This window comes from Leptolyngbya sp. 7M (assembly GCF_018128485.1).
In genome coordinates, this window is sequence record NZ_CP070897.1 from 4,178,577 (window position 1) to 4,234,776 (window position 56,200).

At 49.9% G+C, this 56,200-nt stretch carries 57 protein-coding genes and 7 pseudogenes (2 of these 64 only partly in view); 34 read left to right on the plus strand and 30 right to left on the minus strand.

All coding sequences use genetic code 11. The features are described from left to right. Window positions 1-369 carry the final stretch of a carboxypeptidase-like regulatory domain-containing protein gene (locus JVX88_RS21360; RefSeq protein WP_211620127.1) on the plus strand. Its footprint begins 564 nt before the window's first position, so only the last 369 of its 933 coding nucleotides appear in the window; its start codon lies off the left edge, out of view; the stop codon is at window positions 367-369. Between the two features lie 65 nt (window positions 370-434). Here JVX88_RS21360 and JVX88_RS21365 read toward each other — a convergent pair whose 3' ends face one another. Next, on the minus strand, window positions 435-2,597 hold the full coding sequence (locus tag JVX88_RS21365) for a glycosyltransferase family 2 protein (RefSeq protein WP_211620128.1): 2,163 nt from the start codon (window positions 2,595-2,597) through the stop codon (window positions 435-437). A 698-nt stretch (window positions 2,598-3,295) separates the two neighbouring features. On the opposite strand from JVX88_RS21365, the gene JVX88_RS42120 reads away from it, so the two are divergent. Then, the gene (locus JVX88_RS42120) at window positions 3,296-4,318 is read left to right on the plus strand and encodes a calcium-binding protein (protein WP_211620129.1); all 1,023 of its coding nucleotides are present in this window, start codon (window positions 3,296-3,298) and stop codon (window positions 4,316-4,318) included. Between the two features lie 237 nt (window positions 4,319-4,555). Further along, a pseudogene (locus JVX88_RS43175) lies at window positions 4,556-4,816 on the plus strand (acyl-CoA dehydrogenase family protein); the annotation flags it as partial. A gap of 17 nt (window positions 4,817-4,833) precedes the next feature. On the opposite strand, the gene JVX88_RS21380 reads toward JVX88_RS43175, so the two are convergent. Further along, the gene (locus JVX88_RS21380) at window positions 4,834-5,334 is read right to left on the minus strand and encodes a M24 family metallopeptidase (RefSeq protein WP_317134402.1); all 501 of its coding nucleotides are present in this window, start codon (window positions 5,332-5,334) and stop codon (window positions 4,834-4,836) included. 161 nt (window positions 5,335-5,495) lie between these two features. Between JVX88_RS21380 and JVX88_RS21385 the strand changes: the two genes are divergently transcribed. From JVX88_RS21385 to JVX88_RS21400, 4 genes are all read left to right on the plus strand, one after another. Beyond that, window positions 5,496-6,647 (plus strand): NAD-dependent epimerase/dehydratase family protein, encoded by a 1,152-nt coding sequence (locus JVX88_RS21385; protein ID WP_211620130.1) that lies wholly within the window; start codon window positions 5,496-5,498, stop codon window positions 6,645-6,647. Window positions 6,648-6,651: 4 nt separating this feature from the next. Then, window positions 6,652-6,936, plus strand: coding sequence for a hypothetical protein (locus tag JVX88_RS21390; RefSeq protein WP_036004687.1), 285 nt, complete (start codon window positions 6,652-6,654; stop codon window positions 6,934-6,936). A 38-nt stretch (window positions 6,937-6,974) separates the two neighbouring features. Beyond that, on the plus strand, window positions 6,975-7,262 hold the full coding sequence (locus tag JVX88_RS21395) for a hypothetical protein (RefSeq protein WP_317134403.1): 288 nt from the start codon (window positions 6,975-6,977) through the stop codon (window positions 7,260-7,262). Window positions 7,263-8,349: 1,087 nt separating this feature from the next. Then, window positions 8,350-9,582, plus strand: coding sequence for a hypothetical protein (locus JVX88_RS21400; protein ID WP_211620131.1), 1,233 nt, complete (start codon window positions 8,350-8,352; stop codon window positions 9,580-9,582). On the opposite strand, the gene JVX88_RS21405 is transcribed toward JVX88_RS21400, so the two are convergent. From JVX88_RS21405 to JVX88_RS21415, 3 genes are all read right to left on the minus strand, one after another. Next, a complete protein-coding gene (locus tag JVX88_RS21405) occupies window positions 9,480-10,094 on the minus strand; it encodes a hypothetical protein (RefSeq protein ID WP_211620132.1) in 615 nt (204 codons plus the stop codon). The genes JVX88_RS21400 and JVX88_RS21405 overlap by 103 nt on opposite strands. A gap of 465 nt (window positions 10,095-10,559) precedes the next feature. Next, window positions 10,560-11,666 carry a glycoside hydrolase family 43 protein gene (locus JVX88_RS21410; protein ID WP_211620133.1) on the minus strand — a complete coding sequence of 369 codons (1,107 nt, stop codon included), beginning with the start codon at window positions 11,664-11,666 and terminating at the stop codon, window positions 10,560-10,562. Then, on the minus strand, window positions 11,641-12,717 hold the full coding sequence (locus tag JVX88_RS21415; RefSeq protein WP_317134404.1) for a hypothetical protein: 1,077 nt from the start codon (window positions 12,715-12,717) through the stop codon (window positions 11,641-11,643). Before JVX88_RS21415 ends, JVX88_RS21410 begins: the two co-directional genes overlap by 26 nt. A 210-nt stretch (window positions 12,718-12,927) precedes the next feature. Here JVX88_RS21415 and JVX88_RS21420 point away from each other — a divergent pair, with 210 nt between their 5' ends. Together JVX88_RS21420 and JVX88_RS21425 are read left to right on the plus strand one after the other, a co-directional pair. Beyond that, a complete protein-coding gene (locus tag JVX88_RS21420) occupies window positions 12,928-13,287 on the plus strand; it encodes a DUF2605 domain-containing protein (RefSeq protein ID WP_211620134.1) in 360 nt (119 codons plus the stop codon). A gap of 160 nt (window positions 13,288-13,447) precedes the next feature. Continuing rightward, the gene (locus JVX88_RS21425; protein ID WP_211620135.1) at window positions 13,448-13,786 is read left to right on the plus strand and encodes a DUF2973 domain-containing protein; all 339 of its coding nucleotides are present in this window, start codon (window positions 13,448-13,450) and stop codon (window positions 13,784-13,786) included. 231 nt (window positions 13,787-14,017) lie between these two features. On the opposite strand, the gene JVX88_RS21430 is transcribed toward JVX88_RS21425, so the two are convergent. Genes JVX88_RS21430 through JVX88_RS21440 form a run of 3 tightly spaced genes read right to left on the minus strand, consistent with a single transcriptional unit; the run spans window position 14,018 to window position 16,206 of the window. Beyond that, entirely contained in the window at window positions 14,018-14,977 is a 960-nt protein-coding gene (locus tag JVX88_RS21430; protein WP_211620136.1) for a GumC family protein, read from the minus strand. A 17-nt stretch (window positions 14,978-14,994) separates the two neighbouring features. Next, a complete protein-coding gene (locus JVX88_RS21435) occupies window positions 14,995-15,717 on the minus strand; it encodes a polysaccharide biosynthesis/export family protein (RefSeq protein ID WP_211620137.1) in 723 nt (240 codons plus the stop codon). Between the two features lie 54 nt (window positions 15,718-15,771). Then, window positions 15,772-16,206 (minus strand): O-antigen ligase family protein, encoded by a 435-nt coding sequence (locus tag JVX88_RS21440; RefSeq protein WP_263975615.1) that lies wholly within the window; start codon window positions 16,204-16,206, stop codon window positions 15,772-15,774. Between the two features lie 96 nt (window positions 16,207-16,302). Here JVX88_RS21440 and fusA point away from each other — a divergent pair. Both fusA and JVX88_RS21450 read left to right on the plus strand, forming a co-directional pair. Next, a pseudogene (gene fusA / locus JVX88_RS21445) lies at window positions 16,303-17,802 on the plus strand (elongation factor G); the annotation flags it as partial. A gap of 25 nt (window positions 17,803-17,827) precedes the next feature. After that, window positions 17,828-18,571, plus strand: a pseudogene (locus JVX88_RS21450) (GTP-binding protein); the annotation flags it as partial. Here the strand turns inward: JVX88_RS21450 and JVX88_RS38805 are convergent. Continuing rightward, window positions 18,519-18,824, minus strand: coding sequence for a hypothetical protein (locus JVX88_RS38805; protein ID WP_410503721.1), 306 nt, complete (start codon window positions 18,822-18,824; stop codon window positions 18,519-18,521). The pseudogene JVX88_RS21450 and the gene JVX88_RS38805 sit on opposite strands and share 53 nt — an antisense overlap. Window positions 18,825-19,087: 263 nt before the next feature. On the opposite strand from JVX88_RS38805, the gene JVX88_RS21460 reads away from it, so the two are divergent. The 3 genes from JVX88_RS21460 (at window position 19,088) to JVX88_RS21470 (ending at window position 21,227) form a co-directional block, all read left to right on the plus strand. Then, window positions 19,088-19,525 (plus strand): hypothetical protein, encoded by a 438-nt coding sequence (locus JVX88_RS21460; RefSeq protein WP_211620139.1) that lies wholly within the window; start codon window positions 19,088-19,090, stop codon window positions 19,523-19,525. Between the two features lie 886 nt (window positions 19,526-20,411). Then, window positions 20,412-20,795, plus strand: a complete 384-nt coding sequence (locus JVX88_RS21465; RefSeq protein WP_211620140.1) for a hypothetical protein — start codon at window positions 20,412-20,414, stop codon at window positions 20,793-20,795. Window positions 20,796-21,071: 276 nt separating this feature from the next. Beyond that, window positions 21,072-21,227: a hypothetical protein gene (locus JVX88_RS21470; protein ID WP_211620141.1), complete on the plus strand. Its 156-nt coding sequence runs from the start codon at window positions 21,072-21,074 to the stop codon at window positions 21,225-21,227. A 21-nt stretch (window positions 21,228-21,248) separates the two neighbouring features. Here the strand turns inward: JVX88_RS21470 and JVX88_RS21475 are convergent, their stop codons facing one another. Together JVX88_RS21475 and JVX88_RS21480 are read right to left on the minus strand one after the other, a co-directional pair. After that, on the minus strand, window positions 21,249-22,316 hold the full coding sequence (locus JVX88_RS21475) for a macro domain-containing protein (RefSeq protein WP_211620142.1): 1,068 nt from the start codon (window positions 22,314-22,316) through the stop codon (window positions 21,249-21,251). Beyond that, entirely contained in the window at window positions 22,316-22,954 is a 639-nt protein-coding gene (locus JVX88_RS21480; RefSeq protein WP_211620143.1) for a DUF4433 domain-containing protein, read from the minus strand. Before JVX88_RS21480 ends, JVX88_RS21475 begins: the two co-directional genes overlap by 1 nt. 142 nt (window positions 22,955-23,096) lie before the next feature. Here JVX88_RS21480 and JVX88_RS21485 point away from each other — a divergent pair, with 142 nt between their 5' ends. Next, window positions 23,097-24,341, plus strand: a complete 1,245-nt coding sequence (locus tag JVX88_RS21485; protein ID WP_211620144.1) for a bifunctional folylpolyglutamate synthase/dihydrofolate synthase — start codon at window positions 23,097-23,099, stop codon at window positions 24,339-24,341. Between the two features lie 86 nt (window positions 24,342-24,427). Here JVX88_RS21485 and JVX88_RS21490 read toward each other — a convergent pair whose 3' ends face one another. From JVX88_RS21490 to JVX88_RS21510, 5 genes are all read right to left on the minus strand, one after another. After that, entirely contained in the window at window positions 24,428-24,565 is a 138-nt protein-coding gene (locus JVX88_RS21490) for a hypothetical protein (protein WP_211620145.1), read from the minus strand. Between the two features lie 225 nt (window positions 24,566-24,790). Beyond that, window positions 24,791-26,374, minus strand: coding sequence for a 23S rRNA (uracil(1939)-C(5))-methyltransferase RlmD (rlmD, locus tag JVX88_RS21495; RefSeq protein ID WP_211620146.1), 1,584 nt, complete (start codon window positions 26,372-26,374; stop codon window positions 24,791-24,793). A gap of 37 nt (window positions 26,375-26,411) precedes the next feature. Then, window positions 26,412-26,969, minus strand: a complete 558-nt coding sequence (gene ssuE, locus JVX88_RS21500; protein WP_211620147.1) for an NADPH-dependent FMN reductase — start codon at window positions 26,967-26,969, stop codon at window positions 26,412-26,414. A gap of 78 nt (window positions 26,970-27,047) precedes the next feature. After that, window positions 27,048-27,557 carry an LLM class flavin-dependent oxidoreductase gene (locus JVX88_RS21505; RefSeq protein ID WP_263975199.1) on the minus strand — a complete coding sequence of 170 codons (510 nt, stop codon included), beginning with the start codon at window positions 27,555-27,557 and terminating at the stop codon, window positions 27,048-27,050. Beyond that, entirely contained in the window at window positions 27,445-28,179 is a 735-nt protein-coding gene (locus JVX88_RS21510; RefSeq protein ID WP_317134406.1) for a class I tRNA ligase family protein, read from the minus strand. The genes JVX88_RS21505 and JVX88_RS21510 overlap by 113 nt, the downstream gene beginning before the upstream one ends. Before the next feature lie 233 nt (window positions 28,180-28,412). Here JVX88_RS21510 and JVX88_RS21515 point away from each other — a divergent pair, with 233 nt between their 5' ends. From JVX88_RS21515 to JVX88_RS21525, 3 genes are all read left to right on the plus strand, one after another. Then, complete coding sequence (locus JVX88_RS21515; RefSeq protein ID WP_211620149.1) at window positions 28,413-29,882, plus strand: S8 family serine peptidase; 1,470 nt, start codon at window positions 28,413-28,415, stop codon at window positions 29,880-29,882. A 565-nt stretch (window positions 29,883-30,447) separates the two neighbouring features. Beyond that, a complete protein-coding gene (locus JVX88_RS21520; protein WP_211620150.1) occupies window positions 30,448-31,152 on the plus strand; it encodes a cadmium resistance transporter in 705 nt (234 codons plus the stop codon). Window positions 31,153-31,271: 119 nt separating this feature from the next. Further along, a complete protein-coding gene (locus tag JVX88_RS21525; protein ID WP_211620151.1) occupies window positions 31,272-31,892 on the plus strand; it encodes a hypothetical protein in 621 nt (206 codons plus the stop codon). A 231-nt stretch (window positions 31,893-32,123) separates the two neighbouring features. On the opposite strand, the gene JVX88_RS21530 is transcribed toward JVX88_RS21525, so the two are convergent. Next, entirely contained in the window at window positions 32,124-32,321 is a 198-nt protein-coding gene (locus JVX88_RS21530; protein ID WP_211620152.1) for a hypothetical protein, read from the minus strand. A gap of 664 nt (window positions 32,322-32,985) precedes the next feature. Between JVX88_RS21530 and JVX88_RS21535 the strand changes: the two genes are divergently transcribed. The 4 genes from JVX88_RS21535 to JVX88_RS21550 all read left to right on the plus strand — a co-directional run bounded on the left by JVX88_RS21535 (window position 32,986) and on the right by JVX88_RS21550 (window position 36,703). After that, window positions 32,986-33,462, plus strand: coding sequence for a hypothetical protein (locus JVX88_RS21535; protein WP_211620153.1), 477 nt, complete (start codon window positions 32,986-32,988; stop codon window positions 33,460-33,462). Between the two features lie 97 nt (window positions 33,463-33,559). Further along, window positions 33,560-34,567, plus strand: a complete 1,008-nt coding sequence (locus JVX88_RS21540; RefSeq protein ID WP_211620154.1) for a radical SAM protein — start codon at window positions 33,560-33,562, stop codon at window positions 34,565-34,567. 30 nt (window positions 34,568-34,597) lie between these two features. After that, window positions 34,598-34,762, plus strand: coding sequence for a hypothetical protein (locus JVX88_RS21545; RefSeq protein ID WP_211620155.1), 165 nt, complete (start codon window positions 34,598-34,600; stop codon window positions 34,760-34,762). A gap of 606 nt (window positions 34,763-35,368) precedes the next feature. Continuing rightward, the gene (locus JVX88_RS21550; protein ID WP_211620156.1) at window positions 35,369-36,703 is read left to right on the plus strand and encodes a GAF domain-containing protein; all 1,335 of its coding nucleotides are present in this window, start codon (window positions 35,369-35,371) and stop codon (window positions 36,701-36,703) included. Here JVX88_RS21550 and JVX88_RS21555 read toward each other — a convergent pair. Next, complete coding sequence (locus JVX88_RS21555; protein WP_211620157.1) at window positions 36,588-37,019, minus strand: alpha/beta fold hydrolase; 432 nt, start codon at window positions 37,017-37,019, stop codon at window positions 36,588-36,590. The genes JVX88_RS21550 and JVX88_RS21555 overlap by 116 nt on opposite strands. Before the next feature lie 353 nt (window positions 37,020-37,372). Between JVX88_RS21555 and JVX88_RS44275 the strand changes: the two are divergent. The 8 genes and pseudogenes from JVX88_RS44275 to JVX88_RS21590 form a co-directional block, all read left to right on the plus strand. After that, window positions 37,373-37,450: pseudogene (locus tag JVX88_RS44275) on the plus strand (4-Cys prefix domain-containing protein); the annotation flags it as partial. A 36-nt stretch (window positions 37,451-37,486) separates the two neighbouring features. Beyond that, on the plus strand, window positions 37,487-38,893 hold the full coding sequence (locus JVX88_RS21560; protein WP_211620158.1) for a serine/threonine-protein kinase: 1,407 nt from the start codon (window positions 37,487-37,489) through the stop codon (window positions 38,891-38,893). Window positions 38,894-39,121: 228 nt separating this feature from the next. Further along, window positions 39,122-40,171: a UDP-N-acetylmuramate dehydrogenase gene (locus JVX88_RS21565; RefSeq protein ID WP_211620159.1), complete on the plus strand. Its 1,050-nt coding sequence runs from the start codon at window positions 39,122-39,124 to the stop codon at window positions 40,169-40,171. Window positions 40,172-40,287: 116 nt separating this feature from the next. Beyond that, window positions 40,288-41,163 carry a tetratricopeptide repeat protein gene (locus JVX88_RS21570; RefSeq protein WP_211620160.1) on the plus strand — a complete coding sequence of 292 codons (876 nt, stop codon included), beginning with the start codon at window positions 40,288-40,290 and terminating at the stop codon, window positions 41,161-41,163. A gap of 957 nt (window positions 41,164-42,120) precedes the next feature. Continuing rightward, on the plus strand, window positions 42,121-42,681 hold the full coding sequence (locus JVX88_RS21575) for an HdeD family acid-resistance protein (RefSeq protein WP_211620161.1): 561 nt from the start codon (window positions 42,121-42,123) through the stop codon (window positions 42,679-42,681). Next, window positions 42,678-43,385 (plus strand): hypothetical protein, encoded by a 708-nt coding sequence (locus JVX88_RS21580; protein ID WP_225931135.1) that lies wholly within the window; start codon window positions 42,678-42,680, stop codon window positions 43,383-43,385. The genes JVX88_RS21575 and JVX88_RS21580 overlap by 4 nt, the downstream gene beginning before the upstream one ends. An 18-nt stretch (window positions 43,386-43,403) precedes the next feature. Then, window positions 43,404-43,841, plus strand: a complete 438-nt coding sequence (locus JVX88_RS21585) for an NAD(+)/NADH kinase (RefSeq protein WP_211620162.1) — start codon at window positions 43,404-43,406, stop codon at window positions 43,839-43,841. Next, window positions 43,841-44,266 carry a hypothetical protein gene (locus JVX88_RS21590; RefSeq protein WP_211620163.1) on the plus strand — a complete coding sequence of 142 codons (426 nt, stop codon included), beginning with the start codon at window positions 43,841-43,843 and terminating at the stop codon, window positions 44,264-44,266. The genes JVX88_RS21585 and JVX88_RS21590 overlap by 1 nt, the downstream gene beginning before the upstream one ends. Before the next feature lie 2 nt (window positions 44,267-44,268). On the opposite strand, the gene JVX88_RS21595 is transcribed toward JVX88_RS21590, so the two are convergent. Continuing rightward, window positions 44,269-44,628, minus strand: a complete 360-nt coding sequence (locus JVX88_RS21595; RefSeq protein WP_211620164.1) for an MGMT family protein — start codon at window positions 44,626-44,628, stop codon at window positions 44,269-44,271. Further along, window positions 44,625-45,260 carry a cyclase family protein gene (locus JVX88_RS21600; protein WP_211620165.1) on the minus strand — a complete coding sequence of 212 codons (636 nt, stop codon included), beginning with the start codon at window positions 45,258-45,260 and terminating at the stop codon, window positions 44,625-44,627. Before JVX88_RS21600 ends, JVX88_RS21595 begins: the two co-directional genes overlap by 4 nt. 76 nt (window positions 45,261-45,336) lie before the next feature. Between JVX88_RS21600 and JVX88_RS21605 the strand changes: the two genes are divergently transcribed. After that, window positions 45,337-45,624 carry a GNAT family N-acetyltransferase gene (locus JVX88_RS21605; RefSeq protein ID WP_211620166.1) on the plus strand — a complete coding sequence of 96 codons (288 nt, stop codon included), beginning with the start codon at window positions 45,337-45,339 and terminating at the stop codon, window positions 45,622-45,624. Between the two features lie 369 nt (window positions 45,625-45,993). Here the strand turns inward: JVX88_RS21605 and JVX88_RS21610 are convergent, their stop codons facing one another. Together JVX88_RS21610 and JVX88_RS21615 are read right to left on the minus strand one after the other, a co-directional pair. Continuing rightward, a complete protein-coding gene (locus JVX88_RS21610; protein WP_211620167.1) occupies window positions 45,994-46,464 on the minus strand; it encodes a hemerythrin domain-containing protein in 471 nt (156 codons plus the stop codon). A 386-nt stretch (window positions 46,465-46,850) separates the two neighbouring features. Next, window positions 46,851-47,255 carry a beta-lactamase hydrolase domain-containing protein gene (locus JVX88_RS21615; RefSeq protein ID WP_211620168.1) on the minus strand — a complete coding sequence of 135 codons (405 nt, stop codon included), beginning with the start codon at window positions 47,253-47,255 and terminating at the stop codon, window positions 46,851-46,853. Between the two features lie 148 nt (window positions 47,256-47,403). On the opposite strand from JVX88_RS21615, the pseudogene JVX88_RS21620 reads away from it, so the two are divergent. Then, window positions 47,404-47,885, plus strand: a pseudogene (locus tag JVX88_RS21620) (IS5 family transposase); the annotation flags it as partial. On the opposite strand, the gene JVX88_RS21625 reads toward JVX88_RS21620, so the two are convergent. Next, window positions 47,854-48,249: a Rho termination factor N-terminal domain-containing protein gene (locus JVX88_RS21625; protein ID WP_211620170.1), complete on the minus strand. Its 396-nt coding sequence runs from the start codon at window positions 48,247-48,249 to the stop codon at window positions 47,854-47,856. The pseudogene JVX88_RS21620 and the gene JVX88_RS21625 overlap by 32 nt on opposite strands. Before the next feature lie 641 nt (window positions 48,250-48,890). Between JVX88_RS21625 and JVX88_RS21630 the strand changes: the two genes are divergently transcribed. Beyond that, window positions 48,891-49,625: a DUF2993 domain-containing protein gene (locus JVX88_RS21630; protein ID WP_211620171.1), complete on the plus strand. Its 735-nt coding sequence runs from the start codon at window positions 48,891-48,893 to the stop codon at window positions 49,623-49,625. A gap of 161 nt (window positions 49,626-49,786) precedes the next feature. Here the strand turns inward: JVX88_RS21630 and JVX88_RS21635 are convergent, their stop codons facing one another. The 7 genes and pseudogenes from JVX88_RS21635 to apcA all read right to left on the minus strand — a co-directional run bounded on the left by JVX88_RS21635 (window position 49,787) and on the right by apcA (window position 55,381). Next, on the minus strand, window positions 49,787-50,134 hold the full coding sequence (locus JVX88_RS21635) for a hypothetical protein (RefSeq protein WP_211620172.1): 348 nt from the start codon (window positions 50,132-50,134) through the stop codon (window positions 49,787-49,789). Further along, window positions 50,118-51,218, minus strand: coding sequence for a hypothetical protein (locus JVX88_RS21640; RefSeq protein ID WP_211620173.1), 1,101 nt, complete (start codon window positions 51,216-51,218; stop codon window positions 50,118-50,120). The genes JVX88_RS21635 and JVX88_RS21640 overlap by 17 nt, the downstream gene beginning before the upstream one ends. 220 nt (window positions 51,219-51,438) lie before the next feature. Further along, window positions 51,439-51,519 (minus strand): annotated as a pseudogene (locus JVX88_RS44280) (PTPA-CTERM sorting domain-containing protein); the annotation flags it as partial. 372 nt (window positions 51,520-51,891) lie between these two features. Then, window positions 51,892-52,350 (minus strand): Uma2 family endonuclease, encoded by a 459-nt coding sequence (locus tag JVX88_RS21655; protein WP_263975200.1) that lies wholly within the window; start codon window positions 52,348-52,350, stop codon window positions 51,892-51,894. A gap of 28 nt (window positions 52,351-52,378) precedes the next feature. Then, window positions 52,379-53,980: a sugar phosphate nucleotidyltransferase gene (locus JVX88_RS21660; protein ID WP_263975201.1), complete on the minus strand. Its 1,602-nt coding sequence runs from the start codon at window positions 53,978-53,980 to the stop codon at window positions 52,379-52,381. A 590-nt stretch (window positions 53,981-54,570) separates the two neighbouring features. Beyond that, window positions 54,571-54,777: pseudogene (locus tag JVX88_RS21665) on the minus strand (allophycocyanin subunit beta); the annotation flags it as partial. Between the two features lie 118 nt (window positions 54,778-54,895). Further along, window positions 54,896-55,381 carry an allophycocyanin subunit alpha gene (apcA, locus tag JVX88_RS21670; RefSeq protein ID WP_036003991.1) on the minus strand — a complete coding sequence of 162 codons (486 nt, stop codon included), beginning with the start codon at window positions 55,379-55,381 and terminating at the stop codon, window positions 54,896-54,898. A gap of 718 nt (window positions 55,382-56,099) precedes the next feature. On the opposite strand from apcA, the gene hpsE reads away from it, so the two are divergent. Next, a protein-coding gene (gene hpsE, locus JVX88_RS21675; RefSeq protein WP_211620175.1) for a hormogonium polysaccharide biosynthesis glycosyltransferase HpsE crosses the window boundary here: on the plus strand, window positions 56,100-56,200 show its start. Its footprint extends 700 nt past the window's final position; the window shows 101 of its 801 coding nt (coding positions 1-101); it begins with the start codon at window positions 56,100-56,102; its stop codon lies off the right edge, out of view.

Here is a 56,200-nt window from a genome sequence, read left to right on the forward strand (position 1 = left end):
ACGTTCATCCGAACGAACGCAACGGACTTCGCTCCGGGCCGTCCGTCGGTTGACGATACCGCCGAGTTCACCATTTCGCTGACCAACCAGGAAGCGGACCAAGGATACGGCGGTGCACAGATTCGCCTAGTTACGCCGCGCGGCACCAAGGATTTCCGAGGGGCATTGTTCGCATATAACAGAAATTCCGCATTTGCTGCGAACTCGTTCTTTAACAATAAAACCGGTGCGGCACGTCCCTTCCGAAACCGTAACCAGTATGGCGGAAAGGCAAGCTGGAGGCTTCCGACGCCGATGTTCGGTAACGGTGTCCCGCTGATCTCATTTGACAAGGGCGTATGGTTCTTTGCTTGCATAGCCAGTCTGTAGACCAAACAAGCATCCGACAGATGGCTGCCGGATATCTGACAGATGCTTGATTGAGGAGCCTGCTGCTACGAAAGCATGCGTAGAAGTCGCTTGATCTTAATTTTTTGCTGCCGATCAAGCGTTTCAGGAAACGTTAATTCCATAATGATGTGCTGCATCTGCGGGCTTCTGGCTGCTGGCGTCAAATCGATGCGGGAATAGGTAGGCAACACCTCCACCGACTGCACCTGAGCCAGTAAGCTCTGGGGATAGGTTTGTGGATTGGGCTGAGTTGTGGATTGGCTTAGCAGTAGGGCAATCAGGGGTTGGGTATACTGCAATTCCTCGAGTTCCGCTACCCTTTCGCCCGTCAGTTCAATGCGGATATCGCGATGGCTCATCTCGGTTACTTTGCCGCTATAAGACACCCCTTCCCAGCCTTCCCAAAACAGCTCGGCTGTAGCTCGTACCTGTTTACGTACTCGCACTCCTACTTCAGGTCGAAACTCTTGGAAGGCTCGATTCAGGCTAGTAGCAATAAATCGCAGTGAGGCCAGCGGATGATCGGTTTCGCGCCGGTGCTGAGCATACCACTCGTTGACATCTGAGTAGATCACAAGCGTTAAATCATCGCGTTGGGTGCGCGTTGGTTCAATAAAGTCAACGGCCAGCAGTACTTGGAGTTTGCTGGTAGCAATTCCTCGCACAATCCGAGCATCAAGCAACACGCTAGCTCCGGCGTCGCCAATCAATTCCAGCCGCACTTCATCGGGAATGTTGGGCCACAGATCGAGCAAGATCAAAGCTCCCGTTTCGCTCACGTTCACCGTTTTGCCAATCCAAAATTTACCGTCGCTGTGGATCACGGCTCTTAGCTGGCGTGGTAACCGATGGGCACGGCGCAATTGTGGCTGTTCGAGCGCCACCAGACAGGCAGCCATCACCAGCAAAATGTTGAAACAGCACCAGAGCGCATTGATGATCACCGCCTGGGTTTCTAACGGACTGATCACCAGCCAAAACGGCACCGTCAGCAGCGAGACCGAGGTAATCACGCCCAAAAGCACCAAATAGCGAATCGAATCCAAATCAAATCGCCGCTCGGTGACCACTTCTCCCTTGCTCGTCACGTTGAACGAACCCAGCTTAGGATTAATCAGCGCCAGAATGGTCACAATCCCAGCCTGAAACGACATGGCGAACTCGTAGATTTCATTCCAAAACGAGAACCGCACATGTTTGTAGGGAATGTAATTCGTCTGCATCGACAGAATAATATGGGGCAAAGCATAGGCCAAGGTTTCAACCCCTAATCCCTTCACCGGGTTGATGCCAAACAGCAAAAAACAGGCGGGTGCGATGGCAAACATCAGTCGCGGAAAGCCAAAAAAGAAATGGGACGTAGCGCTGAAGTAGCAGAGCCGCTGGGGAAAGCGCAGCTGCAATTTCCGGTTAAACAACGGATTCTCCAGCCGCAGAATTTGAGCCATGCCGCGTGCCCACCGCACCTGTTGCCCTACATAGGACGAGAACGTTTCGGGCGCTAACCCAGCCACCATGATTTTGTCGTAGTAGACGCTTTTGTAGCCTAGGGCATGCAGCCGCAGCGAAGTATGGCAATCCTCAGTTACAGTTTCGGTAGCAATGCCGCCGATGCTCAGCACATAGTCCCGCCGGATGACTGCCGCAGAACCGCAGAAAAAGGCGGCATTCCAGTAATCATTGCCTTTTTGCAGTACTTTGTAAAATAGCTCATTGCCGACAGGCACATGGCCTCCGGTGCGTAAATTGCGCTCAAACGGGTCGGGATTATAGAACCAGTGGGGCGTTTGCACTAGCGCCACTTTTTCGTTGTAGAAGAAGCCAACCGTCTCCTGGAGGAACCGCCGCATCGGGATATGGTCGCAGTCCAGGATCAGCACTAGATCGCCGGTGGTTTTGTGCAGAGCCGTGTTGATGTTACCCGCTTTAGCGTGATCGTTGTTATCTCGCGTCAGCAGGATACAGCCTAGCTCGTCGCACATATCCCGCAGTTGGGCACGCCGTTCCCGATATTTTTCAGCTCGTCCGTCATCGAGAATATAAACGCGCTTTTTCTCAGTTGGGTAATCGAGGGCGAGGGCGGCTAATGCGGTTTTGCGAACAATCTCCACATCTTCGTTGTAGGTAGGAATGTACACGTCAACGCTAAACCACTGCTCGACCGGAATATCACTCAGGTCAATGGGTTGTCGGTCTCTGGTTTTCATCGTTTGAAAGTAGGCCAAAAACAGCGTACCCACCCCGTATCTCTACGTCCATTGGCTTAATACATCCAGCACCGATTAATTTGACTACAAATCTATCAGATTTCGCCGAATTTCTTTACTTTTAGCAATCTTTCTATACCATTCAGGTCACGTAACCTATGAACTTCTATCTATTGACGATTCATTCATTGTTCGATATCGAAGTGACTGATTGGCAAAAGATACATAGATGACTGTTCATACCCTTTATATCCCTCATCCGATCGGGTGAAGAGCTTTGAATCGGCAAAGAATTAAGGTCTAAATATCAAAGTTCAACAGCGCATTCAACAACTTCTTTTTTATAGGTTGATGAATGTAACTGAAACAACTTTGAACACAATCGCATTACAAGCACAGCTTTAATGCTCAAGATTTGATTTCAGACGACAGCCCGGAATGAGTCATCCCACTGAAACAGTAAGGTATGCAAGTTTCTGCTGCAACGAAATCACTTCAACTCACTGTTCTTAAGTGTTTGGCCAAAGCCAACTCAGAAGTTAATCAAGAGGAATTCAGTACCTCGGCATAATTAAAAACCAGATTCAAAATCCTGCGCCGCGGGCGGCGCGGGCGGCGCAGAATTTTGGGTTTTATGTTTAATTATGCTCACCTACTTAATCCTCAACACAACACACTAATTTTTTGGAGAAATCAACATGGCTTACGTTTACTATCCATATGCTACACCTGGTGCAGACGGAATCTACACCAGCTCCAATGACGATTGGATTGAGGCATTAACAGGAGATGATAGCATTGAGGCTGGGGCAGGAAATGACGTTATTATCGCCGGACCAGAAACCCCTGTAGCAGGTGTCAGTGACAATGACATTGTTTATGGCGATACCCACAAGGGGGAAGCTGGCAATGACGAGATTTATGGTGGTTACGGTAACGATACCCTTTATGGCGACAGTTATGAAGGCGGTGGCGGTGGTAACGATGTCATCTACGGTGGATTAGGCAACGATTACATTAATGGTGGCGATGGCAATGACGTTCTCCGGGGTGGCGATGACAGTGACGTTCTCGATGGTGGAAATGGAGACGATCATCTGGATGGGGGTTCAGGCACCAATCAATTATTTGGAGGGAGCGGCAATGACATTTACTATGTCGGGAATGCCACTACCGCCGTTTTTGAGGCTGCTGCTGGGGGAAAAGATGGTGTGCGCTCCACCGTTAGCTATACCTTGACCGCAGAGGTTGAGGTCTTATCCCTGGATGGCACGGCTGCTATTAACGGTACAGGTAACAACTTAGGTAATGAAATCTACGGTAACGCTGCTAGCAACTCCATTTCCGGCGGTGGCGGCAATGATCATTTAGTAGGTCTGGCAGGAAATGACATCATAACAGGTGGATCAGGGAAAGATGCCTTCGGCTTCTTCACGCCGTGGGAGGGGATTGACACAATCAAGGATTTCAAAGTTGTAGATGACGGTTTCTATATCACTCGGAGCGGCTTTGGGGGTGGATTAGCGGCAGGATTCATCACAACCGATCAATTCCGGATTGGGTCAAGTGCTCAGGATGGGAGCGATCGCTTTATCTACAACAAATCCACCGGAGCGGTATTCTTCGACGCTGATGGCATTGGCGGAGTGGCTCAGGTTCAGATTGCCAAAGTATCGACTGGCTTAGCAATGACGAACAAAAACTTTTTTGTAGGAGGCTAGCCTCTAATTGGTGGCTGGTGGGGAATTGTGTTCCCCACTGGTTGCTTATCGCCCTTCATTTAGAGCAGTCTTACAACCACAACACATTTAGTTAATCACAACGTTTGATTAAACATTCTGCAATTGCTGATAAACGTTTTGAGTCATTTGCAGAGATACTCTAGACACATTGCGAACTTGCGAGGAGACATAACGATGACGGAGCTACAGTCTATGGAAATGATGCCGCAGAATGACATGAATTGGTTATCTCTGACAGCATCTTTAGGAGAACAATTTGCCGCCAGAGAGATAGAAGCCGATGAGACTGACGTATTTGTTGCTGATAACATTGCCAGATTGAAAACTGCTGGATTGATTGCCGCAGGGGTTCCGACTGAACTGGGCGGAGGTGGAGCCAGCTATACCGAAATGTGCGCCGTGTTACGGATCTTAGGACGCTATTGCAGTTCAACCGCGCTGGCTTTTGCCATGCACACCCATCAGGTAATGGTTCCAACTTGGCGATGGCACAATCAGCAGGCTTCTGTGGATGGGTTGCTGAAACGGATCGCAGCAGAGCAACTGGTGCTGCTCAGCAGTGGCGGCTCGGATTGGTTACAGTCTTCGGTTACTTCTACCAGCCTGCGGGCCAGCGGCGATGGCTCACCCACAAAAAACGTGCGAGAGGTGTCACCGTGGTAGCCATCTACTAAGGGAGTGACATCGATATTAATAATGTCGCCGTCTTTCAGAATTTGCTTGGCGTTGGGAATGCCGTGACAGACTACCTCATTAACGCTAGTACAGATTGACTTAGGGAACGGATTATCGCTGCCGCTGGGATAGCCCAAGGGGGCACTCTTGGCTCCACGGGCCTGTGTCCATCCCTCTGCCGCATCGTTGAGTTCCAGCGTGCTGACTCCCGGCTTGACCATCGGCTCCAGATAGTCCAGCAGTTCAGCAGCCATGCGCCCAGCTTGACGCATTTTTTCAATTTCTCGGCTTGACAGCAAAATAATCGGTTCTTGGTCCATGACGGCGTTTTGTTTGTTACCTCTCCATTCTTTAATTTAGCCCCGCTACGCCCAATTGCGCCGAAAATCCTTTTGCTGATTCCTCCAGAATGGTGGGTTAGAGAGCGACGATCTCTGGTAGATTTAGCGGAGTATCCGTAAGAAGATCAACTCAGCAGCGCATGAAAGTTCTAGTTATTGGTGGTGATGGCTATTGCGGTTGGGCAACTGCACTCTACCTGTCCAACAAAGGGCACGAAGTTGCCATTTTAGATAATTTGATTCGTCGGCATTGGGATGCAGAGCTGTGCATCGAGACCCTGACGCCGATTACTCCCATTCAAACCCGGTTGCAGCGGTGGAAGGACCTGACTGGAAAAATCATTGAACTGTTCATTGGTGACATCAACAACTACGAGTTTCTCAAGCAGGCCATGCTGAAATTTGAGCCGGATGCAGTCGTGCATTTCGGTGAGCAGCGGTCGGCTCCCTTTTCGATGATCGATCGAGAACATGCGGTTCTGACTCAGGTGAATAACGTGGTTGGCACGCTCAACCTGCTGTATGTCATGCATGACCATTTCCCTAACTGCCACTTGGTGAAGCTGGGCACGATGGGTGAATACGGCACGCCCAATATCGACATTGAAGAAGGCTACATCACGATTGAACACAACGGGCGCAAAGATACCCTCCCCTATCCCAAACAGCCCGGCTCCTTCTATCACCTCAGCAAGGTGCATGACTCGCACAACATTCACTTTGCCTGCCGCATCTGGGGCCTGCGCGCGACTGATTTGAACCAAGGCGTAGTCTATGGCGTCCTGACCGAAGAAACTGGCATGGACGAGCTGCTGATCAACCGCCTTGATTACGATGGTATCTTCGGCACCGCGCTCAACCGCTTCTGCATTCAGGCTGCGATTGGGCATCCGCTCACCGTCTACGGCAAGGGCGGCCAAACCCGTGGCTTCCTCGACATCCGCGACACCGTGCGCTGCATCGAAATTGCCGTCAACAATCCAGCCGAGGCCGGAGAGTTTCGTGTCTTCAACCAGTTCACCGAAATGTTTAGCGTCGGTGATTTAGCCCTGATGGTGAAGCAAGCAGGCAACTCGATGGGTCTGAATGTTGAGATCAACCATTTGGAAAATCCCAGAATTGAAAAAGAAGAGCATTACTTCAACGCCAAAAATACAAAGCTAATTGATCTCGGTTTGCAGCCCCACTACCTGTCTGACTCGCTACTCGACTCGCTGCTCAACTTCAGCATTAAGTACAAGAACCGAGTAGACGAGAAGCAGATTCTGCCCAAGGTGAAATGGAAAGGCTGAACCAATGCGAGCTGTAGCGCTGTTGGTGCTGGTTGTGTTTCCTGGTTTCGGTTTCACAGCAGTAAGCACTTATTGGCTGTGGCGCGATTGGGCAGCCCTTACGGCTAGTCATCAACGGTACATGCAGGTCGCAACGGCAAACCCGACCCAAACGGACTTGATGATTGCTGCTGCGGCTGAAAACCGCCACCGGATCAACTGTTTTGCCGAAGGAGTGGGGGTTTTGCTGGGAAGCGTGGTTTGGGCAATTGGGATTCACGGTCTCTGCACCATGCCTCGCCGATCCTAACCCTCTCCTCAACTCTGTGTCTTTATTGAAATGCCCCTATGCGGATTGCCCTTTTCACCGAAACTTTCTTGCCTAAAGTCGATGGAATTGTGACTCGTCTGAGCCACACGGTTGATCATCTGCAGCGGATGGGCGATCAGGTGCTGGTGATTTCCCCCGATGGCGGGTTGAATGAATATCGGGGAGCCAAAATCTATGGCATTCCCGGTTTTCCGCTGCCGCTGTATCCCGAACTGAAACTGGCCCTGCCTCGCCCTGCGATTCGGCCGCTGTCGCAGTCACGGCATGACAATGCCGATTTTAGTCGTTTCATCCCGTTTATTTGAAGAGTGGTCTAACGAAGCCCATCGTCTGGGAGCAACCGATTACCTCACCAAGGGATTCTCTACGATTGAGTTAATTAAGAAGATCAACTCACTCCTCAATTTGAGACTATTGGTCTAAACTGATGAATGATTCTGTTCAATCCCAATCTGGAGATCAAAGAATATTGAGGTAATTTTGAGAATTAATTAGTGATAAAAGCAGTTGAAAATTACGAGATACAGCTATTAGAATTAAAATTAATTGTGCGTTCGTAAAATCACTGACAGACTGCCAACAGAAAAAATCCAGTCAGACTTAATCAACCTACGAAGAATCACGATTAATTCAAGTATAAATTGTTGCTGACCAGTTTAGCTGATTTAAGTAATTGAAATAAGTTTTTCTCACCTTTATATCGAGCCGCTTATCCTTAATAGTTCCTTCAGATTTTTTGATTTCGTGAGGATAGAATGAGTTTAGTTGTGAAGCGCTCCTTAATCGCTTCCTAAAGTCATCTACCAGGTCTTCTCAGGACGTGCATCGCTTCCTGAAAGTTACTTTCTATCTAATTAGGTGCTATCTGCCAATCTGCCTAAAGCAGTAAGATTAGCTATAGCAAATTCAGGGCTAAATCTATAGGGCAAGTCTTGAAGACGAATTACAAGTCGCTCATAAACCGAAGTAAATTATTAAGTCTGCCCGTACAGAGGTCAGGAGTAGGTTATGCCAAAAGGCTAACTGCAAATCAATCATAAATTTGCTCAACCTACCATGCAGCAGCCAGCAGTCAGAAGTGGCTGATTACAGCGGCTGGCTGAGGATTGACAAGCCATGAATCTGCGTTTGCTTGCTAGCCATCACCTCCAGGTCCCTGCTTTTCCTAGCTAATTAGGAAATTGCGTCTTTTATTTATCAGGAAACATGAACTCCCCACTTCATGATGTTGCTCTGCATCTGCATCAGAGAAAAATTGTATGGCCATATACTCAATGCTGGTCTCGTTTATCTGCTGCAACATTGGTTGCATTAGGTGTTTGCGCTGGCTGGCAACCTTCTGCCCAAGCGAATTCTGAGCGTTCTATCCAGACTTCCCCACCATTGATTACGGTGCATAGTGGATCTGATGTTGAAGCATCAGCAGTTGAACTGAGTAACGAACTCGACGGTGATGACCTCCAGTTCTCTCCGGTCGCATCTGAACTTGACGCTTCTGATAGGTCTTTGGATTCAGCAATGGATGAATCACAAGATATAAAAATTGTAAGGGCCGATGTTCTAGCAGTACCAGCTTTGGACGCACTTTTAGTCAATCGACAGTATGAGTACCCAACCACTGAATCTAACGAAACTCTAAATGACTCATCACAGCAACTATATAACGAGTCGCTTACTGTTACTCAGAGTATTCCTGAACCTGAATCTGAACTGACTTCTGAACTATCTTCTGAACCTATAGCACAATCTACTGATGATGCCAATCACAGCGACGAGTCACTGACACCAGCTTCTCGCCGTAGTCAGGATTTGGGCGAACCATTGGTACAGGTACAGGGGGTGTATACGCTTCAGGGTGAGGAATCCTCGGCACGCGGACGGGTGAGTGCCTCCTATGCGATTACGCCCAATCTTCTGGTTGGCGGCACGATTGAGGTCACGGGCGGTGATGCTTTTTCAGATTCGCCAGAAACAGGATTTGACCTGAATGAACTCTATGTTGCTGTGTCGCCGACCGAAGTGCCCAATCTGCGCTTCATAGTTGGGATGCTAGATTTAACCTCCTATTTCGACCGCAATAGTTTTGCTAAAGATTCGGCGACTCAGTTTCTGAATCCGGTGTTCCAAAGTAATCCGGCTTTAGCAGCGGCTGGGTTGGGGTCACGTCCGGCGATTCTGCTCAACTGGAGTGTGGCCGATCCATTGGAAATTAAAATTGCTGGCTTTTCGTCCGATCGAGATCTGGGTGATTTTGCTCTGGATGGCTTTGCGGGTGAAATCGGGCTGCGATTCGAGAATTTGATTTTGCGCGGCACCTACATTACCGGACGCGATGCTGGACAGGACAGTGGCTTTCAAGAAATTTTTCAGATTGCTCGCGGCGATCAGTTTGGGCTGCGGTCGGGGGACCGGGAAGCCGCCTATGGCCTCAATGCTGAGTACTTTATTCCGGAAATTAATCTGGGGCTGTTTGCCCGCTATGGCTGGTACGAAAATCTGGAGCTAGATCGGGGTGGTACGACCTACACAGGAGCGTTTTTAAAGGCTGACAGCTCATCCATACAGTCATACACTACTAGCAACGGCTGCAAATGTTTAGTAAACGACAACGCCATTGGAGTGTAGTACCAGCAAATATAGTGCTGAATGCTGTGCTCTGAAAATAGATTGTCTAGCAACAATCGTTGAGTGGTCTGCATTGCAGCTTCACTCAACCCTTCTGGCAAATGAGGCACCACGACCCACACATTGCCAACCGGATTGCTCACTTGCACATGGGCCAAAATCTGCGGCTGCACGATCGGTTCTTCGATAAAGAAAACTCGTCGAGCTTGAGCACAGCGAGTTAGCAAATGTTGAGGCCGTTGAAACACAAAATTCCAGCGCAAGTGAGATAGGCAAACTAGATCGGGAAGGCCAGTCGCCGTTGGATGAGCTGCCGTCTGGGTAGACAACGAATCAGCCAACGAGTCAGTAAATTGGGGACTAGATAGATATAAACGTCTAGAGGCAAGCGGATTAGCCGATGCGCTTCCATTCTGCAAATTAGGTTGAGCGTCTGGGTTATGAGAACGATTAGAGCCGTAATCGCCATTGCCATTTTTCGGATTAGTATTTTGCATATTAGGTTGAATCATTGTTTAATCCCAATTACTTGACGTTGATCACCGGCGTTACTCATGTTGAGCCAGATTTGTCCCAATTTTTGAATCAAGAATTCAAAGCAAGGCCGAAGCAGATTGACAGCGGTGAAAGTAACAGCCCGAAGCAACGGTCCAAAAGATCCGAGTAAACATCCCAGGGAAGTATCTAAGTACCTCGGCATAATTAAAAACCAGATTTAAAACCCTGCGCTGCCCGCTGCGCGGGCAGCGCAGGGTTTTGGGTTTTATGTTTAATTATGCTCACCTACTTAGAATAAGCTCAGGAAATTGTTCGCTCGATCAGTCGCCGTGAAGCTCTATCGCCACGGATGAAGATTTTCACCATCAATTCTTGGTGATGTGCTCTTACTATATAAAAATGCGTTTATAATTATTACGCTTCTACCTAAGGAAACAGGAGCGGCGAATCAGGTCCTCTAACTAGAGAATAGAATTTAGCTAAATTAATCTGTTATTAGAAATACAGCTATCAGCTCTATTGACGGTTTGCGGTAGCCAGGTAGGACCCAGACAGCGGGGGCCATCCGGCGTCCAAATTAGCTTGTCTAAGCACATTTGTCGCTTTGTCTTCGATTGATTCCATGCATGGTAAACGATATATTCATCCTGATGATCGGGTGAAACCACGATTGAATTGTGCCCCGGCCCCAATACCCGATCTGGGATTGAACGCAGCACTCGCGGACCGGATTCATTCCCAGCATCAGAGTAATTGCCCATCACCGTATCGGCTACTCCGTAATCAACTCCATAGCTCTCGGTTTCCCAGCGCCCACCGCTGTAGAAGCAGTAGTAACGACCGGCATACTTCCGAACACAGGGGCCTTCCAGAGTATGCCAATCATAGATACCGCCGTACATAGAACGGTTTGTCAAAAAGCGCTGCCAGTCTGAGCGTGCTCGTAGCACAACCCTACTTTCTCCGGCAAGCTGGGTCATGTTGACCAATCGGTCTACCTTCAGGGCCGTACCGGCTCTGGCACCGGCTGCGGTGTCTAAAAAGTCACAGGCATAAAACAGGTACCATTGTCCATCGTCATCCCGAAACGGATGGGGATCAATCGCAAAGGGGGGATCAGTTTGTAGCAGCGGTGAGCCAATGTCGTAATAGGGACCCAAGGGATGCTCACTGGTGGCTACCCGCAACTGATGCTGTTTGTCTTCCCAGCCTACCGAATAATACAGATAAAATATACCGTCGCAATAGGCAACTTCCGGTGCCCAAAAGCTATCTCCCAAAGCAGGATCGGGACGCACCAGTGCATGACCAGCAAACTGCCAGGTAACAAAATCTTCCGAGTATAGCAACGGAAAGACAGAAGCATCCGTTATTTTACCCACTATTTTACCCACTTTATCGACCGATGCAGCAACGGTTGTGTTCCTATTTTCCTCAACTCGTTGATCAACAGCCCTATCTACCTGTCCTGCCGCTTCTGGCGCACCCGTACCGATGGCGTAATAGGTGCCACCATGTTCCCAGGCAAAGGGATCGGCAAAGTAGCCAGCGTAAACCGGATTAGTGTAGGTGCGTCGTTCCGCCATTAATACTTGAAATTAATATAGGTTTCAATCTGCTGAAAGGGCAACTGCTCCACAACCTGGCAGCGCAGCAGTTCTCTAGTCGATTTCGGCAGGCCATTGGCAGGTCACGATAAGACCGCAGCTCGCTCTTGTAAATTTGAATGTGAAATGGGCAGTTCATCGGCTTCATCACAAAGCCCTGTTCCTCAGCTCGCAGCTCGTCATCATCGGCCATGAGCGGGAACATATCTTCTTTGTATTTTTGCCAGTGCCCAGAGGTTTTGAATAAATCAACCCGGCTGATGTGGGGCGTCACCACCTGCTGATAGCCACGTTGAACCTGCTCCTGCTTCAGGTAGTCCTCTAGAATGGAGCGCAGCACCGTGCCCTTTGGAGTCCAGAGGGGCAGACCCGGCCCGACCTGATCGGAAAAAACAAATAGTCCTAGCTCCTTCCCTAATCGACGGTGATCTCGGCGAATCGCTTCCTCTTTGCGGCGCTTGTATTCAACGAGCTGCTCTGGAGTTTCCCAAGCAGTGCCATAGATGCGTTGAAGTTGAGCCTTGGTTTCATCTCCACGCCAATAGGCTCCAGCAACGCTTTCCAGATCAATGGCATCTGGATTGAGGTCAGCCGTACTCTCCATATGGGGACCAGCACAGAGATCCCACCACTGGTCGCCTAAGTGATAGATCGTGATTGGCTCTTGCAAATCGGCCAAAATTTCCAGCTTGTAGGGTTCATTAATAGCCTTGATGCGCCGTTCTGCCTCTTCGCGGCTTACCTCTTCGCGAATCACCGGCAGTTTGCGATTAATGATTTTGGTCATTTCCTTTTTGATCGCTTTAAGATCCTTCTCGGTAAAGGGATCTGGGCTATCAAAGTCGTAATAAAACCCATTTTCAATCCAGGGTCCGATCGTCACCTGCGCTTTAGGAAACAGCTTTTGTACTGCCATTGCCATGACATGGGAGGCGGTGTGGCGAATTTTCTTCAGTGTTTCTGACTCACTGGTGCGCGGCAGATTAATTTTTTGAGGCTGTTCTGCAACAGATGCGTCTGACTTAACCATTGGAAATGAAGACACTACCACTTAATAAATTACTAGCCTCTATCTTATCGAGACTAGATGCAGAGCCGCAGCGTAAAGCCCAGTCTATTCACATTTTCTCTACAGGGTTCTCTAAGCTTCATGAAAAAGCTCGCGAGATTTGTTAAGAAACGTAAATTGCGTTAAGCTTGGCTTTAGTAAAACTCTAGCTTCAATAAATTTCTACGTTAGATGATTAATTCTGGTTCTAATCTACCTGAGCCTGAGCTGCTAAAAGCCCTGTTGCAGCCTTTATTAGAAGATTTTGAATATTGGTTTAAACGAGCGCGCATCCTCTTAGAAAATTACACCATTGACTTTCTTGGTGAAGAGCAGCAGGCAATGCTGCTGGAGCGAGTGAAGCAGGCACAGCAGGAAGTGAGTACAGCGCAGCTCCTATTTCGAACAACTGGAGGACAGGTCGGAGTTGAAACCTCGGTGCTCGTGCCTTGGCACCAGTTGGTGACCGAATGCTGGCAAGTTGGAATGAAGTTTCGTTTAGAAAATCCTGATATTACAATTCAGGAACGATCTGACTCATCCCAGCCTTGAAAGGATTAAGCTTGAGGAAGAGTTGTAATCCTGTCTTCAGATTCTGGTTGATCTGAGAATGGTTAAATAAAGTTATTATTTCAGTACCAATACTTTACGTCGGTCATTCGGTTTAGGTTCCCATCTATTCGATCAAAGCTGTCGGTTTCGAGGAAAGCTTATGCTGCATTTGCTTTATATTCTTGCTTTCACAATATTGGCATTTTTAGCGGTTGGCAATTTAATCCGGAATTTAATGATGCTGGGGATGGAGTCACAGCGCTCCTACGGAAATCGGGGCCGCTTTGCACCGGACGGCTCTAGTCAGCAGGATTTGGCAAACGGACGCATCCGTTCAGTTCCCCATCCTGAGCTGTTGGATGAACAGGGCAATATTGTCAACGAGCCATTTCTGGTGATGCGGTCCATTACGGTCGAAGACGCCCGCGAGCGTTTGGATGCCCTTTACAATGCTTCCCCTAGTCCTAGTGACGACATGCAGGGAGATGCTCAAAAGTAATAAAGCATAATAGAAATTCCTAAAGTGCTCCAGCTTAAAGCCAGTAAGATAGAGGACGCCGCTGGCGCAGGTCAAGACTATCAGCCAAACTAGGTTCATCCCAGTCTAGAGGATGGCTTTGATGGGATGGTAACACTGTAACTGTGACTTCAGTAGCAGCCTCGGGTTGGCATATTTGCTCAGGCCGACGAGTGCTAGGCAGTGGCTTAGATAGCGTAAAGGACGGTTGAGCTACAGGCTGTAGGGGCGTCGAAGGTTGTTGATGGCGCTGTTGGTCAGGGCTTCCACGGAACTGCCGTTCCGCCCGGCCTGGCGGACACGGGCCTCTGCCTCGATGCGTTTTGCCGTCGCCTGGGCCAACGCGCTGTTGAGCGTAGCCAGGTTGTCGGAAACGATCGACCGCTCCTCCTCTCCACCTGAACCGCTGGGCAGGTTTATGATCTGCTCGTTCGAAGCATAGCCAACGAGTTGGCGCTGGGACTCGTCGAGCCGATCTTTGTATTCAGCCAACTGACGACTTAGCACGTCACGACCATAGGAGGTTGACTGTACCTTGCGCTCCAGATTGGTCTCGATGAAATTTTCCGCCCAGGCGTTGGCAACGCCGGCGGCAACCGACGGATCGGGGGCGGTGAAGCGTATGTCGACCAAGCGCGAAAGCCGTGCGGGCTCGATACCTACGTTCGCGAGCAGGATTTCTCCCGCAATCCGCTGCCTGACCTCGCGACCTTTCGCGGGATAGCGGTCGTTGACAAGGTTAAAGGCGTCCTCTTCCCGGTTGCCGGCTCCGAACATGGCGAAGAAACCCGGATTGTTGACCAGCCCTAGGTCGGTTGCAACTCGCTCGGCCAGCGTCCTTGAGCGAAGCAAGCCGTACTGGGTCTGGTAAAATTCCATGTCCGCCACGCTGACATCGCGTTCCACGCCCTGGAAGTTCGTCACCTGGTCGGATTCGCGCGAGATCTCTATCGTGGAGCTCGCTGTGTATTGCGGCGTCATCAGCAGGGTTGCGATCAGCCCCAGAATGATCGCGCCCAATGTCGCGCCAACGATTATCCATTTCCAGCGCAAGGCGATGCGCAAATAGTGCTGGAGGATTGAATCATTGCCATGCGTCGAGTCGGGCGCGGCAGTCGGTGATGCCGGACCGACGATCACATTGCCGTCCAGATTCTTGCTGAGAACGTTCATCTTATCTGCGACCGTTATTACTGGAGGATCGCGACGATCGGCGCCGCAAGCAGCGGTGCGACGGCTACGAAATCGCGGAACAGGCGGCGCTGCGGGCTATCCCCGACTAGCACGACATCGTTCGCATAGATCGCCGGATCGTCGTATACACCGCGACGAATGGCCCCGATATTGTACAGTCCGGCCATGCGCTGACCGTTGACCGTCCTCAGAATGACGACATCATCCTGCTTGGCGAACTCCGTCAGTCCCCTGGCGGACGCAACCGCACGCAGCAGGGTCATCTGATTGGTCACCGGGTAAAGCCCCGGCTCGATCACTTGTCCGTCAACCGTGACGACCTGGCTGACCGCGCTCTCGATACTCACGGTGACGCTTGGGTTTCTGACGTAGCGGCCCGCAAGACCCGCTTCGATCTCGCGGCTCAACTCGGACGAGGTCTTGCCTCGCGCATCGACTACGCCGAGCAGCGGCAGCGCGATGCGGCCGGATGAATCGACCTGCACCTGCCGACTGAGTTCGGGCACGCCGAACACTTCCACCCGGATGGTGTCGAGCGGCCCTATCAAGGTCACTCGATCGGGGGCGACAAGGTCGGCGCGCTGTGGGCTCGGCAGGTCACCCGCTCCCTCGATGACGGTCAGGTTTGCAGTCGAACGAATCGGCTCCGTGCCGGCGCAAGCACCGAGCAGGATCGTGCTTGACGCCAGGGCGAAGGCAAAGAAAACGGTGGCACGCATTCTGGTGGGTAAATCCCGAAGATGAAGTCAGGGTCGCATTAGGTTAAATGGAATCTATCGTAAAGGCGCGCTCCGATCCTCCGGGCTTCTGCCTCTCCGTTCACGATAGCGTTCCGGCGATGGCGTCATCCACAATGCGCCCAGTGCGACCATCGCCATAATCATCGGAGTGCGCGCGGGGTAGTCTGGGATGCTCGCGATGAACACGAGAAGAATGATTGCTGAACCGGCTCGCGCCAGAGCGGTATCGTCTGGCGAATCCCGGTGTGCCGAGCGGAACCACGCGCCGTAACTGCGCCAGACAAACCAAGCCAGGCCGCCGAGCACCAGGGCAAGGCCGACAATGCCGCCGTCCAGCACCACCTCGAGCCAGTCGTTGTGAGCGTGATTGATGTATTGCGAGGCTAGCATCCCGTGCGGTTCGCTTATGCGGAATGCGGGATCGAAAGTGCCGAATCCTGTTCCTGCCGGGAAATAGCGCCCGACCATGTCGAGGACCACTACCCAGACACTGCCCCTCACGTCGTCTGCGCTGTCCAGTTGCAATACCCGTGCGATCGCGTCTGCTCGACCGAGCCTGATACCGACATTCAGGTCGTAGACATCCCTGATGACATCAAGGATGTTGCGGAAGAATATCGGGTCAAACTGGTGGAATCGGTAGCCGAAGTTGATGATGACTTAATTGAGAAGTACCTTGGCGGCGAAGATCTCACGGAAGAAGAAATTCGGGCTGCGTTGCGTAAAGGGACGATCGAGGGCACGATTGTACCGGTGTTGTGCGGTTCTGCTTTCAAGAACAAGGGTGTCCAGCTTTTGCTCGACGCGGTGGTGGATTACTTGCCTTCTCCGCCAGAGGTGCCAGCGATTCAAGGTACCCTACCTGATGGCAGTACTGCTGTACGGACGGCAAGCGACGATGAGCCATTCTCAGCTCTGGCGTTCAAGATTATGGCTGACCCCTATGGTCGTCTGACGTTTATTCGGGTCTACTCTGGTGTACTCACCAAAGGTAGCTACATCTACAACGCCACCAAAGGCAAGAAAGAGCGGATCTCTCGCTTGATTGTCTTGAAAGCAGATGAGCGACAAGAAGTTGACGAGCTGCGGGCAGGTGACTTGGGTGCAGCCCTAGGCTTGAAAGATACCTTCACTGGTGATACCCTCTGCGATGAAACTAAGCCAATCATTCTGGAGTCCCTGTTTATTCCTGAGCCTGTGATTTCGGTTGCCGTTGAACCGAAGACAAAGCAGGACATGGAAAAACTCTCCAAGGCACTACAGGCTCTGTCTGAAGAAGATCCCACCTTCCGAGTTAGCGTTGACCCAGAAACCAATCAGACCGTGATTGCCGGTATGGGTGAGCTGCACCTAGATATCCTGGTGGATCGGATGAAGCGGGAGTACAAGGTAGAAGCGAATGTCGGTGCACCTCAGGTAGCTTACCGCGAAACAGTTCGTAAACCTGTGCGAGCCGAAGGTAAGTTTGTCCGCCAGAGTGGTGGTAAGGGGCAGTATGGTCACGTTGTGATCGAGTTGGAACCAGGTGAGCCAGGTACTGGCTTCGAGTTTGTCTCTAAAATTGTCGGTGGTGTGGTTCCGAGGGAATATATTCCGCCAGCAGAACAAGGGATGAAAGAAGCCTGCGAGACTGGCATCTTGGCCGGCTATCCGGTAATCGACTTGAAGGTCACGATGGTGGATGGTTCCTACCACGATGTTGACTCGTCAGAAATGGCATTCAAGATTGCCGGCTCAATGGCAATTAAGGAAGCTGTTATGAAGGCGTCACCAGTTCTGCTTGAGCCTATGATGAAGGTTGAAGTAGAGGTTCCTGAAGACTTCATCGGCAACGTTATCGGTGATCTCAACTCTCGTCGAGGTCAAATTGAAGGTCAGGACACGGAGCAAGGGGTAGCAAAGGTAACGGCAAAAGTCCCCCTAGCGGAGATGTTTGGATATGCTACTGATATTCGGTCTAAAACCCAAGGTCGGGGCATATTCACGATGGAGTTCAGTCACTACGAGGAAGTTCCCCGAAACGTGGCTGAAGCAATCATTGCAAAGAACAAAGGGAACGCATAGTCAGTAAAGAGGAACGGATAGATACATGGCACGCGCAAAATTTGAACGGACTAAACCCCACGTTAATATTGGTACGGTTGGTCACGTTGACCACGGTAAAACCACTTTGACGGCTGCGATCACGATGACGTTGGCGGCTCTGGGTCAAGCTCAGGCCAAGAGCTACGATCAGATTGACGCTGCTCCGGAAGAGAAAGCTCGTGGTATCACCATCAACACAGCCCATGTGGAGTACGAGACTGAAAATCGCCACTATGCCCATGTGGACTGTCCTGGTCACGCTGACTATGTGAAGAACATGATCACGGGAGCGGCTCAGATGGATGGTGCCATCCTGGTGGTAGCGGCTACCGACGGTGCAATGCCTCAAACCAGAGAGCACATCCTGTTGGCGAAGCAGGTCGGCGTACCCAGCATTGTGGTCTTCCTGAACAAGATTGACCAGGTAGATGATGAAGAGCTGTTGGAACTGGTGGAATTAGAGCTGCGCGAACTGCTCAGCAGCTATGACTTCCCCGGTGACGATATTCCCATTATTCGCGGTTCTGGGTTGATGGCATTGGAAGCAATGCAGAAGAATCCCAAAACCCAGCGGGGTGACAATGAGTGGGTTGACAGAATCTATGAACTCATGGATGCCGTTGACTCCTTCATTCCTACTCCTGAGCGCGATGTGGACAAGCCGTTCTTGATGGCTGTTGAGGATGTCTTCAGCATCACCGGTCGGGGTACTGTGGCGACGGGACGGATTGAGCGCGGCAAGATCGAGAAATAAAGTTGCCATGCTGGTGCTGCCACTCGTGCAGGTCAAACATTGCCAGCAGTTTTGCTAAGCTCGGATAGATCCAGGTCGGTACGGGCGCAAATTTGGCGGTGAGCAGGTTGAGCGCTTGCTCGTTATAGTTGGCGAAATCTTCGTAGCTTTCCACTTCGCCATAGCCCATCAGCAGTACTGCTACCTGATCGGATGGGGGATTAGACAAAGACGGAGACTGTTCGAGTTTTTCCGGGGTTGCAACCACGCTTGGCACCTCTGCTTCTTCGTAATTAGGTCAACAGCAGCGAATCCCCACCAGCGGTAGTTTGTTGGGATGACTGGATTGGATTTCGTCACGCTAGTCTGAACGTCCTCTAGCCTATCATCCCCCTAGGGGGGATAGCCACCCTATTAAGAATATTTCCATCTCCAGAGCGATAGGCGCGGGTGCTGTAAATTACTTCTAAAAATGATTTCAAAGCCGTACTTAGGGGGTAAAGTGCAGGTAGTTCGTCCTAGAGTTAGGCTATGACAAGAGGTTTACTGTGGTTGCCGCTGCTGGCGGTGTTTTGCTGGCTGGCTTGGGCGGGTTGGAATGAATTTCAAAAGCTGGAAGCCTATCGCTCTTGGGCCAGCCAATTTGACCATGCCAAATACGACATCTATGCAGTTTTAGGGCAAAAAGGCAGTGAGCTGACCTGGGGTAAACCGTCACGTCGGGGGCCTCTGGACCTGCAAACTTTCTCTTTACATCAGGTAGAGGCCATTCAGTTACGGATTGACAATCAAGTTGTGGACCCAACGGTGGATCTAGACGCAGTACCAGCAGGTAAAACTATCGCCCTGGAATTTCAGTTCGCAGATGCAGAGACCATTGCCGTCCCGTTTACAGATGGGTCTCTCGCAGCACAGTGGGCTAACCATCTCCAGTCCGACTGGCAAACTTTACGCCAACCCCAGGCTTAGATGAATTTGCTCCATCAAACTTGCTTTGCTTGAATTTGGGCCATTAGCTCGGAAACAATTGCCGAGCCGGGGAACAGCCAGAGAACAGCCAGAGAACAACCAGAGAACAACCGGAGAACAGCAGAGCGGACAGCCTGTTAAGGCTTTTGTCATCAATTGAAGTTGTGATTCAACAAAAACCGATTGAATTAGTCACTAAAGTTGGCAAACCTTAACATGTAGGATGTAGTGCTAGTTTCTGAGCTGCCGCCTGACTCCACAGACGACCGTAATTCCCCGAGTTTTCCACTAAATTTTTGCTATCGTCACACTCAGTAATTTTTCTTTACTAGTGCTTAAAATGTATAGGGTTTTACCTGGCTTCTAGATGCTCTGCGTTAGGTGAGGAGCTAGCGGCCAAATTGCCTAGTGCTTCTTTGAGGGTTACAGTTTAGGATGATTCTAGATGTTTTATACCAGATGTTGAAAATACCGGCACCAGTCATGGTAAAAGCTGATAATTGATTAATAATTGCATGATCATCATGATCATTTGGATAGCTAACATAACCAACCATTGAGATTGATTGAGATTGGAAGCGTAGGTTCCCCGTGGCAAGAGTTGGATCTGAGGCATTGCTTGTAGGTTTAATTTGCTAGTGTTCCCCTATTAAATTGAAGTGTCTGAGGTTCCCTGGTTTAGTTGCTTTGCTCAGTTGTTTGGCCTAATTGCCTCTTATCGCTGGTTTCGCTTAGTTTCGGTTGAATCGAGTTGCAGGTAAGCAATCTAGATCATGGCCTGGATTGGTCGCGTGATTCCCCAGATTTTTGAAGTTGCAATTCTTTGAGAGGTTAGAGCGAAGAATTGTGCACTGTGATGGCATGGTTCTGTACTAACGCCCTTTTCATGACAAATACTCGTGGATTTTACATCCGCAACGTCTGGCCGCCTTGCCTCTGGGTATTCCCATTTGGGCCGCAAACTGTGGTGATCTTCACGGCTCAATCGCCCTTTCCCTTCATTGCGATCAGCCAACTGCCCCACGGCTTGTTGTTCTGTAGCCAGAGCGATCAGTGGCTGCTGCCAGGAAGCAATCCCGTTGGCCTTGTAGAAGCCATTGTTGAGTTCCTGCATCGGCTGAACATGAAGGCATTACGAATAGGGGCGTGCAGTAGGCAGGTGGTAGCCACGGGGGTGAAACAGCAAGCAATACCGATCAGTCGAGAAGTCAATCGAGAAGTCGGATCGCTGAGTTTGATTGGTTGCAGCCCATTCCACCAGACACGATGAAACACAACAAACGCCATAGGATTCGCCTCCCATTCACCGGATGGTGGCGTCAGGGGCGGGGAGGTAGTCGCGGCGGGGACGCCTGAGGATGTGGTGAAGGTGGAGCGGAGCTATACCGGGCACTACCTTGCGCCGATGCTGGCGCGCCGGGCAGAAACGGCGGCGTGACGATGACCGAAGCCTGTCCTGAGCGAAGCGGAGAACGAACTTCGTAGCGTAGTCGAAGGATGGTGGTGATCGAACACAACCGGCAGCCTGTCCCGGACTTGATCCGGGGTGATCAAGACGGCCGACTGGATCGTGGACCTCGGCCCCGACGGCGGGGAGGTTGTGGTGAAGGGGCCGCCTCAGGATGTGGTGGAGGTGGAGCGGAGTTATACGGGGCACTACCTCGCCTCGCTACTGAAGCGCCAGGTAAAGACCGCCGCGTGACCAACAACGTGATGTCGCCAGTCAGTGCAAATTGATTCGCAACCGTTCAAGCGCGAGCATAATGAGTCTATCGTCGAAGATAGATGCTTTTCTTGCCCCTGAACCCGGTCCGCCTGGCCATGTTGCAATCGCCGCTTTCACCTTCTCCAACGTTGGCTCGACACGATCTTCGTTTATGATCCAATCGACCGTTGAGAGGAGCTCAAGCCCGAGAGGAGATTCAAATCCATCTATCAGTGCGGCGGTCTTTTCGATAACTTCCGATGCTACCTTCGCATTGGAGCGGAGATATACCTCGACTTTCTCTGATCTCGCTGGATCGACCCAAACCGGATCCGTAGGCGATGAGTCTGCGATCCTCTTGGAGCAATGCAGGTAACTGCCATCGATTGAGTCAATGAGATAGGACAGCCGGTGAGCGTAAGGCCCATACCTATTCTGAGAAAATTGCAGGTTGAGGAAATTGTCTGATCCAGTTTGCCTAATCATCCGTTCTGCAAACCACGCAAGCTTCTGAACCTCTAGCACGGTGCAATCGATACCGAGGATTAGGTAGCGTCGTATGAGTTCGGTAATGATAGCTCGAGCCGGCGTAAGGTTCTCTTTTCCTTCCTTCTTCATTACATTCTGATACTGACGAGTGGGCTCGTAAACCAATACGTCTACTTCATTGAGATCGCCGAGCACTCGTTCAATTTCTTGACGCACTCCAGTCCACTCGAGTTTACCATTCCCAGACCCGAGAGGTGGGAGGGCTATAGATTTGATCTGATGCTCAGCGATAACCCTTTTCAAATCTTCCAAGCCATCGGAAATCCACTCCATTCTTGATGGATGCCTCCAATGCTTTTTTGTCGGAAAATTGATGATGAAGCGGGGATTAAAGAGGGCGCCACGATCAACCAAATGCATTTGGCCTACTTTGATATCTCCAGATTCGCAGGCTTCCGCATACTCTTTGAAGGCACTTGGAAATGCCTCCTTGAACATGAGTGCGATACCCTTGCCCATCACACCCACGGTGTTGACCGTGTTGACAAGCGCTTCGACGTCAGCGTCGAGTAAGTTGCCCTGAGTGAATCTCAGCATCAGAAATACCACGAAGATTTTGCGAGCACTTTGGTGTCGAATCCAGCTTGCTCAACTACGGCAGTTAGCGCGTCCCTAGACGTTGCGCTGCACGTTGCGAAGCCAAGCAGGTCGTCCATGCCCAGATTTTGACAAGCCAGGGCTTCAGCCTGATACCGCTCCTTCTTATCGGGACGTTCGGCGTCATAGCTGAAATCCGAATTTCGCCAGTCGTCCCATGCAAGCGCGTCGAGATCAGCGAGGTCGTTCGAAAATTGGGCTGCCACCAGGTAGGCATGTCGATCAGTGAACAAGAACGGCTTTCCGCGATCCCTTAGCTTGGGGAGGGAGGTGACGATAATGACGATTTCCTCCTTCTGCCGCTTTCGCACGCCATTGTACCCCGTCAGGATATTAAGAAGCATGATGGAACGGGGCGTGAAATAGAATGGCACGTAATCTGACAGCGTCCCAAATGGCGGCGTTGGCACGTTCCTGCGAGTGCGCTTGCCGACTAGTTCGGTGTTTCCTATGTTGACGAAATTGGGATCAACCTGAGGTGAATTGCGGCAATGAATGCCGTTGTCCAAAATCCACGGAATATTGTCGCGATGGGTGATGCGAAACATCAGGGCATTCTCCGGCGACAAGTCGAGCATTGAGGCCCTCATTAGCAGGAACAAAATAAGAACACAAGAGCGCGGTGGTTTGTGCGCCGCTGTGCGAAGTGGATACGATCCGCGGCGAATGCAACGCCCAACATGGTTGAGGAAAGCCTGACACAATCCATTTTCCTACAAGTTGGGGTTAGAGCGGATTGAACGGCTGCTGGCGGCATTGGGTCATCCGGAACGGCAGGTGCCGATTGTGCATGTGGCAGGCAGCAACGGCAAGGGGTCGGTTTGTGCCTATCTATCGGCAGTGCTGAATCAGGCGGGCTATCGGGTGGGGCGATACACCTCTCCTCATCTGGTCAGCTGGTGTGAGCGAATTTGCTTCAATCAGCAGGAAATTCCTGCCACGCAGCTCCATCAAATTCTGCTGCAAGTTCTAGCCGCGATTGATCCTAATCATTCTTCTCCGACGCAGTTTGAGGTGATCACGGCGGCGGCTTGGCTCTACTTTGCTCAACAGCAGGTCGATATTGCCGTCATCGAAGTGGGATTGGGAGGGCGGCTCGATGCTACTAATGTCTGCGACCATCCGTTGGTCAGTATTATCACCTCCCTCAGTCGGGAACACTGGCAGCGGCTTGGCCCTACCCTAGCTGACATCAGTCGCGAAAAGGCCGGTATCCTGAAGCCGAGTTGTCCAGCCGTGATTGCACCCCAACCCCCCGAAGCTGCCACGGTTCTACAACAGCGATTGACCGAACTCCACTGTCCGGCATTTTGGGTGCAGCCGTCCCGCGATCTGGGAAATGGTTGGGCAGAATTCGTTGGGGTTGATTCTGAGCCTGACTCATCAGGTCTAATGCCGGTGGGTTTGCACTATCCCCTACCGCTGCTGGGTGCTCATCAACTGATCAACTCGGCCTTGGCAATCGCGGCGCTGCAACTCCTTCAGCAACGGGGCTGGCAAATCGATCATCAGCAAATTGTGCAGGGAATGGCAAAAACCCAATGGCCGGGGCGATTGCAGTGGTTCGAGTGGCGGGGTCATCGTCTATTAATTGACGGAGCGCACAATCCAGCCGGAGCCGCTATGCTGCGGGCTTACCTGGATCAAACTCAGAGTCAGCCGATCCACTTTGTCATGGGCATGATTGGCAATAAAGATCACGCCGATGTGTTCCAAGCGCTGTTGCGTCCAGACGATTGGCTGTACTTGGTGCCCGTTCCCGATCACATTCCGATTGATTTATCTCAATTACAAACTTTAGCGACAACCGTATGTTCTAACCTAGCAGCCTGCACGGTTTACGATGATGTGATGCTGGCGCTGGAAGACGCGGCAATTCAGGCTCAAACGAAGGGAGGAACCCTCGTACTCTGTGGTTCTCTTTATTTGATTGGTCACTTCTTCCAATTACAGCAGGGTGAATAAAAGCCTCCAAAGCATGAAAAAAGCGGACTGAAGGATAGGTTAATTCCCAAGCAGTCCGCTTCTGATTCATTTATAGATCGAATAATCTAGTTCGCGTTACGCAGCGTTTGGTAAGTGCGGCTGACCTGATAGGCCAATACACCGCAGAGCGTAGGACACAAAACGATGCTGATTGCTGCAATGGTTAGAGCAGAATCTGGGATTCCAAGCAGGTTGGATAGCATGATTGACCTCGTAAATTAAAGGGTGGTAGCTGATCTAGCTTGATCGTGACAAATCTCGCCTCAATTGGCATCACCCGTTAGGGTTCCTCACTGGGAAGGATTATTAACGTCTGCGTGCTTAACATCCTGGTATCGTAAGATTCCGTAATCAAAATTGTTTTAAGTTTGAGAAAAATTGTTGCTGTTCAAGATGAAATCATTTTTGGACTGCCAACCAGGACTTCTCTAACTGGGCAGCGATAGAAATGCAGCACATTCCACATGGGCAGTTTGTGGAAAGAAATCAACCGGCTGGGTTCGCGTTAATTGGTAAACCTGGCTTAAGTATTTGAGGTCACGAGCTAGCGTTGATGGATTGCAACTAACGTAGACAATCTGTTGCGGACGCAGGTGCAGCAAGGTTTCGATCACGGCAGGTTCGCATCCTTTTCGCGGTGGATCCAACAGTACAATATCGGGTGTCACAACCTTGGACTGGATCGTCAACTCAGGCAGTAGCGCTTCGGCTTTACCCTCATAAAAGACAACGTTGTTGATTTGGTTTACTTCTGCATTGCGCTTGGCCTGTTCAATCGCGTCTGGCTGAATTTCAATTCCAATCGCCTGCTGCACTCGTTTCGCTAACGGCAACGTCATAGTGCCAATACCACAGTAGACATCCACTAAGATTTCATGGCCGGTTAGTTCTAGTGTTGTCTGGATCACCTCCACTAGCGCTTCGGCCTGTTCTGTATTAACCTGAAAAAACGTTGCAGGCTGAATCTGAAATTCCAGGCCGGCAAAGATTTCACCAACAAATTGGGGATCGATCAGCGCCGCTGCGGTCTCCTCAACATTCACCGAAGCTTGGATCACTCCACTACGTTTTAATACATCGCCTGCCGCAATAATTGCCGCCTTCTGAGTATCACCAATCAGCGAATTTGCTAGATCAGTGCGCTCGAGTTGCTTTGCTGCCACCGTATCGCTCAGCTTGGCCTCCTTGGCCAAAATGGCTTTCAGCTCTGCTGGATTACTGATCGCCCACTGTCGCGCTTTTTCATAGGCTGCGATCACCCGCTCGACGTAAGCAGGATATTGTTGAGCAAATGCCTCCCGCACATTCAGAAACCCATAGGTAACAAAGTCAGGATTGCGATAGAACAAACGCGCCCCTTGCTCTAATTCGGTTTTGGCCATATGAGGGTCAAGTCCTGCCCAAGCGTCTACATCCCCTCGTTCTAAAGCAGCCCTGCCATCAGCATGTTGCAGCGGTACCAGCTCGATGTCCTTTTCAGATAACCCGACCTGGTCCAACGCTCTCAACAGAAATATGTAGGGATCGGTTCCTTTAGTGGCAGCTACCCGTTTACCCTTCAGATCTTCGATTTGACGAATCACAGTATCTTTGCGAGTCACCAGCGCCGTCCACTCTGGCTTTGAGTAAATGTACACCGCCTTGATCGGATTACCGTTGGCTTTGGCTAACAGAGCCGCTGCACCAGCCGTAGACCCAAAATCAATACTGCGGCTATTCAGGAACTCCAAAGCCTTATTACTACCAGCACTCTGGGTCCATTCCACCTTAATGCCATCCTCGGCTAAATCCTGCTCTAACCAACCCTGCTGCTTCAATACCAGGCTCACTGGATTATAGTAAGCAAAATCCAGCTTAATCGTATCTGGTTTGGCTGCAGTTTGCGTACTACAACTGCTGGTAATTAAAGTCAAACTTAGCGCTACAGAGAACAGGACTGAAAACCCAGGTATTTGCTGCGTCCGCAGCCAAATGAATCCCTGCCCAATCAAACCAATTATTCGCCCAATCATTCGATTATCCTATCCTATGATTAACCCTTCTAATTCCCTACTGTCCGGCTCCAACCAGAGCGGGTATGGGACGAATGACCTGAATCAACTCCTCTACTGATCGGTTCAAGCGCTGCTCGGCCTCTGTATCAGTGAACTGAAGTTCGCCGCTTTCGTGGCGCTGAATTTGAGAGTCCACCAAATATACACCTGACAGGATATGCTTCGCTCCCAGGGCAGATAGAACTGGTTTGAGGGCATAGTCAATCGCGAGCAAATGGGCAATGGTGCCGCCGGTCGCAATGGGTAGGACTGGTTTATTGGCGAGGATATTCTGTGGCAATAGATCAAGGAATGCTTTCAGTACGCCTGTATAGGATGCTTTGTGGACTGGAGTGGCTATCACTAGGGCATCTGCTTGTTCAATTACAGACACAATCTCAATAATCACATCACTATATTGGGCGAATACCAGAATCTCGGGCGGTAGCTCGCGCACCGAAAACAGATGAGTTGAAATGGTACTCGCTTCTAAAAGCTGTTTTGCATATTCCAACACAGCATAGGATCGAGACGGATGGGACGGACTGCCGGCAATCGCAACAACGTTGGTCATGGTATACCTCGTGAGTAGTTACAAATTTGGAGCAAGCAGAGACAGCAACCTAATGAGTGGCTTGAACCAGCAAGCCGATCAGCTAGCGCTAGTCGGAATCCGTTCGTTGGCAATCACTTCACCAACTGGACTCATCTGACGGCTAGGTGGCGGTAAGACTACATCAACTGGCAATTTAGGAAACAGCAGTTCTGCAACTCGATAGGCTTCTTCTAGATGCGGATAGCCCGACAGAATAAACGTATCAATACCAAGACTGGCATATTCCAGCATCCGTTCTGCCACCGTATCCGGATCTCCCACCAAGGCTGTTCCAGCTCCACCGCGCACCAATCCTACTCCAGCCCAGAGATTAGGACTGATCTCCAATGCATCTCGCCCACCATTGTGAAGCTGTTGCATGCGGCGTTGCCCTTCCGAATCGGCGCGAGACAGGGCTTTCTGAGCTGCTGCAATCGTATCATCGTCTAAATACTTAATTAGTTGCTCTGCTGCTTCCCAAGCCTCTGCTGTGGTTTCCCGCACAATCACATGCAGACGAATCCCAAACCGCAAGGTGCGGCCCTGCTCCGCCGCTAGTTGCCGCACTGAAGCAATTTTCTCGGCCACCTGCTGAGGCGGTTCGCCCCAAGTTAGATATAAATCCACTCAAGCCGCGATAGATATAGCCCTTTAGCGCCATTTGACCAAACACGCGGATCTGGGCGGCCTCATATTCGGGCTGCATCGTCAGGTAGGGATGATCCCAATCGCCCCAGATGCCCAGCTTTTTGAAACTGTCCCGTTGCTGCGCCATTTGTTCGAGTGCCCAGCTTTTAGCGCGACGGCGTAATTCCAGCGGCGTCAGGGCTTGCCGTTCCTCTGGCTTCATGGCTTGCAGCACCTTTAGCTCAATCGGCAGGCCATGACAGTCCCAACCGGGCACATAGCGCACCTTGCGCCCTTGCAGCATCTGATATTTGTTGAGAATGTCCTTCAGCACCTTGTTGAGGGTGTGGCCCATATGAATCGCGCCATTGGCGTAGGGCGGCCCATCGTGCAGAATGAAGGGTGCTCCCGGATTGTGCTCAGCTAGCTTTTCGTAGATCTGGTGCTCGGCCCAAAACTGTTGCAGTTCCGGTTCGCGCTTAATCGCGTTGGCCCGCATGTCAAACTTGGTTTGGGGCAGGTTAACGGTATCTTTGTAGCTTCCGGGTTCTGTTAGCGTCACGGGTGGGATCTGGAGTTAGGAATGAAACGACAAGGGACATTTAAGAATTCTATCGAACCATTGCTGATTGCGGCCAAATCTCGGCGCATTCTTCTCCTGAAATGCTGTGAGAACACTGTAGATCAAGGGGTAACTGGGGTAAATATTGATTGCCAATCTGCTCAATTCATCTGGGCAGCTTTGTTTAAGTACTCAAAGTTTAAACACTCAAAATTTCTGAGCCATTGTTTTGCATGTCCGCTTTTCACTTGCCTCGCCAATTCCGCCTCCAGTCTTCGTCTCCTGAATTCGCCTACGCTGCTGCCAAAAATCTGCTGGGGCAGCCCAGTGGTCGGGGTTTTGGTGAAGGGTTTGCTCAAGCTTCTGGTCCGTCCAAGCCGCGATATACCCATAGTTCTGCTGCCAGCTCTGCTGTCAACGCTGCTGCGACTAACCGCAGCCAACCCGGCAAGCGCCGCCGGACCAATTCATCCGCACCGTTTCTGAAGCCGCAGGGCCAGTTGCGCGGCATACTTAGCTCTACCGACTCCATCGATCCATACTTTCAGGGCACCTACTACGTCGATGATTACCGCCTCAGAGGGGTAACGGCAGGGCAGCAAATTGAAGTTCGCCTCAACTCTCGCCAATTTGATCCCTATCTCCAGTTGGTGAATGGCCGCACCAAGCAGCCCATCCTCTATGGATCCGATCTGGGCGGCACCAATACCAATGCCCGAGTCGTATTCACGGTGCAGCCCCAGACCCAGTATCTAGTGCGGGTCAGCAGCGACCAACGGCGTCAAATCGGATCATATCTGGTCAAAAGCCGCGTCCTCAAGCCGATTGCCAGCGACTTCAACCTGTTCTATGGCTATGGTCTAGTCGATGCTGCGGCGGCCGTCAATCAGGTGGCTGGGCAAACCCTGTTCAAAGCGGCGGCTCTGGCAGATGTTCCTGTTTTAGGCGGCAATCAGTGGGGGATGGATCTGGTTAGAGCACCAGAGGTGTGGACCCAGGGCTTTACAGGCCAAGGCGTGACGGTGGCTGTCCTGGATGAAGGGATTGATCTCAACCATCCCGATCTGAGCCAAAACCTGTGGCGCAACAGCGGCGAAATTCCTGGTAACGGCATTGATGACGACCGCAATGGGTTTATCGATGATGTGCATGGATGGAACTTTATTGATCAAAATTCTAACCTGAACGACACCGAAGGCCACGGCACCCAGGTGGCTGGAATTATTGCTGCCGCCAACGATGGGATCGGGATCACTGGAGTTGCCCATAACGCTAAGATCATGCCGATAAAGGTGATTCAAGGCGAAACGCCGCTGGCGCAATTTGACGCGAATGTGGCTGCCGGAATTGATTATGCAGCGAACAATGGAGCACAGGTGATTAATATTAGTTTGGGTAGCAGTTCGAGCGATCCGCCCCTGCCTAAGGTCGAGGCAGCGCTGCGACGGGCCAGACAGGCTGGTGTCGTGGTCGTGTTTTCTGCCGGCAATGATCGGCAGCTTTTGAGTGCATTAGAACCGGATCGGCCCGCCCTCTATGCCTCAGCAGGTTTAGGAATCGCCGTGGGTGGCGTGGATCACAAACGCAACTTCTACATTGATTCCAATCCGGCTGGGCTGAAGCGGCTTAATTATGTGGTTGCACCAGCAGTTGATGTCTACTCTACGACGCTGGGCAGCAGTTACGACCTGCTGGACAGTTGATGATCCGCTCAACGGTTAAGGTAATGTTACGACTAGTACCCCGCAGACGCAAAGTAACATCAACACTATGATTTGAATTTTCCGATGGTTGACAGTTCTGAAGTCGGCCAGCATAGTGGATCAATTGCCCTAACTGGATGAGTTGATCTAACACGTCTGCTATGTTCGGAGCAATCCGATGACGATGTGACTCGCATATTGTTGCTGTTTTGGTTATTCCAGTTTTAGTCATTCCTATTAATAAGATCAAACATTCTTTCTTGTTGAATCGATAAATAGATTTGATTGACAGTAGATGAAATCAGAGAAGAACACAGATTAATAGCAGGTTATGTCTATAAAAATGTTGCATCGAAAACTGCAAAGCCTTATGAATATTGGCATAAAGCCATTCATCAATTCAATTTATCATTTCAACAAACAAGAATATTTGATTTTATCTTTGTGTCTACCTAAAGTAGAACCATGCAACTCAAGCAGCTAAGCAATCACTCGATCTAGTTATCGCATATCCTTGTACATTCCCTAAAGCATAATTCAGTCGTTCTAAACAGGATTTGATTTCATGAGCAACTTACTCACCGCTCTTCCCACTGGTGTTGCTGCTTTCATTGCCACTAACCTGGATGATATTATCATTCTGCTGCTATTGTTTTCTCAGGTGAATCGCAGCTTTCAACGTCGGCATGTGGTTATGGGGCAATACCTCGGTTTTACCTCTCTGGTACTGATGAGCATGCCAGGATTTTTGGGAGGACAGTTGCTGCCCCAAACCTGGATTGGCATGTTAGGGATTGTGCCGATTGCAATTGGTGTGAACCGCTTGCTCAGCCGAGATCAGGACGAAGAATCGGAACCAGATTTAACCATAGCCCCATCTGCCTCGCCCTTCACGAGTTTTCTTTCACCACAGACGTGCAGTATCGCCGCGATCACAGTTGCCAATGGGGGAGACAATATTGGCATCTATATGCCTTTGTTTGCGAGTTGTACAGTAGAAAGTTTGCTAGTGATTCTGAGTGTATTTCTTTCACTGGTTGGAGTTTGGTGCTATACAGCATACCAGTTAACACGAGTGCCAATGATTGCAGAAATCCTGACTCGCTATGGCAACCTGCTGGTGCCGTTTGTTTTGATTGGCCTGGGTTTGATGATTTTACTTGAGAGCCATACCCTGGAAGATCAAAGCCTGTCTGTGCTGACGTTGATTGTTAGCGCTATTGCTATGGTAATGATGAATCACAAGGTGCTATTACCGCAAAAGAATTAATCAGGATTATGAGCTAGCTGATCATCGCTACAAAGTCAGCTGCTCAATAAGCTTGTTGCCAAACCGTCTCTCGTTGGCAGCATTAATCTAGAAAAGAGAGAATGTTAAGGAGAACGATAATGAAACCGTTAAAAACAGTTTTGGTGTGTCTGGTTGTGTTGATCAACCTGTTAATCGCCCAACCCGCGTTCGCTGATGCTCCCAAGTTAGACAAAAATCCCGACTATCAGCAGATTACGACTACTCTGAGTGAGCTGCTCCAGGCTAGGGCAACCCAGCAGCTTCCGGAAGGAATTTCTTCGTCGCAAGAACTGCAACAAAAGATTACTGAACTGCAATATCAGAGATACATTGTGGAGTCGGGCAAGGGCGTGACGGAATGTTTTAATAACACCGGACGCACGATTGCGGTCTATGGGCCAACTGGCAAAAAGTCAACCTCTAAATTCGACAATACGCTCTATTTGCTGCCTAGCGGTGCCGCGACAGATGATGATTGGACCTGTGAAGGTGTGTTTTTGCCCAGCGATCTGAAGGTGGCGGGTTTGGATCTGGGATCTGCCAGTGCTGCTAAATTCCTCAGCGGTACCCGTCTGACAATCAGTGAAACCCCAGATGGAGCGATTGAATTTAACCTGCCTCCCGCTCGGTTGTTTAAGGCAGGCGACGTGAATTGGGATATTCCGGATGTGACCGAAGCTGACCTGAATCGGCAATTACCCCAAGCTCCTACCGACTGAGGCCACTGATTACGATCAGTGAAGACAGGAAATTAGGACATTGAACCCAAAATCAGGGGCTGCGGCACTCAATTCTGTGGTGTCTATGCCCCTGTTTCCGATCATCCTGGCTGCATCAATTCAATTTATGGTTTCAACAACCAGGACTATTTGTTTTGATTGCTTGAGTTCTATAAATTAAGAATAGATCAAGCATGAACGCATTACCCCCTCACTTCGACTATGCCAGCTTCAGAAGTTGCTAGAGGTGGCGGCAGGTGTGTAGGCTTCCTGACTGCTAGTGCTGACTTTGCCACTAGCAGATGTAGCAATCGCGCTACTATTAGCTCCTGCACCTGCTTGGCTGACAGACGAGTGCGAACTGCTGGATGTACTGCTAGCTCCAGAAGTTGCGATATTAAGCGAGAGACGCACATCCGGTTGAGACATAATTAGAACCTCCTCAAAGCCTGATCCTGCTGCCCATAGTGATTGCTCAAGTGATTGCCCATAGTGATTGCCCATAGTTTGAGAAAATAGCAGGTTAGCAAAAACCTACCGCGCTTCCTTTGGGCAGGACTGGTTGATCGGTTTGGTTGATTATTGGTTGATTAAGGTTGTGGTTGATTAAGGTTGATTAAGTTGATCTACTTAATCAATTTGGAGATCCGTAGTGCAAGCGTCTCGCTGGCGCAGGCAAGATGCCCGCACTGCATCTACCATCTACCGTTTAATCTGGTTGACCTACTGAGTTTGGTTGATTAGTTGATTGAACCAGATAACTAAGCTAGCAATGTTGCCAGTTTGGCAGAATTTAGAAAATTTATTAGCTTCTGCAGGGCAGGCGCTTCACTGATGATGGGCCAGATTCCCTGCTCCTGAATTGATTAAATGACTTAAAACGCACTGAAATCCTGCACGTTACTGACTGTGCTGCCTTGATTTGTGCTTGAGTAAACGGTGTCAGCAAGAAACCTGCCAGTTTGGCAATTTTTACCGCTCAATTCGAGTTATATGGTTAAGAGCAGTAAATATTATCAATCACGAATTGATCGATGACTTTTCTCTTCAAACATCTTCAATTCTTTGAACTTTAGAATCTAAGGAGAAAGTGATGCATCCTACTAACACGATTTTAGAAAAGGTGAAAGGCTTTTTGATCAGACTGGTCAAAGACTCAGCCTTTGTTAATCAGTTACAAACTAGCTCGATTGATCAGATTCAATCACTTTTACACCAGTCTGGATACACGTTTACGAACGCAGAATTTGAAACAGCAACTATCCAGCTTCTAGATCTAAAAGAACGTGATGAGTTTCACGAACTCACCGAAGACGAATTAGTGGGAGCTATCGGCGGGTGGATGCGTCGGTATCCCTATCCCAGACCTTGCCACACTCCCTGCTCAAATCCTTACCCTATTCAGCCGATGTATGGCGTGATCGTGGAACCACCGAGCGACGGATATCCCAGACCAAAACCAAAACCGCTTCCCTATCCCTATCCTCAGCCGATGTATGGGGTGGTGATTTCGCCTCCTGGTGAAGTCCAACCGATGTATGGAGTGGTGATCGCACCAGAAGATGCGTAACTCTGTGAAATCAACTCTGTAAAATCAGCAACGTCTTCTCAAGAACTAAATCATTCTTAAAAATAAACCCTCTCAAACCTAAAAATGAGAATTAGCTATGGCATATCACCGAACTAGCTATGCCGTGTGGGAAATCACTTTAAAGTGCAATTTGGCCTGTAGTCACTGCGGTTCCCGGGCTGGGCATGCCCGCGCCCAAGAACTTTCGACTGACGAAGCGCTGGATCTGGTGCAGCAGATGGCCGAGGTTGGCATCAAAGAAGTCACCCTCATTGGCGGAGAAGCGTTTCTGCGCCCTGATTGGTTGCAAATTGCCGCCGCCATTAATCAGGCGGGCATGCGGTGCACGATGACGACGGGTGGCTACGGCATCTCTTTGAACACGGCCTATAGGATGCAGCAGGCTGGAATTGCTACGGTTTCAGTATCAATCGATGGCTTGGAAGCCACTCACGATCGTCTACGGGGCCGTAAAGGGTCTTGGCAGCAAGCGTTTCAAACGATGAGCCATTTTCGTCAGGTGGGCATTCCCTTTGGCTGTAATACCCAAATCAACCGTTTGTCTGCCCCAGAGTTCCCGCGGATTTACGAGCATATTCGCGATGCTGGTGCTCGGGCTTGGCAAATTCAGCTAACGGTGCCAATGGGCAATGCGGCTGACAACGCCGATATTCTACTCCAACCCTACGAACTCCTCGACCTATATCCGATGCTGGCACAGGTCGCCCTACGGGCGTATCAGGAAGGGGTCCAACTCCAGCCTGGCAATAATATTGGCTACTATGGGCCTTACGAACGACTGCTGCGAGGACGGGGACGCCAGGATGAATGGACTTTCTGGCAAGGCTGTTCGGCTGGGCTATCAACGTTGGGAATTGAAGCGGACGGTGCGATCAAGGGATGTCCGTCGTTGCCAACCGCTGCCTATTCAGAAGTTCGAAGCAAAACGAGTATGAAACCTGATCAAATTGTAGCATTGAGTGAATACCATCGTTTACCTCAAGAGCCTCAAACTTCTGATTTTTATAAGCGCCTTCTGGAAGTAGTCTGCAATAACGCTACGCTCGCCCTCTTCATTATGGACGAGCACCAGCAGTGTCGATAGTTATGCCTCATCCAACAAATCAGAAGCGGATTGACAGAGCAAGATGGACAGATTCTGGCGATCGCTCTAAGTGCCTATGCGAGGGAACTGGATCGACAACGAGCCATTGCCGCAGGGTTTCAACAACATATCGCCAAACCAGTGGAACCAGAAGCGTTAGTGAAGGCGATCGCTAATCTGCTTTCGCATTCCTGAGCGACGCGAGTAAACCCCAGCGGGAATGCGCCTTCGGCGTAGATGAAGGGGGACTTCAATCCCGGATTGGTAGGTGCTGCGCACAGGCTCGCCTCTCCTCCCTTGATTGAAAGGGGGTTAGGGGAGATCTTCGACTTGTGTAGACACGGTAGCCAATTCTGAGGGGAAGCGGCGATAGGTCGCCACTTTTCAACCAGGCTTTTAGCTAATAAACAGTAAACATTCAGAAAAAGCTAAACCCAGCAAAGAAAAAACGATAATAGAAAAGATAATGTAATCAATCATAGCCAGAGAGTGCTTGTGATGTATGATGCAGAAATACATGCTTTATTACCATTTCAACCTAAACTGTCTTGACTCGATCAGCGTCCGTCGAAAGTAGAAGACAATGATGAAATGAAGTAGGTATTTTGCGTTGGCTCAAACTACCAACCTGTTGCCAATCTCCATCTCTGGATAGATTTCTGAATCTACCAAATGGTAGAGAATCTGCAGGGAGGTATTTTGGGGTTGGCTATTAGGGGCTAGCTTTCTGGAATAACTGCGGCTGAAAGGATAGTAGCCCCGCTCAGCCTATAGTGAGTACTCTACTTCGAATCCGTATCTATGTCCGATGAGATGAGCGCTAATACTCCCGAAACTATTTTTGTTGGTAACAGCGAAATGGCAAAGCTGATGCGATCGTATGACTGGTCGCAAACATCACTGAATGCGGTTGAAACCTGGCCCCAAAGCTTGCGCTCGACGCTGGGCATTTGCCTCAATTCCCGTTTTCCTATTGCCATCTACTGGGGGGCAGAGCACTCACTGCTATACAACGACGCTTGGCGACCCATTGTAGGGGATAAGCATCCCTGGTCATTGGGGCGTCCTGCACGAGAAGTTTGGTCCGAAATTTGGGACGACATTGGAGCGGAGCTAGCGAGCGTTTTGGCAACAGGCGAGGGCACCTTTCACAAAGACACCCTGCTATCAATGTATCGGTTTGGCTATACCGAAGAATGCTTCTTTGAGTACACCTTCAACCCAATTCAAGGACAAGCAGGGGTTGTGGAAGGGGTGTTGAACGTTGTGACTGAAACAACCTATCGGGTGTTGAACGAGCGTCGTGCTCAACTGCTGCGGAATATAGCTGCAAAAACCGGAGTTGCTAAAACTGCCGAAGAATCATGTAGTTTGATGCTTGAGGCGTTCAGGTCAGATCCGCTGGACATTCCGTTTGCGCTTCTCTATCTAATTGACCAGGACGGAACGTATGCCCACCTCTGCGGTAGCACTGAGGTTACACCCGATAGCACCATCAGTCCTGCGAGCATCAACCTGACGGCAGCACATGATCCAGATAACTGGTTAATTGCGCGGGCAGTGCAGACAGGCCAATCTCAAACTATCACCGATCTACCCACTCGCTTTGGTGTCCTTCCTGGCAGCCCGTGGCCAGAACCACCGCAGGAAGCAATGGTAGTGCCGTTTTCTGTTACAAGCCAAGGGAAGGTCACTGGGGTGCTGATCGCGGTCGCCAGCCCGCGTCGCCGCCTGGATGAGTCCTATTGTGATTTTCTCAATCAAGTGGCTGGACAGATTGCTTTGGCCGTCGCCAATGCTCGCGCCTACGAAGAAGAACGCCAACGCGCCGAGAGTCTGGCAGAACTGGATCGGGCCAAGACCACCTTTTTTAGCAACATCAGCCACGAGTTTCGCACCCCGCTGACCCTGATGCTCAATCCCCTGGAGGATGCCTTAGCCAACCTTGATGGCCCATCGCCCAACGATCGCGAGCAGTTAGAAATTGTCTATCGCAACTCCCAACGTCTGCTAAAGCTGGTCAATACGCTGTTGGACTTTTCCCGGATTGAAGCGGGTCGGATTCAGGCCGTACTGCTGCCGATAAAGCCACCAAGGCCCCCAGCGAATGTCCCACTAAGGCAATCGGACGATTGATAAACACGCGCCATAATTCGTAGATCTGCTCGACCCACAGCCCAACCTTGTAGGTCGTGGATGCTTTTTCCGAGACGCCAAATCCTACCAGATCAAGCGCATAGACCGGATGGGCCTGACTCAGCGGCAAAATATTTTCGTGCCATTGGGTTAGGGCAGAACCAAAGCCATGTAGCAGCAGCAGGGGAGTGGCCTCTTCACCGGATCGCGCCTGACCGCTCCAGGCAAACGTATAGCGAACTTTCCAGCCGCGCCAGATCCAGTCGCGCTGAAATCCTAGCTGCAAATGCCCCGATTGTAATGGCGTCAACTTCATCACGGTTTACGACGGTTTACGAAATTTTTTCAAGTTGCGTTGAATCGACCAATTAAACCTACAGTGATCCTAGGGTGATTCAAGTGGTTTAAGGGTTACCTTGGGCTTGTTATCTTGGACTGGACTGCGACAGGTTAGAAATTAGGAGTCAGGAGTCAGGAGTCAGAAGCCAGGCTTCCCAGAGCGTCAGCCGACGGGAGTCAGAAAGTCAGTTTGCTATCCTAAACTGGGCTGCGACTGTACTGCAACTGCTCTACTCTATTGCCTGATTGACGTGGGCATAATCGTCACAAGACCCAACTGAGCGCGACCGCGATTCGCTGTTTAAGGATGCATTTACCTTTGAGTTCCCTATGAGTCTTTGCATTAATCCTCACTGCCCTCAGCCCGATCATACTGGGAATGATGGTAGCCAATTTTGTCGAAGTTGTGGGTCTGACTTGCTGTTGTTGGGACGCTACCGAGTCATGCGCCTGCTGAGCGACAAAAGTGGCTTTGGGCGGGTGTATGAGGCGTTTGATCGCAGCACGCCTAAGATTCTTAAAATACTGAAGGAACACTACAGCCATCATGCCAAGGCGGTGGAGCTGTTTCGGCAAGAGGCGATTGTGCTGGGTCAGTTGCCCCATCCGGGTATTCCGGCGATTGAACCCCAGAGCTATTTCGAGTTTTATCCCAAGGGCAGTTCTGATCCACTGCACTGCATCATCATGGAGAAAATTGAAGGCCCCAACCTGAAGGAATGGATGCAGCAGCAGGGCAATAACCCAATCAGCGAAAAGCAGGCTCTCAATTGGCTGAAGCAGCTAGCCGAAATTCTGCACCTGGTGCATGGCAAGAACTACTTTCACCGCGATATCAAGCCAGAAAACATCATGCTGCGGGCCAACGGACAGTTGGTGCTGGTGGATTTTGGCGCAGCTCGTGAGATGACCTACACCTATCTGGCCCAGATGGGTAACACCGGCGGCACCCGCATCAGCTCTGCCGGATATACGCCGCCTGAGCAGGAAAAAGGCCGAGCTGTTCCCCAATCTGACTTTTACGCCCTGGGCTATACCCTGATCTACCTGTTGACCGGTAAGCCTCCCACCGATCCAGACATGTACGACTCTCTGCACAACGAACTGCACTGGCACCGGTTTGCTCCCCAGGTTTCTCCCGCCCTAGCCTATGTGATTGATCGGTTGATTGCGCCTCAGGCCAGTGCACGCCCCCGGAATACAGAAGAACTGTTGCAAATGCTGGCCCGCGTGGAGAAGGCGCAGTCCGAAAAAAAGCCAGCTTCGCCTCAGGCTGTTGTATCGACGCTGGTTCAAGATCAGGCTCGATTGGGTTCCACTCAACCAGGGCCAGTTGGTCTGCGATCCCGCCGCTGGCTCTGGGGTGGAGCACTGGCTCTGTTGCTAGCGGCAGGAGGATATACCCTTTGGCAACTCAAACCAGAACATTTTCTACAGGCCACTCGCACCGAGCAGGCCACTATGCTCAAAACCATAGAAGGACATGCAGGTACGATCCGCTGTTTAACCTTTACACCTGACGGGCAACGGCTGATTACCGGCAGTAATGACCAAACAATCAAGGTCTGGAATGTGGATACTGGCCAGTTGCTATTTACCCTTACCGGCCACACCAGCGCTATTCGCAGCTTAGTGGTCAAATCCGATGGCTCAACTCTGGTTAGCGGCAGTGATGACCAGACGATCAAACTCTGGAATTTGGGCAACGGCCAGGAAATCGGCACCCTCAAGGGCCATACCAGCTATTTGAATGCAGTGGCTATCAGCCCCGACGGACGACTGCTCGCTAGCGCCAGTGCCGATCAAACCATTCGCCTTTGGGATTTGAGCACCAAGCAAGAGCTACGCTGAATTTAAGAACGGCAATCTCAATGAGGCAAAGAAGGCTTACAGAAAGCTTAGGTCAATGCAGGGTGAAGATGCCGCAAACTATGCCAAACAATTGGAAACCATTACGAACGGTGCCGTTCGCAGTTAGATTCGAATCCTGTTTTCGAATAGAATAGCGGAGCTTATCGGGCTCCGCTTTTTTGTTCATTCTTCAGGTTCGGAGGGTTGTTTGCGGGCGCGAGGATCTCTATGTCTCCTGATCCGGCTTATATCCGTCAGAATGTTCTCCTTTCGGAATATACCACGCTTGGCGTGGGCGGTCCGGCACGCTTTTTTGCTGAATGCTCCGATGAAAACGAGCTAACAGATCTGATCAGGTTCGGACAGGCAAATTCGCTCGAGGTTTTTATACTGGGCGGCGGCAGCAATTTGCTTGTTTCAGATGCCGGTTTTGACGGGCTTGTCGTAAAGCTTGGAATTCGCGGTATCGAAATGTGCAGCACCAACGGAGATAAATGCAGGATAACGGCTAGTGCGGGAGAGAATTGGGATGAGTTTGTGGAATTCGCCGTAGCCCGCGGACTTGCAGGTATCGAATGTTTGAGCGGTATTCCCGGCTTAGTTGGAGGTACACCGATCCAGAATGTCGGTGCATATGGTGAAGAGGTCTCAGATGTGGTCGTTTCGGTGCGATGTTTTGATCGAAAGACAGGACGCATTGCATTGCTTTCCAACGTCGAATGTGGTTTCGCTTATAGAAAAAGCATTTTCAATGTGTCCGAGCGGGATCGTTACGTTGTGATTTCTGTTACCTATGACTTGACGATCGATGGGAGTCCAAAAATTGTCTATAAGGACCTTTCAGAGCATTTCGGGGACAGACGGCCGAGCGTAGCGGAAGTTCGTGAGGCTGTTCTCTCGATACGCCGGAAAAAGTCGATGGTCATCGACCCTGCTGATCCAAACTCCCGAAGTGCCGGTTCTTTTTTCAAGAACCCGGTTGTTTCCTCATTCGAATATGAACGAATAAAGATGAAAGAAGGCCGTGATATTCCTACCTTTCCGGTTGGGCCGGATCTCGTAAAGATACCAGCTGCGTGGCTCATTGAAAATGCGGGTTTCATAAAAGGTTTTCGATTGGGGAATGCAGCGATCTCTGAGAATCATTCCCTTGCCCTTGTGAATCGCGGTGGAGCAACGGCAAAAGAGATAATTGATCTGATGAACTTAATAAAGCACGGAGTCTTTGAGCGCTATTCCGTCGAATTGGTGCCCGAGCCCGTATTTCTCGGGTTCTGATCAATTCTCCTTCTGTATTTTGCTAAGCAAAAATATTGCACGGTATTCGTCCTGAGCTTGTATAATAATTGAGTCTCAGCCTCCCAGCTGATCTCATTCCTAGAGGAATTCATAGTATGATCCGGCAAAGAAAATTCACGAATGTTTTGGCTGCGATGTTTGCGGTCTTCTCTATTTTGGTCTCCGGTTTGCCAGTCAAGGCAAATGAACTCGTACCGTCCGAAGACCTTACAGGCGGCGCAAGCGCATTTGTTTTTCGTGGTTCCAGCAAACGTCCTCAGGCGGCAGGAGCATCCGCAGCGGCATTCACTGTCTCGGGTGGGTCGGCTGGTTCACCGGCTGCACGTCGGGCACGCATAAATGCTCAACTCGCCGCGGCACGTAAACGTAAAGCGGATGCTGCAAGGGCTCGTGCAGCCGAGATCGCTCGTATTCGTGCACGTGAGCGGGCGCAAAAGCTCAGGCTTTCGAATACCCTCACGACGCGTGCCGAAGCTCTGATGGCAGATGGAAAGATAGATGAATCGATACCGGTTTTCCGCGAAGCGATCAAGAATAATCCTAAAAACAATGACGCGATCAGCGGGTTAAGTGAAGCCTTGACGGCAAAGGGCATCGAGGTCGCTGGTGAGTCTGGAAATCAGGCCGCGATCGTCTATCTCGACGAAGCTGTCAAGCTTGATCCTAAGAACGAGGTCGCTCTTGCCAAGATCGGTGATGTGCATGACTCGAATGGACGGAACTCGGAGGCGATCACGTTCTGGGAGAAGGCCTTGGCGGTAGATCCGGAGATGTCTTCGATATATTTGCCGTTAGGACTTGCATACCTCGAAGATGGTAAGTATGTCGAGGCTGAAAGCTATATTGACCGAGCCGAGAAAGCCGGCTATTCAAACAATGAGATGCGGATGGCGCGGATCTCGCTTTTTAGCAGCCAAGGCAGACATTCTGAGGTACTCGCGGCCCTCGAATGGATAGATAATTACGAATGAATCCTCAGTCTAAGAATTCAGGTAGTGCCCTTGAATTCCTCTGAATAGCTGCCTGCTAGTCTAAGCTGTAGCCATCTAAACAACGGTCGTCTTCGGGGCGAGGTCAACTGCTCAACTTCACCGGACTAATGCCTAATTAAATCGAACCCATTAAATCGAACTCGTTAAATCGAATCCAGAGCGGCTATTTGGAGGCTTTAGTCAGAATAGGCGTTAAACTTAAGCTTGTGCAAATTGCTCAGCATTTTTTCAGCTTTCTGGTCTAACCGCCTTTTTCTAGTTTTAGATCTTCTGCTACTGCTGCCATTTTGAGGTGCTTTTTTGCTCCTCAATTGCGTCCCTCAGATCACCTGCTGTGGATGCCTAAAAACCTATCAAGCAGATACGTGCTAAGGCATTTCCCCTGACAATCGAGCTACTTTCGAGTCACTATTATAGGGCAGCTACAGAACCGTAGTTTCATCAGCAATCAAAAAATATTGCTGCAAAAGATATCATTATCCGATCTCGTAGGTAAGCAATCAAATAACCTGTAATGTTGCGTAAACTTTACCTCTGTAGTAGTTTTGTAGTAATTTAGGCTCAACTCAAAGTCAACTGAGTCAGAGTCAATTGAGTCTGGGGAAAGCTCAGGAAGTTGAAATTTTGTGTGTAATTCGCTCGCTCATCCATGTTCTTGACGTATTCTTTAACTTAAGAAAATACGTATAGAATGCAGGGGTGTACTATTAAATGTACTAGATAGATGTACTGGAGAAACGTACTAAAAGATAAATGCCGAAGATTGTTGCGTTTCGGGTCTAGTAGTCCGTAATTGTGAAGCAGCTATTGGCAAAATCTAGAGTAGGCGAATAGCTGAGCTAGCTTTTTGCAGTTACCGCTAGCGATTTAACCCATACTCAGTAAAGAATGCTGTTGATTGATAATTGAACCGTCTAAACATAACGAGGTGAATTTATGACGACTGATTTTCAACCCGAAGTTCAGATCAGAAAAGCAACGGGCTGGGTAATTGCCCTCAGCATTGGTTTAATTATTCTCGGCGTGATAGCGATTCTGCTGCCAGGGATCGCGTCTGCCTTTTTTACCTCTGTCATGGCTTGGATCGCAATCATTAGCGGTGCCGTGATGATTGTAGAAGCCTTTCAATCTCGCCCACTGAGAGGCTTTTGGCTGAATTTATTGGTTGGCATTGCCTATGTGATTGCCGGTATTTACATCCTGTTCAACTTGGGGGCGGCGGTAGTAGCCTTGACCTTTGCTTTCGGCATTCTGTTCATTGTGGAAGGAATTTTCACCATTATCATGGCCTTTACAAACCGGGCCGGTCATCACATGTCTTGGCTGGTGGCGTTGAACGGCATCGTCACCCTGATCTTGGGCATCCTGGTGCTGAATCGCTGGCCCGATAGCTCTCTTTGGCTGATTGGTTTGTATGTGGGTATCAGTCTGCTGCTGAGTGGCATCTCGTTACTGGTGGCGGCGATGGCGGCACGGCGGGCGGTCACTAGTGCGTGAGCAGAGCACGGGAAAAAGCATCGATCAAACTTGTGAATCAGGTGCATCAAGTCGGTTTGACCAACGCCCAAACTTTCATGAAGAAAAGCAATAGCATATTCAGTGAGATTTACACACTCGACCCAGTCACCAATTGCTACATCATCGAGATTGGGTTGGATCAATACGCCGACATCTTTGATGAGTGGGATCCAGCTCCTTTTAAGCGGCGATCCCTCGATCCTGATCTGGAGCTTTACCTGAAAGGTAGTTCCGAGGAAATTCCTCTGCGCCATCCGATTGAGTTGATGTTTCTCATGCCTGAAGGCAGCCGCAATGAGGCGCTAGAGCAGGCTGCGCGGCATGGGATCAGGAACAGTATTGCCTTCAAAATGTATCTGCTCAGAAAAGAGCTGAAAAAAACTCAGTTCCGCTTGGTGCGCTATGTTCTGCTTGGGTTTGTGTTTTTATGGGTAGGGCAAATCTTCCCCGATCGGTTCGGAGAAACCATGTTAACCTCACTCTTGGCTGAAGGGATATTCATCGGCGGCTGGGTGTTTCTATGGGAAGCCGTTTCGCTGTTCTTCTTCACCGATTTAGAACTGTATGAGCGCTATCGTTCCTACAAACGCTTGCTGAATGCGCCGGTGTTTTTTCGCGAAGTGTCGAGCCAGAGCTTGGCTGAAATTAATCGCCAGAGTGAAAGTGATATTGAAATAGCCTAACTGATAGCGGAAGGCCGCGTGCTGAACGACGTTGTCATCAACAAAGCCGCCCTTGCACGAATCATCGAGATAGACGTCAAGCTCAATGGCCATTTTGTGAATTCATTCCGTGCCGATGGCCTTATAGTCTCAACACCAACGGGCTCTACCGCCTATAACCTCTCCGCGGGTGGGCCGATAGTTTATCCTTCTATGAATGCACTGGTGCTGACGCCGATCTGCCCGTTCTCACTGACCAACAGGCCGATCGTTATACCTGATACAGCAAATGTAGAGCTTGAGCTCAAGAATGAGAATGAGGGCGTTGTACTAACGCTCGACGGCCAGATCGGTCACACGCTCAGCTCCGGCGATACAGTCAGGATCCGAAAAAGCAGCACCACATTCAACCTGGTCCAACCGCCAAACCGCAATTATTTTGACGTGTTAAGAAATAAGCTGAGGTGGGGCCGTTGATGAACCCACTGCTGGAAAGCGTCATCACTGGAGCATTAGTTGGAGCTTTGCTTCTGGGTGCCTCAGGTATTTGGTTAGGTTTCGGCATAATGGTTCTAACAGTTTGGTGGTCCAGCTGGGTGAATTGGAGTGACATTCTGAGGATCGCAGCTCATTTCGGCGTGAAAGGTGCCGGGATTGGACTTGTATCTGGAACCTTGATTGGGTTCGTCAGTGGTGAGGCTTTGCATCTGATAATCGGTGCGGTCACTGGGTCGTTGAGCATCAGTTTCTTTGGGGCAAAATTAGCGTTCAGCGATACCTCAGGAAGAAGCGTTCAGATCAGGCGAGCTTTCGCTTATGGGCTATGCGGCTTTTTTGTCGGGTTGATCTTAGGTGGGATTTTTGGTTGGCTCGTAGAGAAAAGTATCCAAATCATCTGGTAAAACTAACTGAACAATGAGGGATGTAGCTCCTCTGGTTCTGATCCTTCTGGCCACCAGACGAATTTGTTCAGATCGCATTTACCTTTCGCATTAAATTCAACGCCTTCTTGTTCGAGCATTTGCTGCTGCAGGTTCATCGGAATGGTCAAGCGCCCGGTCGAGCATTTCCCTTGCGAATTGATAACACGCTGCCAGGGCACATTTTCGGTTTCAGCCGCGTGCATAACATAGCCTACCGTTCGCGGCGTGTAACCTTCACCCAAAATGGTTGCTATCTGACCATAGGTCATCACGTGGCCAACAGGTATCTGCCGGACAAGCTCGTACACTTTTTCTTTGTAGGCCTTGTCGTTAACGTTCATCGCTTGATCAAAACGGTTCGGGCCGGGGCGCCGTCGCCGGTCGAGCCTATGTATTTCAGCGGCATACAGATCAATTCATAATCGCCCGCCGAAACCTCGCGGAGATCGACGCCTTCGAGGATCACGGTCTCGTTTTCGAGCAGAGCGATGTGAACGGGTTTGCCCGGGCCGCCGCTTCGTTCGATCGAGAGATAATCGATACCGACGAGCTTGATGCCATTAGAAACCAAAAGCTCGGCGGTGCCAGGAGTGATGTAGGTAAAATCAGTACGGAAGCCGTCTTCGGGAGCTGACCAAAATTCAGAATTCCGAGTTTTGAAAATAATGCGTTCCGCATCGGAAATATCGCCAATGTGTTCCGGCTCGATCTCGCGCACGTCAGGTCCTACGTCTATAACGCGGCACGGGCCGATAAGTTTAGAAAGGTCGAGTTCGTGAACGTGTTTCGTACCTTCGATAAAATGATTTGGTGCATCGACGTGTGTTCCGGAATGAACGCCAAATCTGATCGCCGAAACATTGGCCGAATCGCCGCGAGCAATGGCTTTGAATGATTCGACAGCCGCATCCGGATCGCCGCGATAGATCGGCATATCGCTGCTGATCGCAACCGTTACGTCATATATCTTCATTGCTCAAGAATAATGCAAGCACTTTTCGCGGGCAAAGGACTTTGCTTACATATGAGCTTTGCGTGAAACTAACGCTATGGACATAAAACATTTAGAAAAAGCAGGCCGCGGCGCATTTCTGATCAAGGGTGAGGACGGAGTGCGACTGGCTGAAATGACTTACGTAACTGCCGGAGAGACAGGATTCATTATCGATCACACGGAGGTTGATGAAAGCCTGCGTGGACAAAAGATCGGAGACAGGCTCCTGGCAGAAGCGGTCGGATATGCCCGTGAAAATGGTTTGAAAATATTTGCGACCTGTCCATTCGCGCTCAGAAAACTTACCGGCAATTCTGAATATGCGGATGTTTTTGGGGGATAGGCTAAAAATCGCCCGTTGCTCTATTTGTCAAGATTCATCGTGCAATTGCATAAAGAATCAAATTTTTCACGAAGCCCAGTTATGCAATTGCACATTTGAGAAAGATGACAACAAAAAACTGGGAAAGATATTCCTTCCCAGTCATCACTTCGTCTATTTGAATACAATTTTGAATGATCTTGTCTAGGATTTTGCCTAGTTTCCACCGAGCGCCTGACAGAAGCTAGAAATGCTGTTTGCGGCAATGGGACAACATCTCTCTGCGTTGTTGCTTTCAGAATCGAAAATTTCAGGCTGATCGCCCAAGTTCTTCAATCAGATAACTCAGCAAAGATTTATCAGGCAATCTGCTGATCTCTAACGAAGGCTTCACTGCGTCAAAGCTAAATCTACTTCTGATTCTAGCTTTTGTTTAGCAGCCTGAAATTCCTCACCTAATTTTTGCAGCATTGGCTCATCCATACAGGATTCAACAGCCTCAAATAGCTCACTCTCTTCCTCCTCGATATGATGCAGCATTGTCTCTTGGAGGTAGGTCAACTTGGTCTGGAATTCCTCGTCTTTCGGATTGAGCGATTTCATCTGCTCCAAGAGAATTTTGGCAGAGTTGTGCTCAGACTCAGCTTCTTCTACATACTGCTTGGTTTCCTCATACTCCAGCATTGCTGGATAAAACACCAACTCCTCTGCTTTGGCATGCAGTGTCAGTTCCTTATAGATCTGATTAAAACAGGTGTGAGCTTTGGCTCCCTTAGCCTCTGCCATTTGCTCAAACAGCTGCTCTACCTTTTCGTGATCAGTCTCAATTAAAGAAAGAATGTCTTTCGCTTGCGTCTTCATTTGGGTTCTCCTCAGGATCAAGCAGGTTGATTGCTACCAAAAACTGCATCGGCATACTATTTGAAAGTGCCATTGCCGTCGAGGCAAACCATCATCCTTTTGGTGGAATATCAAAGTCAAGAAGCGATGCCGTACAGGGTTTACTCTGCCCAAAGACAGACGTTACTGATCTATTTAGTTTCTAAGCTTAAAGAATTACACTGAAGCTAGCTCGTTGTCGTTGAAACTACACAGTCGTTGAAACTACAGCGTTCATAAATAGGTTGTGAACAAGGGGGTGTGGGGGCTTCGCCCCCACGCAGGGGTTCCACCCCTGCACCCCGTTCAAACTCAAGAAAGGATGGCTGTAGGCGATTGCTTGTGTGCGAAGGCTGTGGGACTTGCTATTAAATTACCGCTTCGGCAGATGCCTGAAATAGCCCCATGTTTTCAGCTCGTTGAAAAGCTTGGGGCAAGGTTTCCCCCTGGTGAGTTGAAATATGCATCAGCACCATTGCGGCGGCTAGCATGGCATTGTTGCAGTACACCAGCGTGGGCTTAGGTAGCTGATCGATTTGCTTGAGCACACTGCCTGCGGTTTCAGGAGTCATGGCGAAACAATCGATTGGTATATTGATGTAGTGCAATCCTAAACTGGTCACATGCTGTTGCTCGTTGATCAGCAAGTAGGTATCTAGCGATCGCAGATTCAAAATCGCCTTGAAACCATCTTGGGCAAGCTGCTGGAATTGCTGGAAGGTGAGGGGTCCTGCAATCGCAAGCTCATTTGTGATCATCCTGACTGTCTCCATTGGACACCTCCAAGTCAGCCATCGTTGCATCTTGCGTAATTTACTCTCAGAGTAAGCCAACAATTTGAGAAACTTGTGAGGATGCTAGAAACTAGGGCGTGTTTTAAAACTTTGGGAACCCTAGATATGCCGAGTTTAGCCTCTGTCTATGGTACTTCCGCCGACCTCAATTCACCGTCGTGGTGAGTTGACCAACGCTCAATGGCAACGTCTGCAACCCCTGCTGCCTGCTCAGAAGCCTCGTGTTGGACGCCCCAGTCTTGACCACCGCAGCGTCATCAATGGCATCCTCTGGATTGTTAGAACAGGTGCCCCGTGGCGTGAAATGCCTGAGCGCTATGGCAAGTGGGAAACTGTCTCTGGGCGCTTCTATCGCTGGCGCAGAGATGGACTGTGGCATCAGATCCTTTCCACCCTGCAACAGCAAGCCGATGCTCAAGGACAACTCAATTGGCAACTGCATCATGTAGACGGCAGTGTCATCCGTGCTCACCAACATGCAGCAGGGGCAAAAAAGGGGAGCTAGACCCACAAAGCGAGCTAACGCCAACCCAACAAGTGCAGCAGCGAGAAGCGTTGGGCTGGTCAAAAGGCGGCTTTAGCACCAAGATTCATCTGCGTTGCGAAGGCATTCCTCTTTGTGTTCGTTGGGAATGTCCCAATAAGCATAGGCCCACTGGGGATCACGGGGCATGAGTACAATTCGACTATCGCCATAGCCGGCAGGTAAATCCGGCAAGCCCTCATCAACTACCACAAGGGGACCTCCCTGGCGATCAGTTTGTCCAACATCAAATTTTGCTGCTTCCACTTCTGCTTGTGCCTCCAAGGTACGGGACGGACTTGGTGAAAACCGAAGCTGTTGCGCTTCTAGAATTGCCTCTAAAAGCTGGTCTTTCCGCATCCGGCTGTAGCGCGAGATATTCAGCTCACTCGCAACTCGGCGGAGCTGCCGGAGTGTCATTTCTTCTAAAGGCGGACGTTCTGCTGACATAGGGTTAGCCTCCGATAGAGTCTAAAAAAATTGGTCAATGCCAGTGCTTAATCGGATCAGTTTTGCTAAGAGCACCTGAAAACTTTCGGTATCGATCGCTCCTGTGGTTACGTAGCCCGGAACTTGGCCTGAAACTTGATTGAACTGTTGCACACTAATCAACTGCATTCGCCTCAGTTAAGTTAAACGACCATAGCAAACCCGACTTTCCACTCCAGCAACCCTTCTGCACCTGCCAAAGGATTACTCAGGATCACGAACCAGACTAATTGCATTGAGCGTTTGCATTGAGCGTGTGAGAACGATTAGGGATCGTGGGGATCGGTTGTGACCCCATAGTGCAGAAAATCAGCTTGGGAATCAAGGGGCTACTCTGCCTATTCTGCCTGAAGTTACGCAATTATCGGCAAAATGGGGATCGTAATGTCAGGAAATCATGACATTAGCTGAATCGGGGATCACAGCTGATGTCAGGAAATCATGACATCAGCTGAGTCGGTCATAGTCAGATAGACATTTAGACGGAAGCTGAGTAAGATTACCCAGTAGTTTGAGGGTTGAATAGCTGCTTGATGACTGGGAAAAATCAATTGTTAAAAAGCGAATCGGATACCCACCTACACCTGGCTAGCGGCAGTCAGATGATTGGGAAAGTTCTATCGCCCGCGATTCGACTTTGGCTACGCTCGCAGGTTGAGGCAGTTGCCGTTCTGGACTTTCAGATCGAAGGGCGCGATCGGCAGATTCTGCAAGGCATCATCCCACATGTGGTCGTCCGAGCTGAGCAGGTCATTTATCAAGGACTACACCTGAATCGACTTAATCTAAGTGCCGCCCAAATTCGGATCAACCTGGGCCAAGTCTTGCAGGGAAAGCCATTGCGGTTGCTTCAGGTCGTTCCAGTACAGGGAGAAGTCAACCTAACCCAAGCAGATCTGGAGGCATCCCTGGCTGCTCCCCTTCTAAAGCAAGCGTTGGCCGAAATTCTGCAACGGATTTTGCAGCAAGCCCACAGCACCGAGCTTCCTGACTTGGCTCTCCTGCAAGCGGCTCCAATCCAATTACAGCAGCCCCAGCTTTGGCTCCAATCCAATCGCTTCTGCTTGATTGCCGAAGTCAGTACAACCTCTGACCAGCGATGGCAAATTAGCCTCAGCACCTCTCTCCAACTAATTCAGCCTTCCTGCCTTCAGTTAACAGAGTTAGAACTTCAGTATGCTGCGGTCGATTTAGCCACCAGCATTCAGCCAGCCCCCACCAGAATCCAAGAACCATCCCTGGCAATCGACCTTGGCCCAGAGGTAAACCTACAACAGCTCCAAATCGAGACTACGGGCATCACCTGTCGGGGGCAAATTAATGTTGTGCCTGGATGAGGGGGAATAGGAATCAGAAGAAGATAGCAACCAGGACATGAAGTGAGAAAACTCCTGGTGCTTCCCTAAAGTCTGCTTCCAAATTGGGATAGGACGAAACAGGCTAGACCAGTAACCTATACCCATCAAGCTCCTGCTTCTAGCTTCTGGCTCCTAACTTCTTAAAAGTTATTTTTCAAAAGCAACTCAAACTCTGCCCGGAGGGCATCTAGGTCTGCTACCCTAGCCACCAGTAGATTTTGGGTGCCAGCATCCCTGAGGCGCTGTTTCCAGTGACCGATTTGTTCAGCGTTGTTGAGCCAGAAGTTAATCACGGTATCAACGACTTGGTCTAGATGCCAACCGCGCCGCATGGGTAGCGATTCAACCGATTCAATGAAGGCATCCAGTGTACATTGGTAGGTGCCTAAGTATTCAGCACCAGGATGGGGATGGGCTTGAATTTCCTGCTGATGGCTGAAAAACGATAAAACTGGGGATACGCCTACAATTTCAAATGAGTACTTCATTCAACTGCTGAATTGTTTTGTTATATTCCAGAATGCAATCATCGATAAAGATAGCATCCTGCATTGTCAGATGCTTACCTGTTTCAATTGCAAACTCTTCTTCAAAGGGAAAGTAGGTGTAGTATTTGTAGTAGAGCCAATCGACTTTTCTAGCCTCAGATTTTCCGTTCACACAATGCTCTACTTCACGAGTTACAATGGTTGTTTCACCGACTCCCTTGGCAAACGGAATCACTGTTACCATTGGAATATTAGCAACAAACACCTGCCATTCCTGATACTGGTTTTGCTGCATCCGATAATCAACTCGCTCTAATAACTCTGCGTATTCTGCCGCAAAATCATTAGGATGCCACAGATTCCATCCCTTTTGCCAGCGTTCTGGCTGTGATAACTTATGAACCGGGATATCGGGATGATTGGGTGTCAGTTTGATATCTAGCCCTAGCACTGTACCCAATGCGTTGTTGTTTCCCAACCACAAAATTAAATTTTCGACGCCTTCCGTTTGGGCATGATGCCCCAACCAATCAAGCTGGCTGTACTCCTCGGTTTGATTTACGTTGGGTTTGAGAACTCTGAGAGCAATCCGATGAAATGCAGCATTTGCTCCCTGCATGAAGTTATTGCCGCGATCTTGCTTTTGTTTAGCAATCTCTTGCCGACACAGCTCTGGAGTCACAAGCCAAGCATCTGCGGCACTAAAGCCCTGAATTGCTACGTTGTGGAAATGATCGACTCCTCGATGGTGATAAGATTGATCTTCCTTTCCCTCTCCGCGTTCGTAATATTGCTCTGATTCGTCCAGAACGCTGTCGAGTGTGAACAGTGCCGTTGCCCATTCAATGTCTCGAATATCTGAACCATAACGACGTTCCAACCGCCGTAAAATTGCCTCGATGTTGGTTTTCGCCCCGTTTGCTTTCCACTCTGGATAGAAATAGTTGGCAACATCGGTCATCCTGCAATCTGGATGTAGTCCTAGGGCTTGAGCCAGTAAAGTCGAAAAACAGAGATCTGTGCGAGCTGCTGCCGCAGACATAAAGCCTTGAGCAACGCTGTCGCCAATTGTAAATAGTTTCATAGTTCAGTGACTTGGTTTATTCAAGATCAATTGTTGCTGCTACCTGCTCATGGAGCAGAGTGAACAATACCGTGTTGATTTCACGCCCCATCGGGTGAGGCTCCGTATAAAGTTGGTTCAACTCGTTTTGGAAGAGCAGCAAAGCCACCTCAATTTCAATCGAATAGGTAGAGCACCCTTTGGTAGGTAAACTAAATTTCAACAAACGAACTTGCTACTGCTAACTTTGCGCCGTTTCCGCTGCTTCTTGTCCCTGATTCTGTTTCCGCTTCCGCAGTGCTGCCATGCCGAGGCCGACTAAGCTTGAGAGTTGGCGCTCTCTTTTGTTACGCTAAATAAAAGGCAGTGCAGCCGTTGTAACGCCTATCAAAGGAACAATGCCCGATAGAAGTGGCGAGTTGTGCTTGAGCCAGAGCCGGAGACCGGAGATTGGGCAGTGTGGTGTCCAGAGCTACCAGGTTGCTCTTCAGCCGGAGAAACCGAGGAAGAAGCGCTCAGGAACATTCAGAGGCAATCGTGCTTTACCTTGACCCTGCACCCGTAGAATTATTGCCTGGATCGGTGGTTCAAGAGGTTATCGTTGGATGAGCCGGATTAGACGCATAAATGCAGATGGGCGTATTCTCAAGCAGTACCAGTTTGAACTGGGTTGCCTGACTCGCCATTTCCCTTGTCAATCAAACAAAATTCCAGCTAGATTTAGCACAAATCCAGGTAGCACTTCTGGAGCCACCAGTTCCGTCGGTTGGAGCAACACTTCTACGGGATGGTTTGCCCGATACACCTCAACCGTTTGCGTTTCGGGATCAATCAGCCAGCCCCATTGCAATCCGTTTTCCAAGTATTCCTGCATCTTTAACCGCAGATCTTCGATTTCATCTGAGGTGGATTTCAACTCCACCACAAAATCCGGGCAGAGAGGCACCCATCGTTGCCGTTGTGCTGGCGTCAGCCTTTCCCAGCGAGATTGGCAAATCCAGGCGGCATCAGGCGATCGAATGGCTCCATTGGGTAGTCGAAAACCAGTCGAGGAGTCATATAAATGCCCCAAACGGGCTTGACGATTCCACAACCAAAGTTGTCCATTCAATTCGGCATTACGCTCGCCTGTTTCGCCTCCCGTCAGAGACATAACCACTAAGTCTCCGTGGGCGGTGCGTTCAGATTTCGGTGGCTTGAGAAACCGTAGAGACATTGCCGATTTCTTGGATTTGGGCACGACGGAAGTCTTCTTTGAAGTAAGCGCCTTCGATTTTCTTTTCCCGCCCTTTGCTGAGGTTGATGCCCTTGTGGTCAAAAAATTCAATCAAGATATGATCCGGTCGTTCGGGGTGAACCCGTACATGGATGCCGCTGGCCACAGCTAGGGTAGGAGCCGCCGAGCGAGCCACTGGAATCGCAGTTGCCTCCAAATTTTTGACATTAATTCCCACCGACATTAAGCCCGCAATCAGCGAACGGGACACCATGCGCGAAATCGGGCGCTGGTCCCGCGAAACCGCTACATAGGAACCCGGCTTCAGCGTGGACCCAAAGGCCGAGCCTAACCGGACCGCAAACTCCGGCGTAATATCTACATTCGCTAACCCAGAAACGCCGCGCAGACCAAACAGATTCCGGTGGGCCGCCTGTCCCCAGATCAGGTTCATATTCAGAATGGCCCCCGGCTCGATCTTTTTACTGGGCCAAACCCGCACATTTGGGCTAATTTGTGCTTCTTCACCCACCGTGGTCAGTGAGCCAACAATCGCGCCTTCCAACACATGCGCGCGCCGATCGACGCGAGTTCCCCGCGCCGCTACACAGGCCCGCAGATGGGCTTCCTCCCCGACCAATACCCCATTCCAGATAATCGGACGCTTCAGGTCCGCGTCAGCACCAATTTGAACGTTATCGCCGATTACCGTACCAGAGGCAATCTGTGCCCTCGCACCAATCCGGCAGTTGTTGCCAATCAGAGCTGGTGTTTCGATGCGGGCCGAAGAGTCAATGTAGGTATTCTGCCCCACCCATAACCCTGGTGACCGTTCGATATAGTCAAACTCTAGCTTGACTCGTTGATACAGAGCTGCGTACTGCGCTTCTCGGTAGGCGTCTAGATGACCAACATCGCACCAATAGCCCTGCGCCACATAGCCATAGATCGGGTCGCCTTTTTCCAACAGTAGCGGAAACAGGTCTTTGGGAAAATCAGCCTCCTGATCGGCGGGCAGATAGTCCAGCACATCGGGTTCCAGGATGTAAGTACCGGTATTGACCGTATCGGAAAAGATCTCGCTACTAGAGGGCTTTTCTAAAAATCGCTTGATTCGCTGTTGCTCGTCAGTAATCACCACGCCAAACTCAATCGGGTTGGGGACACTGGCCAAAATGATCGTGGCCTTAGCCTGACGTTCTTTGTGAAATCGAATTGCTGCACTCAGGTCAAAGTCAGTAATGCAATCGCCGCTGATTACTAAAAAGGTATCGTCTAACAATTCGGCTACGTTTTTAACACAGCCTGCGGTGCCCAATGGCTGATCTTCTTCTACGGCATAGGTCATCTGCACGCCAAAATCGCTGCCGTCCTGGAAGTAGTCCCGCATGATGTCGGGCAAATAGTGCAGCGTGGCAATAATTTCGGTGATGCGATGCCGCTTGAGCAAATTCACGATGTGCTGAGCGATGGGGCGATTCAAGATGGGCACCATCGGTTTAGGTAAGTCACAGGTTAGGGGCCGTAGACGTGTCCCTGATCCACCCGCCATCAGCACTGCTCTCATAATTCCTCCTTCTGATTGACCCTTCTCTAATCTACCAATCGCGTTTTTATCGCTCTAGCTCCAGCTTCAGTCTCCTACGGAAGCCAATTTTGCCGTGCTTCCCCAAGGAAGTATTCAGCTTGGAAAATAATGAATAATTATTACGAAGCGGTTTGTAAACGGTTGATTGCACAGGTTGATTGCACTCTCGAAACGTTCAGCGGCTAAAAAATGAGGTGAAATCTATGGCATCTACGACTCGGTTTGACCATCCAGCTCATGAAGCTACCTATACCGACCATACTTTGACTTGTAGCAGGACTTCGGTGGGCTACTCTACACTTGAAGAAAAGCTTTAACTTCTGAGTCAGCCAGAGTTTGCAAAAGTTTATGTCTGGTTACTTAACTAGAAAATGGACTCAAGCATCAAGCTGATTCAATATCCCCAGGATAACGATTTAGGAGATAAACCTTCATGGGCAACTTGCTTCTTTTGGTGGTAGTCATTGTTTACCTCGGCGGCGTATGGAAGTTCTGGACTGGCTTTCACCGCACCAATTTTTCTAATGGTCGTCCCTACTTAGCCTTGCTGTGGCCGGTTTTGATGGTGAACCGTTCCTATCGGCAAAATTTCCAGCGAGCGCTGAAGGGATAGGTTCACAAACAATGGCAGCCGCATTAGCGCTAATCGCCGTTGCAGCCCGAACACGTAGCTCACCGCTGGAGAAGTAGCTCTTGAGCTTGTCCATAGCGGTGCTGTCCAGGTACTTGCCCTGAACGTCAGCAGAGTTGATAACAGAGGTAATTGCGTCTTGCATGATTTTGATTCCTTAGATCAAGTCGTTGTCCACAGTTAAAAAAGTTTTAAGTTCTAAGTTTTAAGTTTTGAATTGAGTTAACTCAACACTCAAAACCCAACACTCATCACTCAGTCTTTTACTGCATTGCACCGATGACGTAGTCAAAGTAGGTGCCTGCTTCAGCAGCATCATCGCCAGACAACAAGGAGGTTGCAACGCTCTTCATGGCACGAACGCCTTCAGCCACTGCATCGATGGGAGTACCGAGGGACTTGTACATTTCGCGCACGCCAACGATACCGATTTCTTCGATGGGAGTTACGTCGCCAGAAACCACTCCATAGGTGATCAGGCGGAGATAGTAGTCGAGGTCACGCAGGCAGGTAGCAGTCATTTCTTCGCCGTATGCGTTACCACCAGGGGAGACCACATCAGGGCGCTTTTGGAACAACTGATCGCCAGCTTGCTTGACAATCCGCTCGCGGGAATCAGTCAGAACTTGCGCAATCCGAAGACGACGCTCACCAGAGGTGACGAAGCCCTTGATCCGATCCAATTCACCGGGGCTTAGGTAACGGGCCTCGGCATCAGCGTTCACGATTGACTTCGTGACAATACTCATCGATGGATTCCTCCGAAAAGCAAAATGTAACCAGAGATGATTAAACTTGCGTTCACCATTGAGAATGACGGAATCTAAGGCAGTTAGAGCTACACCACAACCCAGGTGAATTCGTTTGGCTGCTAGCTCCGCTCAAATCTGACGTCCTTGCCAACTTGACTTTACAGCTTGACATTTCTGCCAAATGTGATAGGAATTTGCAACCTGCCTCGACCCTTCATCCGCGGAATATGGTCTGAACACAGCCATCTTCCGGAAACATTTTCCGGCATTCAGTTCACATTCTTAGGCGGTTCGCAATATTTTGTAACAATATTCCTCAGTTAACGCGGCAAAGGCGTTAGCTAAGTTTTCAAATAGTTACAAATACTCATCAAGATTGTTCTGGGATCTCTCAGACTGCTGCACCTGCTTCGGCAGTCAACTTGATCCACTTTTGTTAACCCAGAGCTAAACCTGGCATCAAACCCGGCCTAAATCTGGCAGCTTACGGCTCATACTCTGAATCGGCTGCGGCAATAGCGAGAACTGCGGGAACACTAGATATCAACCCTAGAACTGAATCAATCTGCTCGATGTCTAAACATCAAGCCATTCCTTGTTGAACTCAGCGCAGTTGAACCAATTAGTTGAACCAACTAGAAGACTTGTCGAACTTGATTGAATCGACTTGCGGAACCATACAGCCGAACTATCCAAAAGCAGCCAGTAACAGGACATGATGGACTTCACCGTCGCAATTCCAACCTATAACGGCGAACAACGCTTGCCCGATGTTTTGAGGCGATTACAAACCCAAACTGGGCTTGAGGCAGTCGA

Bases quoted from the DNA above. Each gene is read 5' to 3' on its own strand.
- JVX88_RS21365 (WP_211620128.1), bottom strand. From the start codon at position 2,597: ATGAAAACCAGAGACCGACAACCCATTGACCTGAGTGATATTCCGGTC.
- JVX88_RS42120 (WP_211620129.1), top strand. From the start codon at position 3,296: ATGGCTTACGTTTACTATCCATATGCTACACCTGGTGCAGACGGAATC.
- JVX88_RS21380 (WP_317134402.1), bottom strand. From the start codon at position 5,334: ATGGACCAAGAACCGATTATTTTGCTGTCAAGCCGAGAAATTGAAAAA.
- JVX88_RS21385 (WP_211620130.1), top strand. From the start codon at position 5,496: ATGAAAGTTCTAGTTATTGGTGGTGATGGCTATTGCGGTTGGGCAACT.
- JVX88_RS21390 (WP_036004687.1), top strand. From the start codon at position 6,652: ATGCGAGCTGTAGCGCTGTTGGTGCTGGTTGTGTTTCCTGGTTTCGGT.
- JVX88_RS21395 (WP_317134403.1), top strand. From the start codon at position 6,975: ATGCGGATTGCCCTTTTCACCGAAACTTTCTTGCCTAAAGTCGATGGA.
- JVX88_RS21405 (WP_211620132.1), bottom strand. From the start codon at position 10,094: ATGATTCAACCTAATATGCAAAATACTAATCCGAAAAATGGCAATGGC.
- JVX88_RS21410 (WP_211620133.1), bottom strand. From the start codon at position 11,666: ATGGCGGAACGACGCACCTACACTAATCCGGTTTACGCTGGCTACTTT.
- JVX88_RS21415 (WP_317134404.1), bottom strand. From the start codon at position 12,717: ATGGTTAAGTCAGACGCATCTGTTGCAGAACAGCCTCAAAAAATTAAT.
- JVX88_RS21420 (WP_211620134.1), top strand. From the start codon at position 12,928: ATGATTAATTCTGGTTCTAATCTACCTGAGCCTGAGCTGCTAAAAGCC.
- JVX88_RS21425 (WP_211620135.1), top strand. From the start codon at position 13,448: ATGCTGCATTTGCTTTATATTCTTGCTTTCACAATATTGGCATTTTTA.
- JVX88_RS21430 (WP_211620136.1), bottom strand. From the start codon at position 14,977: ATGAACGTTCTCAGCAAGAATCTGGACGGCAATGTGATCGTCGGTCCG.
- JVX88_RS21435 (WP_211620137.1), bottom strand. From the start codon at position 15,717: ATGCGTGCCACCGTTTTCTTTGCCTTCGCCCTGGCGTCAAGCACGATC.
- JVX88_RS21440 (WP_263975615.1), bottom strand. From the start codon at position 16,206: ATGGTCGGGCGCTATTTCCCGGCAGGAACAGGATTCGGCACTTTCGAT.
- JVX88_RS21460 (WP_211620139.1), top strand. From the start codon at position 19,088: ATGACAAGAGGTTTACTGTGGTTGCCGCTGCTGGCGGTGTTTTGCTGG.
- JVX88_RS21465 (WP_211620140.1), top strand. From the start codon at position 20,412: ATGACAAATACTCGTGGATTTTACATCCGCAACGTCTGGCCGCCTTGC.
- JVX88_RS21475 (WP_211620142.1), bottom strand. From the start codon at position 22,316: ATGCTGAGATTCACTCAGGGCAACTTACTCGACGCTGACGTCGAAGCG.
- JVX88_RS21480 (WP_211620143.1), bottom strand. From the start codon at position 22,954: ATGCTCGACTTGTCGCCGGAGAATGCCCTGATGTTTCGCATCACCCAT.
- JVX88_RS21490 (WP_211620145.1), bottom strand. From the start codon at position 24,565: ATGCTATCCAACCTGCTTGGAATCCCAGATTCTGCTCTAACCATTGCA.
- rlmD (WP_211620146.1), bottom strand. From the start codon at position 26,374: ATGATTGGGCGAATAATTGGTTTGATTGGGCAGGGATTCATTTGGCTG.
- ssuE (WP_211620147.1), bottom strand. From the start codon at position 26,969: ATGACCAACGTTGTTGCGATTGCCGGCAGTCCGTCCCATCCGTCTCGA.
- JVX88_RS21515 (WP_211620149.1), top strand. From the start codon at position 28,413: ATGTCCGCTTTTCACTTGCCTCGCCAATTCCGCCTCCAGTCTTCGTCT.
- JVX88_RS21520 (WP_211620150.1), top strand. From the start codon at position 30,448: ATGAGCAACTTACTCACCGCTCTTCCCACTGGTGTTGCTGCTTTCATT.
- JVX88_RS21525 (WP_211620151.1), top strand. From the start codon at position 31,272: ATGAAACCGTTAAAAACAGTTTTGGTGTGTCTGGTTGTGTTGATCAAC.
- JVX88_RS21530 (WP_211620152.1), bottom strand. From the start codon at position 32,321: ATGTCTCAACCGGATGTGCGTCTCTCGCTTAATATCGCAACTTCTGGA.
- JVX88_RS21535 (WP_211620153.1), top strand. From the start codon at position 32,986: ATGCATCCTACTAACACGATTTTAGAAAAGGTGAAAGGCTTTTTGATC.
- JVX88_RS21540 (WP_211620154.1), top strand. From the start codon at position 33,560: ATGGCATATCACCGAACTAGCTATGCCGTGTGGGAAATCACTTTAAAG.
- JVX88_RS21550 (WP_211620156.1), top strand. From the start codon at position 35,369: ATGTCCGATGAGATGAGCGCTAATACTCCCGAAACTATTTTTGTTGGT.
- JVX88_RS21555 (WP_211620157.1), bottom strand. From the start codon at position 37,019: ATGAAGTTGACGCCATTACAATCGGGGCATTTGCAGCTAGGATTTCAG.
- JVX88_RS21560 (WP_211620158.1), top strand. From the start codon at position 37,487: ATGCGCCTGCTGAGCGACAAAAGTGGCTTTGGGCGGGTGTATGAGGCG.
- JVX88_RS21565 (WP_211620159.1), top strand. From the start codon at position 39,122: ATGTCTCCTGATCCGGCTTATATCCGTCAGAATGTTCTCCTTTCGGAA.
- JVX88_RS21570 (WP_211620160.1), top strand. From the start codon at position 40,288: ATGATCCGGCAAAGAAAATTCACGAATGTTTTGGCTGCGATGTTTGCG.
- JVX88_RS21575 (WP_211620161.1), top strand. From the start codon at position 42,121: ATGACGACTGATTTTCAACCCGAAGTTCAGATCAGAAAAGCAACGGGC.
- JVX88_RS21590 (WP_211620163.1), top strand. From the start codon at position 43,841: ATGAACCCACTGCTGGAAAGCGTCATCACTGGAGCATTAGTTGGAGCT.
- JVX88_RS21595 (WP_211620164.1), bottom strand. From the start codon at position 44,628: ATGAACGTTAACGACAAGGCCTACAAAGAAAAAGTGTACGAGCTTGTC.
- JVX88_RS21600 (WP_211620165.1), bottom strand. From the start codon at position 45,260: ATGAAGATATATGACGTAACGGTTGCGATCAGCAGCGATATGCCGATC.
- JVX88_RS21605 (WP_211620166.1), top strand. From the start codon at position 45,337: ATGGACATAAAACATTTAGAAAAAGCAGGCCGCGGCGCATTTCTGATC.
- JVX88_RS21610 (WP_211620167.1), bottom strand. From the start codon at position 46,464: ATGAAGACGCAAGCGAAAGACATTCTTTCTTTAATTGAGACTGATCAC.
- JVX88_RS21615 (WP_211620168.1), bottom strand. From the start codon at position 47,255: ATGGAGACAGTCAGGATGATCACAAATGAGCTTGCGATTGCAGGACCC.
- JVX88_RS21625 (WP_211620170.1), bottom strand. From the start codon at position 48,249: ATGTCAGCAGAACGTCCGCCTTTAGAAGAAATGACACTCCGGCAGCTC.
- JVX88_RS21630 (WP_211620171.1), top strand. From the start codon at position 48,891: ATGATTGGGAAAGTTCTATCGCCCGCGATTCGACTTTGGCTACGCTCG.
- JVX88_RS21635 (WP_211620172.1), bottom strand. From the start codon at position 50,134: ATGAAGTACTCATTTGAAATTGTAGGCGTATCCCCAGTTTTATCGTTT.
- JVX88_RS21640 (WP_211620173.1), bottom strand. From the start codon at position 51,218: ATGAAACTATTTACAATTGGCGACAGCGTTGCTCAAGGCTTTATGTCT.
- JVX88_RS21655 (WP_263975200.1), bottom strand. From the start codon at position 52,350: ATGTCTCTGACGGGAGGCGAAACAGGCGAGCGTAATGCCGAATTGAAT.
- JVX88_RS21660 (WP_263975201.1), bottom strand. From the start codon at position 53,980: ATGAGAGCAGTGCTGATGGCGGGTGGATCAGGGACACGTCTACGGCCC.
- apcA (WP_036003991.1), bottom strand. From the start codon at position 55,381: ATGAGTATTGTCACGAAGTCAATCGTGAACGCTGATGCCGAGGCCCGT.